The 57,671-nt window shown below is 41.3% G+C and carries 47 protein-coding genes, 1 pseudogene and 1 riboswitch (1 of these 49 running past the window's edge); of the genes and pseudogenes, 16 read left to right on the top strand and 32 right to left on the bottom strand.

Features of this window, described 5'->3' with window-relative positions; all coding sequences use genetic code 11:
• A protein-coding gene (locus tag FC093_RS07210; RefSeq protein ID WP_137261076.1) for a polysaccharide deacetylase family protein crosses the window boundary here: on the top strand, positions 1-1,037 show its 3' portion. It extends 274 nt beyond the left edge of the window; the window shows 1,037 of its 1,311 coding nt (coding positions 275-1,311); the start codon falls outside the window, past its left edge; its stop codon occupies positions 1,035-1,037.
• A gap of 261 nt (positions 1,038-1,298) precedes the next feature.
• Here the strand turns inward: FC093_RS07210 and FC093_RS07205 are convergent, their stop codons facing one another.
• Together FC093_RS07205 and pdxA are read right to left on the bottom strand one after the other, a co-directional pair.
• A complete protein-coding gene (locus FC093_RS07205; RefSeq protein WP_137261075.1) occupies positions 1,299-2,168 on the bottom strand; it encodes an aldose 1-epimerase family protein in 870 nt (289 codons plus the stop codon).
• A gap of 105 nt (positions 2,169-2,273) precedes the next feature.
• On the bottom strand, positions 2,274-3,368 hold the full coding sequence (pdxA, locus tag FC093_RS07200) for a 4-hydroxythreonine-4-phosphate dehydrogenase PdxA (RefSeq protein ID WP_137261074.1): 1,095 nt from the start codon (positions 3,366-3,368) through the stop codon (positions 2,274-2,276).
• Between the two features lie 611 nt (positions 3,369-3,979).
• Here pdxA and bioA point away from each other — a divergent pair.
• On the top strand, positions 3,980-5,260 hold the full coding sequence (gene bioA, locus FC093_RS07195) for an adenosylmethionine--8-amino-7-oxononanoate transaminase (protein WP_137261073.1): 1,281 nt from the start codon (positions 3,980-3,982) through the stop codon (positions 5,258-5,260).
• A 12-nt stretch (positions 5,261-5,272) separates the two neighbouring features.
• Here the strand turns inward: bioA and FC093_RS07190 are convergent, their stop codons facing one another.
• The 4 genes from FC093_RS07190 to FC093_RS07180 all read right to left on the bottom strand — a co-directional run bounded on the left by FC093_RS07190 (position 5,273) and on the right by FC093_RS07180 (position 9,152).
• Positions 5,273-5,785: an SRPBCC family protein gene (locus FC093_RS07190; protein ID WP_137261072.1), complete on the bottom strand. Its 513-nt coding sequence runs from the start codon at positions 5,783-5,785 to the stop codon at positions 5,273-5,275.
• Positions 5,786-5,845: 60 nt separating this feature from the next.
• Complete coding sequence (locus FC093_RS07185; protein WP_137261071.1) at positions 5,846-6,178, bottom strand: hypothetical protein; 333 nt, start codon at positions 6,176-6,178, stop codon at positions 5,846-5,848.
• 30 nt (positions 6,179-6,208) lie between these two features.
• Positions 6,209-6,385 carry a hypothetical protein gene (locus FC093_RS23700; protein ID WP_170971020.1) on the bottom strand — a complete coding sequence of 59 codons (177 nt, stop codon included), beginning with the start codon at positions 6,383-6,385 and terminating at the stop codon, positions 6,209-6,211.
• A 70-nt stretch (positions 6,386-6,455) separates the two neighbouring features.
• Positions 6,456-9,152 (bottom strand): FtsK/SpoIIIE family DNA translocase, encoded by a 2,697-nt coding sequence (locus FC093_RS07180; protein WP_137261070.1) that lies wholly within the window; start codon positions 9,150-9,152, stop codon positions 6,456-6,458.
• 195 nt (positions 9,153-9,347) lie between these two features.
• On the opposite strand from FC093_RS07180, the gene FC093_RS07175 reads away from it, so the two are divergent.
• Positions 9,348-10,097, top strand: a complete 750-nt coding sequence (locus tag FC093_RS07175; protein WP_170971019.1) for a class I SAM-dependent methyltransferase — start codon at positions 9,348-9,350, stop codon at positions 10,095-10,097.
• Positions 10,098-10,117: 20 nt separating this feature from the next.
• Here the strand turns inward: FC093_RS07175 and FC093_RS07170 are convergent, their stop codons facing one another.
• The 5 genes from FC093_RS07170 to FC093_RS07150 form a co-directional block, all read right to left on the bottom strand.
• The gene (locus FC093_RS07170) at positions 10,118-10,480 is read right to left on the bottom strand and encodes a hypothetical protein (RefSeq protein WP_137261069.1); all 363 of its coding nucleotides are present in this window, start codon (positions 10,478-10,480) and stop codon (positions 10,118-10,120) included.
• Between the two features lie 900 nt (positions 10,481-11,380).
• Positions 11,381-12,259 carry an ATP-binding cassette domain-containing protein gene (locus tag FC093_RS07165; protein ID WP_137261068.1) on the bottom strand — a complete coding sequence of 293 codons (879 nt, stop codon included), beginning with the start codon at positions 12,257-12,259 and terminating at the stop codon, positions 11,381-11,383.
• Positions 12,256-12,936 carry a molybdate ABC transporter permease subunit gene (gene modB / locus FC093_RS07160; RefSeq protein ID WP_137261067.1) on the bottom strand — a complete coding sequence of 227 codons (681 nt, stop codon included), beginning with the start codon at positions 12,934-12,936 and terminating at the stop codon, positions 12,256-12,258. The genes FC093_RS07165 and modB overlap by 4 nt, the downstream gene beginning before the upstream one ends.
• 138 nt (positions 12,937-13,074) lie before the next feature.
• Positions 13,075-13,818 carry a molybdate ABC transporter substrate-binding protein gene (gene modA, locus FC093_RS07155; RefSeq protein ID WP_137261066.1) on the bottom strand — a complete coding sequence of 248 codons (744 nt, stop codon included), beginning with the start codon at positions 13,816-13,818 and terminating at the stop codon, positions 13,075-13,077.
• Between the two features lie 496 nt (positions 13,819-14,314).
• Positions 14,315-15,361, bottom strand: coding sequence for a nucleoid-associated protein (locus tag FC093_RS07150; protein WP_137261065.1), 1,047 nt, complete (start codon positions 15,359-15,361; stop codon positions 14,315-14,317).
• A gap of 101 nt (positions 15,362-15,462) precedes the next feature.
• On the opposite strand from FC093_RS07150, the gene FC093_RS07145 reads away from it, so the two are divergent.
• Positions 15,463-15,900, top strand: coding sequence for a DUF6526 family protein (locus tag FC093_RS07145; RefSeq protein WP_137261064.1), 438 nt, complete (start codon positions 15,463-15,465; stop codon positions 15,898-15,900).
• A 155-nt stretch (positions 15,901-16,055) separates the two neighbouring features.
• On the opposite strand, the gene FC093_RS07140 is transcribed toward FC093_RS07145, so the two are convergent.
• The 5 genes from FC093_RS07140 to typA all read right to left on the bottom strand — a co-directional run bounded on the left by FC093_RS07140 (position 16,056) and on the right by typA (position 22,500).
• Positions 16,056-16,493 (bottom strand): energy transducer TonB, encoded by a 438-nt coding sequence (locus FC093_RS07140; RefSeq protein WP_170971018.1) that lies wholly within the window; start codon positions 16,491-16,493, stop codon positions 16,056-16,058.
• A 136-nt stretch (positions 16,494-16,629) separates the two neighbouring features.
• A complete protein-coding gene (locus FC093_RS07135; protein ID WP_137261062.1) occupies positions 16,630-17,340 on the bottom strand; it encodes a porin family protein in 711 nt (236 codons plus the stop codon).
• Positions 17,341-17,387: 47 nt separating this feature from the next.
• Positions 17,388-18,848, bottom strand: a complete 1,461-nt coding sequence (gene ricT, locus FC093_RS07130; RefSeq protein ID WP_170971017.1) for a PSP1 domain-containing protein — start codon at positions 18,846-18,848, stop codon at positions 17,388-17,390.
• Between the two features lie 340 nt (positions 18,849-19,188).
• A complete protein-coding gene (locus FC093_RS07125) occupies positions 19,189-20,403 on the bottom strand; it encodes a DNA polymerase III subunit (protein ID WP_137261061.1) in 1,215 nt (404 codons plus the stop codon).
• A gap of 243 nt (positions 20,404-20,646) precedes the next feature.
• On the bottom strand, positions 20,647-22,500 hold the full coding sequence (gene typA / locus FC093_RS07120; protein ID WP_449404366.1) for a translational GTPase TypA: 1,854 nt from the start codon (positions 22,498-22,500) through the stop codon (positions 20,647-20,649).
• A 179-nt stretch (positions 22,501-22,679) separates the two neighbouring features.
• Between typA and FC093_RS07115 the strand changes: the two genes are divergently transcribed.
• Positions 22,680-23,369, top strand: coding sequence for a DUF1345 domain-containing protein (locus tag FC093_RS07115; RefSeq protein WP_137261060.1), 690 nt, complete (start codon positions 22,680-22,682; stop codon positions 23,367-23,369).
• Between the two features lie 110 nt (positions 23,370-23,479).
• Here the strand turns inward: FC093_RS07115 and FC093_RS07110 are convergent, their stop codons facing one another.
• Positions 23,480-24,358: an EamA family transporter gene (locus FC093_RS07110; RefSeq protein ID WP_137261059.1), complete on the bottom strand. Its 879-nt coding sequence runs from the start codon at positions 24,356-24,358 to the stop codon at positions 23,480-23,482.
• A 401-nt stretch (positions 24,359-24,759) separates the two neighbouring features.
• Here FC093_RS07110 and FC093_RS07105 point away from each other — a divergent pair, with 401 nt between their 5' ends.
• The gene (locus FC093_RS07105) at positions 24,760-25,629 is read left to right on the top strand and encodes a DMT family transporter (RefSeq protein ID WP_137261058.1); all 870 of its coding nucleotides are present in this window, start codon (positions 24,760-24,762) and stop codon (positions 25,627-25,629) included.
• Between the two features lie 336 nt (positions 25,630-25,965).
• Here the strand turns inward: FC093_RS07105 and arr are convergent.
• Positions 25,966-26,343: pseudogene (gene arr, locus FC093_RS24580) on the bottom strand (NAD(+)--rifampin ADP-ribosyltransferase); the annotation flags it as partial.
• A 515-nt stretch (positions 26,344-26,858) separates the two neighbouring features.
• On the bottom strand, positions 26,859-27,296 hold the full coding sequence (locus FC093_RS07095; RefSeq protein ID WP_137261056.1) for an acyl-CoA thioesterase: 438 nt from the start codon (positions 27,294-27,296) through the stop codon (positions 26,859-26,861).
• A 103-nt stretch (positions 27,297-27,399) separates the two neighbouring features.
• On the opposite strand from FC093_RS07095, the gene FC093_RS07090 reads away from it, so the two are divergent.
• Positions 27,400-29,427, top strand: coding sequence for a M13 family metallopeptidase (locus FC093_RS07090; RefSeq protein ID WP_137261055.1), 2,028 nt, complete (start codon positions 27,400-27,402; stop codon positions 29,425-29,427).
• A gap of 320 nt (positions 29,428-29,747) precedes the next feature.
• Positions 29,748-31,256, top strand: coding sequence for a BatD family protein (locus tag FC093_RS07080; RefSeq protein WP_170971016.1), 1,509 nt, complete (start codon positions 29,748-29,750; stop codon positions 31,254-31,256).
• Between the two features lie 98 nt (positions 31,257-31,354).
• On the opposite strand, the gene FC093_RS07075 is transcribed toward FC093_RS07080, so the two are convergent.
• The 7 genes from FC093_RS07075 to FC093_RS07045 all read right to left on the bottom strand — a co-directional run bounded on the left by FC093_RS07075 (position 31,355) and on the right by FC093_RS07045 (position 38,691).
• Positions 31,355-32,068 (bottom strand): response regulator transcription factor, encoded by a 714-nt coding sequence (locus FC093_RS07075; RefSeq protein ID WP_137261052.1) that lies wholly within the window; start codon positions 32,066-32,068, stop codon positions 31,355-31,357.
• A 45-nt stretch (positions 32,069-32,113) separates the two neighbouring features.
• Positions 32,114-33,082, bottom strand: coding sequence for a sensor histidine kinase (locus FC093_RS07070; protein ID WP_137261051.1), 969 nt, complete (start codon positions 33,080-33,082; stop codon positions 32,114-32,116).
• A gap of 52 nt (positions 33,083-33,134) precedes the next feature.
• On the bottom strand, positions 33,135-34,223 hold the full coding sequence (locus FC093_RS07065) for a DUF3810 domain-containing protein (protein WP_137261050.1): 1,089 nt from the start codon (positions 34,221-34,223) through the stop codon (positions 33,135-33,137).
• Between the two features lie 144 nt (positions 34,224-34,367).
• Entirely contained in the window at positions 34,368-35,375 is a 1,008-nt protein-coding gene (locus FC093_RS07060) for a YihY/virulence factor BrkB family protein (RefSeq protein ID WP_137261049.1), read from the bottom strand.
• A 1-nt stretch (position 35,376) separates the two neighbouring features.
• Positions 35,377-35,703, bottom strand: coding sequence for a nucleotide pyrophosphohydrolase (locus tag FC093_RS07055; RefSeq protein ID WP_137261048.1), 327 nt, complete (start codon positions 35,701-35,703; stop codon positions 35,377-35,379).
• A 379-nt stretch (positions 35,704-36,082) separates the two neighbouring features.
• Complete coding sequence (locus FC093_RS07050) at positions 36,083-36,661, bottom strand: MarC family protein (protein ID WP_137261047.1); 579 nt, start codon at positions 36,659-36,661, stop codon at positions 36,083-36,085.
• Between the two features lie 86 nt (positions 36,662-36,747).
• On the bottom strand, positions 36,748-38,691 hold the full coding sequence (locus tag FC093_RS07045) for a TonB-dependent receptor plug domain-containing protein (RefSeq protein ID WP_137261046.1): 1,944 nt from the start codon (positions 38,689-38,691) through the stop codon (positions 36,748-36,750).
• A gap of 123 nt (positions 38,692-38,814) precedes the next feature.
• Positions 38,815-39,014: riboswitch (cobalamin riboswitch) on the bottom strand.
• A 244-nt stretch (positions 39,015-39,258) separates the two neighbouring features.
• On the opposite strand from FC093_RS07045, the gene FC093_RS07040 reads away from it, so the two are divergent.
• From FC093_RS07040 to FC093_RS07015, 6 genes are all read left to right on the top strand, one after another.
• Positions 39,259-39,903 (top strand): 2'-5' RNA ligase family protein, encoded by a 645-nt coding sequence (locus FC093_RS07040; protein WP_240743230.1) that lies wholly within the window; start codon positions 39,259-39,261, stop codon positions 39,901-39,903.
• A 73-nt stretch (positions 39,904-39,976) separates the two neighbouring features.
• On the top strand, positions 39,977-41,062 hold the full coding sequence (locus FC093_RS07035) for a PA0069 family radical SAM protein (protein WP_137261045.1): 1,086 nt from the start codon (positions 39,977-39,979) through the stop codon (positions 41,060-41,062).
• Positions 41,063-41,252: 190 nt separating this feature from the next.
• Positions 41,253-42,434, top strand: a complete 1,182-nt coding sequence (locus FC093_RS07030; protein ID WP_137261044.1) for an aldose epimerase family protein — start codon at positions 41,253-41,255, stop codon at positions 42,432-42,434.
• Between the two features lie 307 nt (positions 42,435-42,741).
• Positions 42,742-43,110, top strand: a complete 369-nt coding sequence (locus FC093_RS07025; RefSeq protein WP_137261043.1) for a DUF3127 domain-containing protein — start codon at positions 42,742-42,744, stop codon at positions 43,108-43,110.
• Positions 43,111-43,135: 25 nt separating this feature from the next.
• Positions 43,136-43,678 (top strand): acyloxyacyl hydrolase, encoded by a 543-nt coding sequence (locus FC093_RS07020; RefSeq protein WP_170971015.1) that lies wholly within the window; start codon positions 43,136-43,138, stop codon positions 43,676-43,678.
• Positions 43,679-43,941: 263 nt separating this feature from the next.
• Complete coding sequence (locus tag FC093_RS07015) at positions 43,942-45,543, top strand: NAD(P)/FAD-dependent oxidoreductase (protein WP_137261041.1); 1,602 nt, start codon at positions 43,942-43,944, stop codon at positions 45,541-45,543.
• 25 nt (positions 45,544-45,568) lie between these two features.
• Here the strand turns inward: FC093_RS07015 and FC093_RS07010 are convergent, their stop codons facing one another.
• From FC093_RS07010 to FC093_RS07000, 3 genes are read right to left on the bottom strand one after another with little or no spacing between them, the layout of a single operon-like run.
• Positions 45,569-46,132 (bottom strand): NADPH-dependent FMN reductase, encoded by a 564-nt coding sequence (locus tag FC093_RS07010; RefSeq protein ID WP_206106527.1) that lies wholly within the window; start codon positions 46,130-46,132, stop codon positions 45,569-45,571.
• A 46-nt stretch (positions 46,133-46,178) separates the two neighbouring features.
• Positions 46,179-46,595, bottom strand: coding sequence for an acyl-CoA thioesterase (locus FC093_RS07005; RefSeq protein WP_137261040.1), 417 nt, complete (start codon positions 46,593-46,595; stop codon positions 46,179-46,181).
• Between the two features lie 37 nt (positions 46,596-46,632).
• Complete coding sequence (locus FC093_RS07000) at positions 46,633-47,589, bottom strand: hypothetical protein (RefSeq protein WP_137261039.1); 957 nt, start codon at positions 47,587-47,589, stop codon at positions 46,633-46,635.
• 475 nt (positions 47,590-48,064) lie between these two features.
• Between FC093_RS07000 and FC093_RS06995 the strand changes: the two genes are divergently transcribed.
• Together FC093_RS06995 and FC093_RS06990 are read left to right on the top strand one after the other, a co-directional pair.
• On the top strand, positions 48,065-49,633 hold the full coding sequence (locus FC093_RS06995) for a T9SS type A sorting domain-containing protein (protein ID WP_137261038.1): 1,569 nt from the start codon (positions 48,065-48,067) through the stop codon (positions 49,631-49,633).
• Between the two features lie 265 nt (positions 49,634-49,898).
• Positions 49,899-51,785, top strand: a complete 1,887-nt coding sequence (locus FC093_RS06990; RefSeq protein ID WP_137261037.1) for an Nramp family divalent metal transporter — start codon at positions 49,899-49,901, stop codon at positions 51,783-51,785.
• Between the two features lie 166 nt (positions 51,786-51,951).
• Here the strand turns inward: FC093_RS06990 and FC093_RS06985 are convergent, their stop codons facing one another.
• The 3 genes from FC093_RS06985 to FC093_RS06975 all read right to left on the bottom strand — a co-directional run bounded on the left by FC093_RS06985 (position 51,952) and on the right by FC093_RS06975 (position 57,266).
• Complete coding sequence (locus FC093_RS06985; protein ID WP_137261036.1) at positions 51,952-52,431, bottom strand: SusF/SusE family outer membrane protein; 480 nt, start codon at positions 52,429-52,431, stop codon at positions 51,952-51,954.
• Positions 52,432-52,548: 117 nt separating this feature from the next.
• Positions 52,549-54,246: a RagB/SusD family nutrient uptake outer membrane protein gene (locus tag FC093_RS06980; protein WP_206106526.1), complete on the bottom strand. Its 1,698-nt coding sequence runs from the start codon at positions 54,244-54,246 to the stop codon at positions 52,549-52,551.
• Positions 54,247-54,296: 50 nt separating this feature from the next.
• Complete coding sequence (locus tag FC093_RS06975; protein ID WP_137261034.1) at positions 54,297-57,266, bottom strand: SusC/RagA family TonB-linked outer membrane protein; 2,970 nt, start codon at positions 57,264-57,266, stop codon at positions 54,297-54,299.
• Positions 57,267-57,671: the final 405 nt, after the last annotated feature.

The raw sequence follows: 57,671 nt of genomic DNA, 5'->3' as shown, positions 1-57,671 counted from the left end.
GCGGCGATATTTCGTTTGACATTTTTGCAGCTACGTTTTATTTAATCAGCCGCTACGAAGAGTACCTGCCACACGCCAAAGATGAATTTGGAAGATATGCTCACATTAATAGCCTTGCTTTTAGGGAGCATTTTTTGCATTTGCCATTGGTAAATATGTGGTGGAATAAACTGCTGCTATTGGTCTCAAAAAAGTACCAATATTCACCGCAAAACAATCCACCCGCTTCATTCCAGTTTATTCCAACGTATGATGTGGACATTGCTTTTAGCTATAAAGCCAAAGGCTTTATAAGAGCCGCCGGCGGTTTGATAAAAGCTATAAGGAACGGCAATATAAAAGCAGTCAACGAAAGGATAGATGTGCTTGCCGGCAAAAAGAAAGATCCTTTTGATACATTTGAATGGTTGTGCAATTTGCACAATCAACATCATTTAGACCCCGTTTATTTTTTTCTTTTAGCTGAGAAAAATAAAGCTTATGATAAAAACAACTTGCCTCATGCACCTGCTATGAAGCAATTAATTGCCCATCATGCCGATTGCTATTCGATAGGCATTCACCCATCGTGGCAAAGCAATAAAAGCTTTGATGCTTTGTGGAAGGAAATAAAGTTGCTGCATCATCTTACAGGCAAGCGTATTACAAAAAGCCGCCAGCATTATATAAAAATGATACTCCCGCAAACGTGCCGGCTGTTGACAGATGCCGGTATAACCCACGATTACTCTATGGGTTATGGCAGTACTAATGGGTTTCGGGCATCGGCAACTTCACCATTTTATTGGTACGATGTGGAGCGCGATAAAGCTACCCATTTACTCCTTCACCCTTTTTGCTATATGGATGCGAATGCAATTTTTGAGCAGCAGTTAACACCAGAAAAAGCAGCGCACGAATTAGAACAATATTGTGCTATTGTAAAAGAGGTAAACGGCAATCTTATTACTATTTTCCACAATCATTTTCTTACCGAACAGCCGGAATGGCTTTCCTGGAGAAAAGTGTATGAGGTGTTTTTGAATAAGCATTTTTAAACACCATTTTTCAAAATATAAGCAGAAAGCAAAGCAATCTGTTAATAGTTTTAAATCAATAATTATGACTTATTGAGTGCTTTATTAAAAGTTTATAAGTTCAACCATTGCAGGCTTATTTTGATTTTGCTACTATCCACATATTGCTTTGCCGGCGCTCGCAATGGCGCCTGCAAAAGTCCGGATTACCATTAGCAAAGACCTTTACCTGCAATTTCTATTCAACGGCATAAACTTGTATCCTGAGTCTTATATCTCATCTTAAAACACCTCCACACTCCACTGCCGTTCAAACAATTCACCAGGCGTAAGGGCTATGATTCCTTCTTTTTCGGTTAATACGCCGGTGGCATTTACGCTATCGGCAATACCGCACCACGGCTCAATACACAAAAAGTTTGCGTCCCTTTTACTCCACAAACCGAGGTAAGGAAAATCTTCAAAATAAAATATTAAGCCATGGTCTGTTTTATCACTTTCCAGTGTAATACTGGCGCTTTGCAGGTGCTTAAATACAATGGCATCTTCGTAAAACAAACTGCGCTTTAAGGGCAACCTCTCAGCATTATGCAGCATAGGAACAGGCTGTGCTTCTATCAATCCATCGGATGATAAAGGATAACGCGGGGTATTTTCCACCCGGCTAAACACTAAATAATAATCTTCAAAATCCGTTTTATCGGTCAGCGGCACATTAAATGCAGGATGCCCGCCCACCGAGAAATACATCGTATCCTTGCCGGTATTTTTCACTTCATACACTACGTACAAGCGGTTATCGTCAATGGTATATTGTATGGAAAAATTAAAGTGAAAAGGATATATTTCCAGTGTTTCTGACGAATCGGTAAGGGTGAGCGTTACCGTATGATCGCCATGGTCAGATACTGTAAACATCTTATCGCGCGCAAAACCATGACGGCTTAGCGGGTACGTTTTTCCCTTATGAATATATTGGTGATTTTTTAGCTCACCTACAATTGGGAACAACACCGGGCTACGCTTTGCCCAATACGCCGGGTCGCCATTCCACAGGTACTCCAGCTTGGTGTGTTTATTAAAAATACTTTGCAGCTCGGCACCCTGTGTGCTGATGTCTATTCGTAAGTCGTCGTTAGCAAGAAAAGGCATGGGATTTTGTTTATTGAGTGAATGAATGTCTGTTATACTTAAACACCATTTTGTACATGACTGTCCGCAATTATACAACAAACAATTTCCTTACCAATCAGGCAGTTATAAGCCTTCTTCCACCTTTTCATCTTCAGCATTTGCCAGTACCCGATGGCTCATGCGTTTCAACGGATTGCTGTGCGTTTCGTCGTACACCGTGCGGCGGCGCACAATATCTATGCAATAAAAAGTAGCCGACAACATAGATGATGCATCGGCAATGCCTTTACCGGCAATGTCAAAAGCAGTTCCATGGTCGGGGCTGGTGCGCACCATCGGTAAGCCAGCGGTATAATTAACCGTTTCACCAATAGATAGCGATTTAAAAGGAATCAATCCCTGGTCGTGGTACATAGCCAGCACTGCATCAAATTTTTCGTAGGTGCCGCGGGCAAAAAAAGCATCGGCACTGTAAGGGCCGTAAGCAATAATGTTCTGTGCTTTTGCTTCTTTGATAGCTGGTTTAATAATCGTTTCTTCTTCGCTGCCTACCAGGCCTTCGTCACCTGCATGTGGGTTTAAACCCAGCACTGCAACCTTTGGCCTTTCTATGCCAAAATCTTTTTGCAGGCTATAATTCAATATTTTAAGCTTGCGCACAATCGCTTCCCTGGTAACGTGTTGCGCCACTTCGCTGATGGGCACATGCTCCGTTACGAGTGCTACGCGCAGATTCTCCGCAGCCATCAGCATTACCACATCTTCCGCTTCAAAAGCCGCTTTAAGGTAAGGCGTATGGCCGCTGTAATTAAATTCTTCGCTTTGTATATTTTTTTTGTGGATAGGTGCAGTAACCAGCCCATCAATATGGCCGTCTTTTAATGCCTGTGTGGCCGTTTGCAACGAGCGCCACGCATATTTACCTCCAGTTTCGTTTAGCTGTCCGGGCGTTATCTGCACATCCTCGTCCCAGCAGGAAAATACAGCTATCTGTTTGCCTGGCAGGCGTGTAAAATCTTTTATTACCTGCACATTCAGATTAGCATCGGGCAATGCTTTTTTATAAAAATTAATAGCTTTAGTATTGGCAAACACAACCGGCGTACACATATCCAGTATGCGGTTGTCGCTGAGTGTTTTTATAATAACTTCCAGTCCAATGCCATTGAGGTCTCCAATGGAGAAACCAACAATTGGCTTTTGCAATTCTGTACTCATGTAGTTTATCAACGTTTAAACAACGAAGATACGAAATGCATAACAGCCGAGGTTGACTGTAATTATTGAAATTATTTTTATATAAAACAAAAAACATGGAGACGGTATCAATGCGCAAATAATCGCTTCAATATATAGATGAAGCCGATGAACACTTAGCAAAATGATGTATGCAATGGTAAAAGCATATAATAATAAGGAGGAAGATTATAAGTTTTCGGAAAAAGAGAAAGGAATTTGATAAAAAAGAGAAAAATGGTTTCGAGTTGAGAGTAAAGCTTATATCTGTGAGAAGGAAATAATTCTACAAAGACAACTCTTAAAGTAATATTTGAATCTTATAATTAGAAAAGGGGATAGATGTAACAAATGAAGCATATAATGGGTATGAAGAGCAAAGAGACGGCTTGGGTGAGGAACTAATATATGAAATATAAAAATGCTACAAGGAACTTTCGGGGCATCCGCAACATTATTCCTATTCCAGCAAGAAGCTTTAAAATAAATAGATTTCCATATTTATTTATAGCATAGCAAATAATGTCGTAATTATAAATAGGTTCATTCATCCAAAAGAAACGCAATGGTAAATAGATATTTACTTTTGCCACATGACATTAGCAGCGCGCGATAAACAAGTAATCTGGCACCCCTTTACGCCACAAAAAAATATGCCTTCACCTATTGCTATTACCCATGGCAAAGGCACTTTACTCTTTGACGAACAGAATAATAGTTATATAGATGCCATCAGTAGCTGGTGGGTTACGCTGCATGGACATGCGCATCCCTATATTGCCGAAAGGCTTCACCAGCAAGCCTTACGGTTGGAGCAGGTTATTTTTGCAGGCTTTACGCACGAACCGGCAGTAGCGCTTGCCGAGCGTTTATTGCAAATATTACCCAGCAACTTTTCAAAAATATTTTATAGCGATAATGGCTCTACTTCTACCGAAGTGGCTCTTAAAATGGCTATTCAATATTGGTGGAACCAGCAATCGGTTGCCGGTAGCCGGTTACCGGTTAGCCGTACAAAAATTCTTGCCTTTACTAATGCGTATCATGGCGATACATTTGGTGCTATGAGCGTGAGCGACAGAAGTGTGTTTACACTTGCTTTTCACGAGTTACTGTTTGAAGTTGTTTTTATTGATGTGCCGGATGAACATAATATTGAAAACATTAAAACAATTATTACGCAGCAGCATGAAAATATTGCGGCTTTTATATACGAACCGTTGGTGCAAGGAGCAGGCGGAATAAAAATGTATGATGCAACATGGATGAATGATTTACTCCAATTCGTACAATCCAAAGACATTATTTGCATTGCCGATGAAGTAATGACCGGCTTTGGAAGAACAGGTAAATTATTTGCCAGCGAATACATGGCGTGTACGCCGGATATTATTTGCCTCAGCAAAGGTTTAACCGGCGGAACGATGGCACTTGGTGTTACGGCTTGCAGCAATAAAATATATAACGCTTATGTGCAGGATGACAAACTGAAAACCTTTTTTCATGGTCATTCGTTCACTGCCAATCCATTGGCTTGTACTGCGGCCCTGGCCAGTTTGGATTTGCTGTTAAAAGAAGAATGTTTGCAACAAATACCATGGATTGCAGCGCAACATCAACACTTTCTTCAGCAACTTTATACTAAGAAAAATATTAAGAATGTACGCTGCTTGGGAACAATTATAGCTTTTGAAATCACAGAAGGGGCTGATGAATATCTGAACAATATTAGCAATGTAATCACACAACAATGTTTACAGGAAGGCATTTACCTGCGGCCACTTGGCAATACGGTGTACATAATGCCGCCCTATTGTATTACGGCAGAAGAATTAAACAAAGTATATGCAGTAATCAATAAGTTGGTAAGCTAAAAATTACCGGTATTATTTCACCCCTTCAAAAATAGCTTTTAAATTATCCAGACTTTGTTCCATGCCTGGACCAATTATTTTATCGTTAGCGATTGCCGAAATGCGTTCCCACGGGTACCAGTTGAGTTTTTGCTCAAAATACCAGTTAAGGTTGGTACTGCCCGTTGTACTATCTTCCACTAACTGAAAAATGCCTGTTTGATAGCGCTCGTTGCTGTTTTGCCATACGGTAACTACTTCCTTTTTTGTAGCTTTTGTAATATCCACCCGTTGGTTGCCAATCAATGCTTTAGTGCCGGCACCGGCTGTTTTCTTCGAAATAAATGTAACCGTACCGCTCTTTGCACCTTCCATCCACAGCTTCCAGTACTTTACATCGCTGATGTAATGGTACAATGTATCCTGCGTTGCATGAATAGTAATATTGCGCGTAACTCTTACAGTAGCTGGCAACAGCAACCCAATAGCTGTAATAATGACGAATAAAACAATAAAACTAATGATTGCTAATTTGATGAGTTTCATAAGCTCATAGCTCAGGCGGCAGCCGGAGAATTTTAATAATGCGCAAATGTAGGCAGTCTTTTAGTTTACACGTTCAACCTGCCGGGTTTGAAGATTGACTTTAAATATATAAGAAGAATTGTTGGTGGCAGAATTGAAAGTCTGAACATTAAAAATGTTTGCAGTATCTGCAGGAGCTATATGATAATATAAGCCACCTGCATGCTGATGATTGATTTGTTGCACCAGCGGCTGCTTACTTACTATTTCTTTTACCTGCTTTAGCAAAACGGTAAGTGAATCTACCTTTTTGGTGTACTGTTGTTTCCAGTTAGCACCATACTCCTCAACAAGCATTTGATATACTTTCTCATTTTTCTTATCTATGCTATCCAACAATTTTTTGGTGAGCACACAGCCGCTAACCGGATAATAACAAAAGCCTTATTGCTTTGCAACAAAAACATCAGCCGCTCCTCCCGGACAGTCTGATAATCCATACGTGAGTACCCGAAGCAAACTATCCTCTTTATTTAATGCAGGAAATGCTGCTTTTTCGCGGTTGTTATTTTTACATGCAAAAAGCAGGAATAATATACTAAAAACAACCAGCGGTTTCATAACACATTTTCCATTCAGATGCAGCAAATTGAAATTTTACATACTGTTATTCAGTATTGAATCAACTTTTCTATTGCATCATTTCTAATATCTCAAATAACTCGCCATCCGTTTTTACCAACACTTCGCGGGCTTTGCTGCCTGCGTTTTTACCTACAATACCGGCTGCTTCCAATTGGTCCATCAGGCGGCCGGCACGGTTGTAGCCCAGCTTCATTTTGCGTTGAATGAGTGAGGTGCTGCCAATTTGATTAGCGACAATCAGCTTGGCTGCATCTTCAAACAAAGGGTCACGGTCGCTTGCGTCAAAATCCTTTCCTGCAAGCTCTTTTTCATCTTCAAACTCTGGTAAAAAATATTGCTCGGGAAAGTTTTCCTGGTAGCCAATAAACGCTGCCACTTGCTCTACTTCGGGCGTATCTACAAAAGCGCATTGCAGGCGTGTTATATCGCCATTGTAGCTAATCAACATATCACCTTTACCAATCAGTTGCTCGGCGCCGCCGGCATCTAAAATGGTGCGGCTGTCTATTTTAGAAGAAACCTTAAATGCAATACGTGCCGGAAAGTTGGCTTTGATGGTACCCGTAATAATATTTACCGAAGGGCGCTGCGTAGCAATAATTAAGTGAATACCTACCGCACGCGCCAATTGTGCAAGCCGTGCAATGGGCATTTCCACTTCTTTACCGGCAGTCATAATGAGGTCGGCAAACTCATCTACCACCAGCACAATAAATGGTAAAAACTGGTGCCCTTTCTGCGGGTTCAGCTTGCGTTTTATAAACTTTTCGTTATATTCTTTAATGTTGCGGCAACCCGCTTCTTTCAGCAAATCGTAGCGGTTATCCATTTCAATACACAAGGCATTGAGTGTATAAATTACCTTTTTGGTATCCGTAATAATTGATTCTTCTTCGCCAGGCAATTTGGCTAAGAAATGTTTTTCTATTACCCGGTATAAACTCAACTCTACCTTTTTTGGGTCCACTAACACAAACTTGAGTTGCGAAGGATGTTTTTTATACAACAATGAAACAAGCAGGGTATTTATACCAACCGATTTACCCTGCCCTGTAGCACCAGCCATCAGCAGGTGCGGCATGGAGGCAAGATCCACAATAAAGTTTTCGTTGTCTATTTTTTTTCCAATAGCAATGGGTAATGAATAGTTATTGTTCTGAAATTTTTCAGAAGCCAGTAAAGTTTTCATACTCACTACTGTTTTGCGTACGTTGGGCACTTCTATACCAATGGTACCTTTGCCAGGAATAGGCGCAATAATGCGAATGCCTAAAGCAGCCAGACTCAACGCAATGTCATCTTCCAGGTTTTTGATGCGGCTGATGCGCACACCGGGAGCAGGCACAATTTCGTATAAAGTAACGGTTGGACCCACCGTTGCAGCAATACGCTGAATGTCTATATCATAGTTCTTCAGCGTTTCAATAATCTGGTTTTTGTTAGCTTCCAGTTCTTCGGCATCGTGTACTATTTTTTCGCTGCCGTGTGTTTCTAATAAGTCTAATGTTGGATATTTATAATCGCGCAAATCAAGAGACGGGTCGTAGTCTGCTTTGGGAACGGGCGCCGCTGTTGTTGCTGCCGCAGCTATAGATTCTTCGGCGCTTTCATTATCCAGCGCCTCTTTTATCTCCAATGCCGGTGCACCTAAAACCGGCTTTTTTACTTCTGTTGAAGCCGTATTTTTTTTAGGTATTGGCTCGTAAAAAGTAGGCAGTTCATCAATTGTCATTTCTTCTGCTTCTAATGGAATTTCTGCTTCCTCTTCCTGCTCATCAAAGTTTATTTCCTTATCTGCATACAGATCATTTATGGTAAGCGCCGATTTATTTATTTCAAAAGGAATTGCAGCTTCATTCACTACATCAGCAAGATCAGCCCTCTTACCAGAATCATCTCTGTTTGTAATACCATCTTCCTTTTCTATCAAAGCCATTTCGTTCATCGGATCATTCACCGGCTCTTCCTGCTTAGGCATTACCACCGTTACACGCTGTCCTTTTTGCTTTAGCTTATTGGATGTTGACGTGGTTTCTTCCATAAAAAGCTTTGCTTCCGTTGCAGGCTCAGTTTGTTGGTTTGCCTGTGGCATTTCAGGTATCACCTGTTTCACAATTTTTTTCCTTGCCGGTAAATGAAAAGTGGGATTGAACCGCCACACGAAATAGCTGAATACCGCCAGCGAAAGCAAGGCGCCGGTGCCTACTTTACCAATCCATTTTACAAACCATTGCTCGATCAGTTCGCCGGTAGCACCGCCCCAGGAGAAAGTGCTGCCTGCGGTAAAAAACGAAAGCGCTACGCTGATGACCAGCAAGCCAAACAGCATATACTTCAAATTGCGTAAAAGACTGAATACTTTTTTGCCAAACAGCAAATTGATGCCCAGCACAAAAAAGAACGTACAAAACAGGTAAGCCGCCAAGCCAAAACCATAACTCATCAGGTTATGTGCTGCATAAGCGCCGAGCACACCCAATAAATTATTTACTTTAACATCGGCAGTACTGAAAATCCTGACGCCAAATTGCTGCACTTTGTCCTGATCGTCTTGCCAGGTAAATAAATAAGAAGTAAAAGCAATAAACAAAAACAAGCAAATAAGCAGGCTTACCGCACCAATTATTTTTTTGGTACGGTCGTCTTTTGCAACTTCCTGTATGCTTATCTGTTCCTCTTTCTCAGGCTTCAGTTCCGCAGGATCAGGTGGTGGTACAGTCTTCTTTTTTAATCGGTTTGCCATAATAGTTCTGGTTAACAAACTTAAGGGAATAACGAAATTTATGGTAATAACGTGTATAACAGAACAAGATTGGCGAAAGAACGCACATAGACGTGCATAAAAAAATGGACACTTTTCGCTTGCCATGTAATACATCTTTATTAAAATACTGCAACAACGCAGGTATGTTGATTATTTTTGAATACTTGTTTTAAAATGAAGCTACTATTGTATGTTGCCTGTATAGCCATGTGTTTTTGTTTTGGCAAATGCCAGTCGCAAACACAACAAGCAACTGATAAAATAAAATCATCGGCTGTTTATACGTATGCTACACCTTCGCCGGATGGCACGGGTAAGTTTTATTATGGTCGCGAAATAGCGCAGGTAATGGGCGCAGCGGGTGCCTCCTGGCTGGAAAGAAGCGAAAGGCAGCAGGAAGAAAATACGGCATTTGCTGTTAACAAAATGAACTTACAGGACAGCGATGTAGTAGCCGATGTAGGTGCAGGCACGGGTTATTACACTTTTAAAATTGCAGCTAAAGTACCGCGCGGAAAAGTGTATGCAGTAGATATTCAGGATGAAATGCTAAGATTGCTACGGGAACGAAAGCAGAAAGAAAAAGCGGCTAATGTAATAGTTGTAAAAGGCACTGATACTACCACCAATTTACCGCCCGATAGTATTGACCTTGCCATTATGGTAGATGTATATCACGAGTTGCAACATCCGCAGGAAATATTGCAGTCGTTGCGGCAGGCACTTACTAGTAAGGGCAAGTTGTTGCTGATTGAATATCGTGGCGAAGACACGGTATTAGCAATAAAGCCACTGCATAAAACTACAGTGGCTCAATTGAATAAAGAAATGGCGGTAAATGGATTTACGTTGTCTTACCAGGGAGAATTTTTGCCCATACAACACTTTTTGCTGTACAGCAAAACAAAGGTTGTAAATCCGTAGAATCAAATCTGCTAAGTAGATCAATTTACAGAATACAACAGTTCGGGCTGCGTTACAGTTACATTCTCAAACACTAATATTTTGCCGTCGGTATCTTCCAGTGTAAGCACTACACGGTTGTTATTTTCTGATACCTTTTTAAGATAAAATTCGTTGTTACTAAGTTTCAAAATACTCAGGTTGCCTTCTACACACAACTGGTATTTATCTACTACCAGCAAGCTGTTATCATCGCTTTTAATAAGCAGATCGGCTTTATTGTGCGCAGAAGGTCTTAGCGAATTGGGCATGAAAGCATACGTTTGATGATTTCCTTGTTCCTTCCAAAAGCCCCAGAACAATAGTTCGAGCTTTAACAGTTTAGTTCGTTCTGTTTCGGTCATATTAAGCAGTTATTAAGTAGGATATAAACAGCATAATCCAAAAAGTGTGACAAGATTGCTTTGCAATATGCCAATTACCGGCAAACCGGGTGCAAGCGGGCACAGTTCGCCATTTTGCAATGTGGCCACGCCTTGGTAAAAGATATTCTACACACTTAAATAAAGTACCAAATGCAGCTAATTATCATATAGTTATACAAAATATAAATATTACAGCAAGTGGCGCAGCACTTATGGTTACAGCTATCTCTAACTCTTAAAGAGGAATAAAAAATTTTTAAAAAAATTTTTGTACAAACACCATGGCTTAACCAAACAGCCATAATTTTTACCTTATTGATACTTCCTTTCTCTATTAGAGACAATAACAAGCTGTGAGGTTTTACTGCAAGCAACAGTAGCAAACACTACGGCGCAGCATAGCACAACTTATATTTTACCAAACCAACAAAAGAAAAAAGTGACAAAAAACGAGAGCTGGAGAAAGCGGTTGCAGAGAGTAAAAACTTTCAAGAGCCAGACGGTATCCCCACAAATAACCGCCTGTGCTCTATGAAAGGCTTAAAGAGGTTTACACCTCATAAGCAAGTTTTTGGAAAATTGGGTGGCACTAATAAGAAAGCACAGTATAGATATACTCACCTTTGATTTAATGATTAGTACGCATAATAAAAAACAATCACAATGCCAGCTATTATAAAAATTGATAATGAATAAGTTAGAAGAAACCGTTGCCCGATTATAGTACCAGAATTGGAAAAGCAGTCTTAAAATGGAAAGATTAAATCGTGCCTACTGCATCGTAGATGCAAATAAAGTAAAAGGAATTGACATTTATATTCTAATAGTATATAGATAAAAACATACATATAGTTGATGGGTATGTTTTATCAAAAAAGTTCACCCGTTCATTTTCTTCAATGCAATAGTATATGCTTTTACAAATAAGCATACTTTATCGCCAGTTTGCAGCTTTGCTATGTCATGTTCGCCGGCGGTTACACGAATAATATTTTTACCTGTTAGCACTTCAACAGTATATATGGCGCCATCAGGAATGACTTGCAGCACCTCGCCGGTGAGTTGCAGTGTGCTGCTGAGGCTGGCTGCCCCAAACAGTTGCTGCGGCTCTCCTTGAAAAACTACCTTGCCATGCTCTAAATGGATAAGATTGGAAGCCAGGGTATATACTTCGCTAATATCGTGGCTTACCAGCAAAGTAGTGATTTGCAGTTGCTGCTGGATGTGGTATAACTCGGTGCGCAATTCGTGCCGCATAGCATCATCCAGTGCCGATAATGGCTCATCCAGCAATAATAATTGCGGCTTGCGTACCAGTGCGCGAATAAGTGCTATGCGCTGCTGCTGCCCGCCGGAAAGTTGCGAAGGTTTTGCATGGATGAATGCTTCCATTTTTACTAAATGCAGTAATTTATCTATATAACTTTTATCTCCGTTTTTACCCGCTGCAAATTGCAGGTTTTGCTGCACTGTCATGTGCGGGAACAGCGCATATTCCTGAAATACAAAGCCAATGCTTCGTTGCTGCGGTGGCAGGCATACCCGGCGAGCAGTATCGAGCCAAATACGACCGTTTACCTCTACTGCTCCCTGTTCCGGCTGCACAAGTCCCGCTAAAATTTTCAGTAAGGTTGTCTTACCGGCACCGCTGGGGCCGTATATAGCAGTTATGGTGTTGGATGGAATAGTTGTACCAATAGAAAGCTGCGTGTTTTCGTGGGCAAGCCGTAATTGTTTGGTAATATTAATCCTTATCATAAACCGGTAATGCTGCCCTGCAGCTTTTTACGAATGCTGTAAACGAGCAGCAAGATAGCAAAAGAAAAGAGCAGCAAAATAGCAGCATACACATGCGCAGTGGCATAGTTTAGCGATTCTACTTCGTCGTAAATAGCAATAGAAGCAGTTTGTGTTTTACCGGGCAGGTTGCCGCCAATCATGAGCACCAGTCCAAACTCGCCAATGGTATGTGCGAATGATAATACAATACCGGTAATTAAGGAGGGTTTTATATTAGGTAATAAAACATGTATAAATGTTTGCCAACGCGATTTTCCTAATGTATAAGAAGCGTGCCGCAGACTAAGGGGTAACGATTGCAAACCTGCCTGCACCGGCTGTACCATAAAAGGCAAACTGTAAATAACAGATCCTGCAACTAATCCCCAGAAGGTAAACAGTAACCGCACATTAAACCAGGTATCTAACCAATGCCCAAATACACTTGCGGGACTCAGCAACAGCAATAGATAAAAGCCCAAAACGGAAGGCGGCAATACCAATGGCAAACCAATAATTGCTTCAGGTATGGCTTTGAAGCGGAAGCGCGTAAATGCTAAGAAAGCAGCCAGCGGTATGCCAATGACGAACAAAATTAAGGTAGTAGCCAGTGCTAATTGCAAGGTTAATAAAAATGGCTGCCAGTCAATAGACATTTTGATGTACGATTTACGATGTGAGGATTGTACTGCTATAAATAATTAAAAATTACTACTATTCATTGTCAACCTTATCTTTCAGTCAGGATTCATATATCCATAAAATTTTATACTTTAAAACTTGTACAGTTAATATTACCTATATCCATACTTTTCTAAAATATCCTTGGCTTTTTTACTAAATAAAAACTGGTAAAATTGATTGGCTGCACGCATCTGCGCCGCATTTGATTGCTTAATAACAACCGCACCTTGCGCAATGGAACTGTGCCAGTTTTGATTCACTTCTATCCATTTGCCTTTGCCGCTTACTGCCGAATCGAGCACTACCGATTTTGCTGTGAAAGCTACATCAGCAGCGCCGCTTAGTACGTATTGGTTCACCTGTGCAATGTTTTCTCCATATACTATTTTTTGTTGTAGGGATGGTAGTAAATGTTGCTTTGTTAATGCCTGAATAGCAGCTTCACCGTAAGGTGCCAGTTTGGGGTTGGCAACGGCAATTTTCTGCACGTTATTATCCAATAAAATGGATAAACCTTTATTTAGATCTATATTTTTTAATGTCCACAATACCAAAGCGCCATACGCATACACCTGCGGCCTGGCTGTAGTTAAACCTTTGCTATACAACTCCTGCGGATACTTCATATCGGCAGAAAGGAACACATTAAAGGGTGCACCTTGCTTTATTTGAGCGGTTAGTTTGCCGGAAGAGCTAATTATCAGCTTAGCCGTAATGCCGGTTTCTTTTGTAAATGCGTCCTTTAGCTTGGCAGCAACAAACTGCGCATTCGCCGCAACGGCTATGTGCAATGGCTGTGCAAAAGAAGCAAAAACCATTAAGCAAAAAATGCCAAGGCAAAAGAGATATTTCATCAATAGAAATGCTGTCTACGAACGTTAAATGTAAGGTATAAAATGTGTATGCTGCTTTCCAATGATAGCATCGTTGTAACGCATTTTTTTAAATATTCCTATAAATCATACAACCGAACACAAATCACAGATAGCACAAGGTAGCAGTGCTGAAAATACAGCCAAAAGCAGGGATGCACAAAAGAACCGCGACTTTAATTTGAGTTAGCAATAAAAGCTAGGTATTGCCAACCAGATAAATGTAGATAAAAGTAAGATAGCTGCTCCTGAAGATTTAGGTGCAGCCAGCGGGCACTATGATTATGCAGGCGGCTTTGGCAGTGGCATGCGTTATCAAAATACGGACGAGCATTACAGATCTTCCGGCAAGATTAAAAGACAACAGGTAACCAGCAAAAAAGCAGTTCGTTATAGAATTATTTTTATTTTGATGAAGTATAATATAATGCATTCTTTACTCCGGCACGTGAAGACACGCGCCGGAGTAATTTGTCTGTTACGATTCCTCATCAAAGTACAACTTATAATAGTTTTTGCCTGTCAAATCATCATAGCCACGCTCTATCAAATCTTTTCTCCCGTGTATATAAATATGAAAATTCTTATCCAACTTTAGCACACTTTTATACACACGCTCCTGCTTTTTTACAGCAGATAAATGGATGTCAAATTCATCCTCAATATGTACCCCCTTTGCCTGCTGATACGTTTGCTTGTATTGCGTAAACGCATCAATCACTTCAGGATGATACATCACTTCCTGTGCAAATTCATCCATGTTAAACTGCTCTTTGGTTTTAAAATAATCCATGCTGCGGTTGAGCATGTCAATCTGGTCACTTTTATTTACCACAAATTTCTCCTGCATCTCATTGGAGATAAAGAGTTTGCACATACCCATTGCTTTATCGGTGTTGTGATAGCTATCCGCATAAGGTGTTACCTGCAAAAAATCGTTTACCCAATATTGCGCATCCTGTTGTTTATTGGTGGCATCTACCACACACACCACATAACCATCTGCACGGTTTTCTTTAAATACCAAACAACCTTTATCCAGTTTATTGATGTTAATCCCATCTTCGGCAGCCACTTCAAGGCTTTGCCCGTGCGGAAAAACTTTTAGAAAGGTTTCGCGGGTCTCACTTTTAAAAATACCTACCGCTTCTATATATTCTGCACCAAAAGGCACCTCCCCAAAATGCACTACATACAGTTCGCCTTCTTTTACTTTAGCGTGCGTGCTCTTTGCATAAAGAAATTGCGCCAGTAAAGCACTCTGTGCTTCGAAACTTTTCGGATTATCAAAAATGCTGGATACATAATTGTACACTTCATTCAGCGCTACATCGCTGATGTGTGTAAAATGATATTGCTCGTGCTCGTTGAAAGAATTTAAAAAGTATTTGGTGAGCAAGCCTCTTACTATCTCATCGTTAAGCGTAAGCTGATTCGCAGAAAGTTTCAGTTCTTCGCCGCGTGTAGGATTACCTACTTTGTGAATAATTGCCTGCTTTAGTACAACACTGTCTATGCCTGTCATAAGAAGGCAAATATAAATACCTCATCCCTTACCCTTCTCCGCGCGTGGAGAAGGATTAGACATGCCATTCATTTTTACACAAGTCCTGTTATCTTTAACAAATGAAAGAACAAAACTATAAGAACCACATCCGTTTTTATCCGGCACATCATTTTGTCTTTTATCCAATTGCATTTGTACTTGCTATAGCCAGTGCGATATGCATATTTAAGTATCCTTTTCAGCAGTTGCAGTTTGCTTTTATTACTGCTATACTTATTCTTATTATCTGGCTCTCTTTTATGTTGCGGCAGCATTATGCCTTGGGCAATCAAAACCGTATTGTTCGTTTAGAAATGCGACTGCGGTATTATGTGCTTACGCAAAAAAGATTTGAACCGCTGGAACAGCAATTATCTTTTGATCAAATTGCAGCTTTGCGCTTTGCATCGGATGAGGAATTACCGGACTTGGTGGGGCGAACAATCAATGAATCCTTATCGTCGAAAGATATCAAGAAAGCTATTAGACATTGGACACCGGATCACATGCGGTTGTAACTGTAACTGCTTTTTGTAGAATTCAAAGGTATAAAGAAGTAGGTCTTCCGGCAAGACAGAATTGCACAAAATATAAATAACATTATGAGCTTTAAATGCTTCGGGCTGTTACGCTTATATTGAACTATTTGCCGGTGTAAACTTCTAAAAGCATGCTATTCAGCAGAAACTTCAAACGTTATGGATTGCATTTGACGATATATAACCGGTACGCTGTTGATGGTGGCAGGCGACCAATCTGGTCCTTCTTTTATCACCCGCATCGCTTCTGCTGCCAGTGCCGGATGTACTTCCTTAGGATTGACAACCGTTACTTCCGATATTTTACCTTCTTTATTTACCAAAAAAGAAACAAGTACAGTCTGCCTTACTGTATGATGCCTTTTTACTTTGAGGTTTTCGGCACCAACTTCGGCTCTTAGGTTATGTTGCAGGTAGCTTGCCCAGCCTGCAGCACCTCCGGGAAACTTTGCTTCTACTTCTATTGTATCGCTTTGTAGAGCAATTGTATTGGTTAGGGTTTGGGCATGTGTTATATTAGAAAATAAAACACAAAGGGCAATCAGGATACCCATTTTCATCTTTAAGCGCATTAGCATGGTTTTGAAAGCAAACCTACATTTTACACATAATTGCTCTCATTAAATTTTTATTTAAATTAAAAAAAAATAAATAAGAGGCTGCCTTTGGCAGCCTCTTATTACTGATTTTTACAAATGTTAAAAATTTTTAAAATCTAAAGCCAACATTCACGCTCAGCACGCGATACTTGTTTTTATCGTTTCTGAAATCATCGGCATTGGGGACAATTTTGGACAAACCAAAACCGTAGTTTACACCCAGCATTACGCGGTCAATTTCTACTCCTGCCAATGCATTCACACCATAGTCAAAACGCCTTAAATCGTCATCGTTGCTGCTGCCATACTTGATGTTGCGGGTGGTTTCGCCGCTGGCGCCTGCTACGGTTGCCGTTGCTTTGTATTTACCACCAATACCCAAAGCACCATACGGACCTGCACCAACAAAGAAATTAGTGCCGGTAGTAACAGGCAGCTTTACTACAATGTTTACCGGAAGCTCCAGATATAAAGGATTCATTTTCAACTTATCCGATGCGGCTACATCGCCACCTATCGTATAATAGTGACTTACTTTAGCACCTTTGCCATTGAGTACCAATCCTGGTTGTATGGATAGCAAAGGAGATAAAGGCAAATCAGCAACTACGCCCGCATTAAAGGTGGTTAGCATATTGCCATCGCGATACGAACCATCATTTTGGGTAGAGATGTTTGCAAAGTTTACGCCGCCCTTAATGTAAATGCCGCCCGGGTTTCCTTTAGGATTTACAGACGTAGAAGAAATAGTTGTCTGGGCATACACTTGACCTGCCATGAGTGCGCTTGAAAATGCCAGTGCTAAGATTCTTTTTTTCATACACGAGAAATTTAGCACTGGATTTTCCAAGATTATGCCAAAGAAAATTAATATATGTTTTCTCCTTCGGACGATGGCGGCAATTGCGGGTTTTGCGGACGCTGCTGTGGCGGCCGCTGTTTTTGCTGTGGTTGCTGCGGCGGCATCTGTTGTTGATTATTTCCACCAGAATTGGCACGCCTGGGTTTTGGTGGTTTATTTTTGGGTAACTGCTGCTGGCTGTTATTGCTATTCAATGACTTTGGCTTAGACGGCGGCTGTTTGCCTTCTGGTGCGCGCTGCTGTTGTTGGGGTTTTTTCTCCCCTTTTAGCTGCTGACCTTTGTTTGGTGGTTGCTGCTCGCTGCGGCGTTGCTGTTGCGGCTCGTTTTTTCTTTCTCCACCTTTCATTTCGCGCTCTTTGTCTTTACGCTTTTTGCTGTTGCGCTCTAAGGTATTCAGGCTTATCTGACCAACTAATTCCACATGTGCCGGTATTTCTTCTTTTTGCTTATTGCTGGTAAGGTCAACCGGCTGCAAATCATCGGCACGCTCGCCTTTAGCATTGAGGCGGATGATTTCTTTTACCCTTGCAATGGTAAGCGGGTATTGCATGCTGCTATCGGGCAGCATGTACCACATCAGGTTTTTGAAAATATCTTTCTTTATCAGCGAAGCATTGCCCTTTGTTGTTTGCAATGTATCGGCGTTATTTGGAAAGCCTTGTAACGCATCTAAATACGTATCCAGCTCGTAGTTGAGGCAACACTTCAGCCTGCCGCACTGTCCGCTGAGTTTGGTTTGATTGATGGATAGATTCTGATAACGGGCTGCAGTGGTCGTTACGCTTTTAAAATCGGTCAACCACGTAGAACAGCACAGCTCGCGGCCGCAACTGCCAATTCCACCTACTTTACCGGCATCCTGACGAATGCCTATCTGCCGCATTTCTACTTTTACCTTAAACTCGGAGGCAAATATTTTTATCAACTCGCGGAAATCTACCCGGTCATCTGCCGTATAAAAAAAGGTAGCCTTGCGTCCATCTGCCTGAAATTCCACTTCGCTCAGCTTCATATCGAGGTTTAGCTGGCGAGATATGGCACGGCTGCGCATAAGCGCTTCAGGCTCCCGGCTCTTCTGTTGCGTATATAGTTCAATGTCTCTTTCGGTACTGCGGCGAATGATTTTTTTCATATCGGGGTTCATTTCGTTCACCCCTTTTTTCTTCATCTGCAGGCGCACCAGTTCGCCGGTGAGGCTTACTTCACCTACATCAAAACCACTTACGCCTTCGAGTGTTACCAGTTCACCTTTTTCAAATTCCTGCAAGGTTACGTTCCTAAAAAAATCTTTGCGGCTGCCTTGCTTAAAACTCACTTCTACCACCTTACATCCTCCGTCTGAATCGGCAAACGGCAAATTTTTAAGCCAGTCGTACACATTCATCCGGTTGCAGCTACCGGTACCACAGCTACCATTGCTTTTGCAGCCGCCCGGCTTCCCGGTACTACAAGTTCCACATCCCATTGCTATATAATAGTTTTACAATGTTAAAAATAGAATATATATGTTGAGCGTTGGGGAAGAATACAGGCAAAGACGGGAGAACTGTATAGCCAAAACAGAATGTTTTTAATTGCACCTGCTTTCGCAAATAAGTGTACACTTACCTGGTTTTACTAAAGCGGGCAAATACAATCGTTTTTCTTTTTTATAAATAATAAAATACTCCAGAAAATAAAATAAACAAGAACAAAACATCACTACATTGTCAACCAACATCCGTCTTGTTATCCACCTTGTTTTTAGCTACTATTCCCTATTATACAATCTGTTTGTTACACACGCTCAGCTTGCTGCTTCTTTCCTAACCCGCCAAAATTAATGTTTTGTCCTGAATAATATGATACAGCCTGATTGTCAGCGCATGAAATAACATTTTAGCATGGGCATTGCGCTCGATATAATAAATGGCTTTATCCAGTTCTTCGGAGATGGCATATTGCTGACTTACCGAAGCAATTTTCCCAATACGCTGTGCAAAATCTTTCTCTTTTTCTGGCATTGGCAGGCTATCGGCGCCCAACACCTTTATGCGAATGCTTTGCCCGATCAAATGATTGAAATAACGCAAAAACTGTTTTTGTTTTTCGCGTCCCAGCTTGCTTACTTCATCCAGCCATTTGAGCTGCTCGGGCAACATGCGGCGGATAATAACTTTCAGCCAGTCGCCTAAAAAGCTTTGCCAGTCTTCTTCGGCGTGTTGCAGCAGTTGCAATGCTTCGCGGTAGTTGCCTTGTGCAATAGCAGCTACCTGCCGTGCAGTTTCGGGCGGCGTATTCCCGCGCGTTTGCAATGCCTCTTCTATATCCCCATTTTCCAACTGTGGGATTTTTACCAGTTGGCAACGGCTGAGGATGGTTTGTAGTATTTGCTCTTCGTTTTCTGCTACCAAAATAAACAAGGTGTTTGCCGGCGGCTCTTCAATAAGTTTTAATAATTTGTTGCCTTCTTTACCTAAATATTCCGGCATCCACAGCACCAGTATTTTGTATTCGCTTTCAAAACTTTTGAGGTTGAGCTTGCGGATAATGTCGTTACATTCTTCTGCGGTGATATTGCCCTGTTTATTTTCGGCGCCAATATTTTGCAGCCAGTCATATACATTACCGTAAGGATATACCTGCAAAAACTCACGCCATTCCTGCCCGTAATCGGCACTGATGGGCTTGTCGCCACTTTTTTTTGGAATAACAGGATAAGAATAATGAATATCAGGATGCGCATACTGCTTTGCCTTAAGGCAGGAAGGGCACACGCCGCAGGAATCTTGTGGAAGATCGTTGCCGGTTGCTGGTTGCTCGTTGCCAGAGAATGCATCAAACAACGAGGCTGTATTTAATGCGCCTCTATGTTGCACTTTATCGCAGGTAATGTATTGGGCAAATGCCAGTGCGAGAGGCAGGTTGCCGTTACCATCTTTACCCAGAAACAATAAAGCATGACTTAAACGGTTATGTTGCAGCATCTCTACCAGGTGCTGCTTTACCGCATGCTGACCAATCACATCCTTAAACTGCATGGCAGCGAAGCTAAGAAAAAGCCTCCAGCCGCTAAAGGGGAGTAAATAAATTAAAAATGCTGTTGATTAAGATCAATCTTGAATGTTTGTGTTGTAACCCAACAAAAATTTATATATGTTATAAACACTTACCACAAAGATGAAAAACAACCTATACTGTCATCCTTCTCCTGTTTTTTAGATAAAAAAAGTGCAGTACGGTTTATGGCACTACACTTTGCTTTTAATACATTCCAATAATTATTAAGCCATCTCGGTCTTCATGCTTTTTTGCACTTTTTTGCGTTCTTCCTCGTCCAGAATTACTTTGCGGAGACGGATGTGCTTGGGTGTTACTTCTATACATTCATCCTGCTGAATATATTCCATACATTCTTCCAGTGTCATTTGTATTTTCGGAACAATACGCACACTGTCATCGCTGCCGCTCGCGCGCATGTTGGTGAGTTTTTTACCTTCGGTAGCATTTACCACCAAATCGCCCGGTTTAATGTGCTCGGCTATTATTTGCCCTACATACACCTCTTCTCCCGGATCTACAAAGAAGGAGCCTCTGTCTTGTAATTTATCAATGGAGTAGGCAGTAGTAGGCGACTGATTTTTAGAAATCAATACCCCGTTATTTCTGCCAGGGATGTTGCCTTTCCACGGCTTATATTCGACAAAACGGTGCGCCATTACTGCTTCACCGGCTGTATTGGTGAGCATGTTGCTGCGTAAACCAATCAGGCCCCGCGATGGAATTTCAAACTCCAGATGCTGCATTTCGCCTTTGGTTTCCATTACCAGCAGTTCACCTTTGCGCTGCGTAACGAGGTCTATTACTTTACCACTAAATTCGGCAGGCACATCTACTACCAGGTTTTCATACGGTTCGCTTTTTTTGCCATCAATATATTTTACCAATACCTGCGGCTGACCTACGGTTAATTCATACCCTTCGCGGCGCATCGTTTCTACTAACACTCCCAAGTGCAAAATACCACGACCGTACACTAAAAAGCTATCAGCGCTGTCGGTATCTTCTACACGTAAAGCAAGGTTCTTTTCGGTTTCTTTCATCAGGCGGTCGCGGAGGTGACGGCTGGTTACAAACTTGCCATCTTTACCAAAGAAAGGCGAGTTATTAATGCTGAACAACATACTCATGGTAGGCTCATCCACACTGATTACCGGTAATGCTTCGGGATTTTCCTGGTCGGCAATCGTATCGCCAATATTAAAATCTTCCAGTCCAACAACAGCGCACAAATCACCGGCTACTACTTCGCTCACTTTGCGCTTGCCCATGCCTTCAAACACGTACAATTCCCGTACACGCGATTTTTTGATACTGCCATCTGCCTGCATCAAAGCAATCGGTTGATTTTCTTTGATCACTCCGCGGCTTACTTTCCCAATGGCTATACGACCTAGAAAAGAAGAATAATCCAATGAAGTAATCTGCATTTGCAGCGGACCTTCGTTTACCTTGGGCTCCGGCACATATTTTAAAATGCCATCCATTAATGGTGTAATGTCTTCTGAAGGAGTGAGGGTATCATTGAACCAGCCATTTTTGCCGGAACCATAAAAAGTAGGAAAATCCAATTGCTCTTCTGTAGCATCGAGGTTAAAGAAGAGTTCAAACACTGCATCATGCACTTCATCGGGACGACAGTTAGGTTTGTCCACTTTGTTGATGACAACGATAGGCTTTAAATCCAGTTGCAGCGCTTTTTGAAGCACGAAACGGGTTTGCGGCATAGGTCCTTCAAAGGCATCTACGAGCAGCAAAACGCCATCAGCCATTTTAAGTACACGCTCCACTTCGCCGCCAAAGTCGCTGTGGCCAGGTGTATCTATTACATTAATTTTTACATCTTTATAAGTAACGGCTGCATTTTTACTGAAGATGGTGATGCCACGCTCTTTTTCAAGATCGTTGCTATCCATAATAAGCTCGCCGGTTTCCTGATTGTCGCGGAAAACCTTGGTGGCGTGCAGGATTCTGTCAACCAAAGTAGTCTTACCGTGGTCAACGTGTGCAATGATTGCAATGTTGCGAATTTCCATAAGGGCGCAAAGGTACGCTTTTGCAACGGCGGAAGCAAGCATAATACAATGTTTATAGTTTTTTAACTTGTACGATTTTATGTACGATTTTAGATGTTCGATGTTGGATGTATGGGTACGTTTTAGCTGGGGATTTACCCTTATAAAAGAAGCACGTACGATTCAGACTTACATTCCTTATATTGGATTTACTTTCGATAGCCTTAAAATGAAAATACTGCATGCGTTCGGATGATCAACATAAAAAACCAGGAAACATCTTTTTACAAATGCATCCGCTACAGCGTATTGCATGGAGCATAGCGTCTGCTGCTGTAGTTTTCCTGTTTGTTCCTCAGCAAAAACCAGCTTTGCTGAATGTGCTGACGGCATGGCTGGTATTTGGTTGTATGTACCTGCTGCTCAACTGGATTGTTTTGTGTACGCGCCCCATACCACAAATAAGGAAATTCGCCCAGCAGGACGATGGCAGCAGAACGTTTGTGGTTATTATGATTGTACTCTTTTCTTTCTCAAGCCTTATCATTGTATTGCTGCTAATGACTTCCAAGGCATTTCATGAATCTGGCAATACCCCTTTTGTACTGATTTGCCTGGCGGGTATTTTAATGTCGTGGTTTTTGGTGCACACTACTTATACCTTTCACTATGCCCACCTATTTTACGACAACGCACCGGACGACAATACTAAAGATGCAAAAGGACTGGAATTTCCAGGCGATGCAGCGCCGGACTATATTGATTTTGCATATTTCGCCTTTGTAATTGGCTGCTGTTTTCAGGTATCGGATGTGGAAGTCAGTTCACGCCTTATCCGCCGCTCGGTACTTTTTCATCAGCTACTTTCTTTTGGGTTGAATACGTTTGTGGTAGCGTTGACAATCAATTTGATTGCGGGATTAATGAAGTGAGCGCTTCGGCAATGGCGGAACAGGAAAGATGATTTATACTACAAGCACGAATCTCCGTTGAAAGCCTCCACTGCAATAATACTGCACTTTTTACACCTATTTCAATCCTTCTATACTAATATAATTACCACAGAGCCGGCTATCATAATTGCAGCGCCAATGAGCTTTTTGCGAATATCCGCTTCTTTAAAAATCCGGTGCCCAAGCAACACACTTACAATAATAGACAACTGAAAAAGTGCTAATGCATACCCAACAGGCATGTGGTCGAAAGCATAATTGGTGGTAAACTGCATGGTGCCAATACAAACGATAAGCAAGGCATATTTGGAAAGACTGGCGTATTGTATTTTTTGCATTTCCCTTTTTACATTCAGCCGGTACACGAGCAGGAGCAAAAAGGAAAAGAAAGCGCCAAACAAGCACCAGCTTATAAAAGCGGTAGTGGTGGAAGAAGCCAGGATCACTTTCTTTACAAATACCGCTTCTATGGCCGTCAATATCATTGCCCAAATGCGGAATTGTATTTCCTTTTTCTTCAATAAAGCCCACGAAAACCGTTCTTCGGTGGTATCCAACACGAAATAACTGCCATAAATGATTAATAAAATGCCGAGTATGCCCCAGATAGTAGGAATTTCTTCCAGCAGGAAAATGCCTACGATGATTCCAACAATTGATTTGTAAGCATTGATTGGACCCAATACCGACAATGCACCTTTCTGCAATGCCTTTACCAAAAAGCCGTTGCCCGATGCACCGGCTATACCGCCCAAAATAGAATACCACCAAAATTGTTTAGGCAACTCTTTCCAGGGCACGTTGATGGCAATAAAGATGCAAATAACGGATAGTAAAAAATAAGTTAGAAAATTGACGATTAACGGATGGTTACCTTTTGCAGTTAGTTGCTTTTGAAAAACATTGCCGAGCGGGTTGGAAAGAATTCTTAACAAAACGGCTAATGCAGTAAGGAGCGTTGTTATCAATTATCGGACAGGTTTTAAAATGGTAAAAGTAAGTAAGACTTAAAAGAATGCCTCTTTGAAATGCTGTGTTCGTTTCCTTTTAGAACATTTTTATATAAGCGCAGGATCCCCGTTGAAGGTTTCGCGGCAATGCAGCAAACCACAGCTAGCAGCCTCTTTCAGGATTATTCCGCATAATGCCAGCCTTATGTGTGGTGGTATTTTTTATTATGTTTGCTGCCAGTAATAAGAAATATGAACAGAAAGAGTTGTCTCCCGCCGCCAAGATTTTGACATTTCCTCAAAATTTCAAAGAAGTATAGCTCCGTACTCTCATTGGCACTCTTGCTATGCATCAAAGTTTCAATTACATATTAACATCAAAAGTCTTGTCCTTATAAGAGCGGACAGATAGTTCTTTAATGAAAAAATCATATTATTTATTACACTTTGCTGTAATACTCGCAGGATTTACAGGTATCTTCGGAAAACTCATTTCTCTAAATGCAGGTTTGTTAGTTTGGTACAGGCTGTTCTTTTCTTCCATCATGCTGTTTTTGATTGTAAAACTGCTCAGCATAACCAATAAAATTACCGCTAAAGAAAAGATTGATATTGCTAAAATCGGGATGCTCATCGCCATACACTGGGTATTCTTTTATGCAAGCATCAAATATGCAAACATTTCTATTGGTGTGGTTTGTTATTGTTTGGTGAGTTTCTTTACTGCCGTTTTTAAGCCTTTAATTGATAATACCAGGTTTAAAGTTTCTGAATTAATGTTGAGTGCGTTGACACTCTTGGGTATTAGTTTGATTTTTCATTTCGACATTTCTTATCGGTTAGGCATTACAGTGGGCATTATTTCATCGGCTTTTGCCTCACTTTACACCATTTACAATGAACGATTGGTGAGAAACTACGACAGCAAAATCATCAATTATTATCAGATGATTGGCGGAACAATTGGTTTAGGTATCCTGCTACCTGTTTATCTCTATTTCTTTCCTATAGAAAGTCTTATCCCCAATTTGCAAGATATTGCCTATTTGATTTTGATGTCACTTTTTTGTACGGTTGGCTTATATGTTTCGTTTGCCGAAGTATTAAAAAAAATACCTGCTTTTACTGTTAATCTCACTTTCAATCTCGAGACTATTTATGCTATTATTATGGCGTTTTTGTTTTTTGGTGAAAGTAAAGAAGTAAATGCTTCGTTCTATGCAGGATTGTTTTTTGTAATGGTTTCCGTCCTTTTACAAACGCTCATTTCGGTTAGGAAAGAAAGATAAATTATGGAGGTCTTTTCGATTTTTTCCTGTTGGATAATGCTGCTTTATTTTAAAGTCTAGGTCTGATTATGCAGGGTATCAGATTAAAATAGCAGCCAATGCTACCAAGTTTGGCAAAGGCAGGGAAACGGCATTATGCTCGCCCGAAACTGCTGCTCAATTTAAAGTTTTAAGTTTATTGTTTGTTCTTTTTTCAAATGTTGTTCGTCGTGCCCCATTTGCAAAAACCTCATATTAGCGGTCCGTTGTTCTATGTCTTGCGTTACTGTCTGCATTTTATTTCTGATCATAATGACGTTACTTCCAATAGCTGGGTTGGGTATTGGAATCTCTAAATTAATTGATAATATCTCCTTTGTTATTCGCCAACTTTTCGCGCCATTTTTGAAGTTGCTCTGGTGTTTGTCTCACCCAATCTGTTACTTCACCAACGATTTTCAATGGTGCTTTGCTGCGATATGAGCGTGTTGGATTGCCCGGAAACTTTTTGTCTGTAACGTTTGGATCATTTTCAAAACTTCCCGTCGGCTCAACAATATAAACACGCTCAGGTCCATCGCCTTTAGCCAATGCTGCGGCAAGTCCGGCTCCATTAACCAGGGCTGTGAAATAAATGTGATTCATTGTGATTTTTGAATTGTAATTAGACAGGGAACCTGCTGTAAGCAAATCGCCAACCTGCAAATCCGCTTTCGTTCCATGATAAAAGGGACCATCGTCAAACGGATTGTCCGTGAACGAATTTGCTAATTCATGATTCTTTTTTGCGTTGTCAAGGTCGCTTAAGTCCTCATAGCATTTAGCGATTTTTGAATATAGAGAAGGAAAAGCGCCTTTAACAGTAATGTTGTTTATTTTTAATGCAAACTGCAAAGATGTTTCGAGCCATTTTAATTTATCGCGAACATTCTTCTGATGCCGAGCAACATAATACGCAGCAGTAAACTTTTCAAAATCGTTTGTCGCTTCGTTCCAGGCTTGAAGAAATATTCTGCTTGCTTCTTCGCGGTTACCTTTTCCTTCCATGTCCATGCCTTGAACACAGAGGTTAATTACATTATTGTTTGGGTCAAATTCCATTTACTAACTATTTAAAAGTAAATTTAGCTGATTGTCCTTAACCACCGAAGTGTTTCCTAATGACCACCAGCTCCCAAATATACTCAACCCCATTTTATCTTCTTCAGCTAATCAGCCGTATTTTCGAACTGCCTAATCCAATAATGCTATCATACCTCCTCAAACCCCTCGCCTCTCGGAAACTGCTTCATTACTTCCGTTATAATGGCCGGCACAGGGTGTGCCAGTTTGCGGAGTCTCGTATCTATCCATGCCCCTTCCACCGTAAGCAATGCACAACGTTGCCCGTACTCATTGGTAAACAAATGCTGTATAGTAAAGCGCGAACCATCGGCACGCATCTTTGCCATACAGGTAGAGATGGTTATTTTATCCGTTAAATGAATTTCTTTTTTAAACACACATTCTTCTCTAAACAACACCGGGCCAACATGCAGGTCCCGCATAGTAGCCAGCGTTAAGCCGTGCTGCGCCAGTATATCCACACGATGCTGCGCACCAAAATCGTAGTATGCACTGTGCCGCAGGTGAAAATTGGCATCAATATCTGCCCACCGGATGGAAATAACAGTACTGAAAGCTTGCATTCGTTTTTTTAGCAAAGAAAAAACATAACCACTGCCGCGCATGTAATATTTTTAGCCACTTTGTTTCCCTTTATTATATTGTAGTTTTTTATTGCATAGCATTATGAAAAATTGTTTTTTATTTCTCTCGTTTTGCCTCCTGTTCGTAGCCTGCAGGCAGGATGCAAAACCGGTATCTAAAGATGTATTGGTTGCCGACCTGGATAAATCAGTTAGTCCTGCCAACGACTTTTTTAACTATGCCAATGGCGGCTGGATAAAAGCTAATCCCATACCCGACGAGCAATCAAGCTGGGGCATTGGCAATCTGGTGATAGAAGAAAACCTTAAGCGCCTGCGCACCATATGCGAAGAAGCAGCAAAAAGCAAGGCAACACCTGGCTCTATACAGCAAAAAATTGGTGACTTTTGGCTCGAAGCGATGGACAGCACTAAGATTGAAGGAAGAGGCCTGCGCCCCATAGCCTATTACCTGCAGCAGATTGCTTCGGTAAAAGATATTCCCACCTTAACGGCAGCTATGGCGCAGTTGGAAAAAATTGGGGTAAACACAGCGCCAGGTATGTATGTGGCACAAGACGATAAAAACAGCAACATGATGGCGCTGCAACTGGTGCAAAGCGGCTTGTTCCTCGACGACCGGGAATATTATTTTAACCAGGACACTACCTATCAAAATATAAGAGCTGCTTATCATCAGTTCATTCAACGCTTTTTGGAACTAAGCGGTAACGATAGTACAGAAGCCAACAAACTGGCAACAGACATCATTGCTTTAGAAACCAGCCTTGCGGAGTCGCACCGTAAACTGGAAGACACGCGCGACCCGTATAAAAATTATTATAAAATGAGTGTTGGCTCGCTGGATAAGCTAACGCCTTCCTTCCGGTTTGTACGTTATTTTCAGATGGTGGGTGTGCCTCCAACCGACTCGGTGATTGTGCATCAGCCGGAATATTACAAAGCATTGGAAACTGAGCTCAAAAACACGCCCATAGACGTTTGGAAAGCCTATCTCCGCTTTCGCCTGATAGATGAATACAGCCAGGCATTGCCGGAAGTGTACGGGCAGGCAGCCTTCGATTTCAGTAAGGTATTGTATGGCGCCAAAGTACGCAAGCCGCGCTGGAAACGCGTGATTGCTACCGAAAATAACCTGCTGGGCGAGCCTTTGGGACAATTGTATGTCAAGAAATTTTTTACCGAAAAAGCAAAACAGCGTTACAGCAGTATGGTAGAAGATATTCGCGCAGCGTTAAAAAGCCGCATCCAACATCTTACCTGGATGAGCGATTCTACCAAACAAAAAGCGCTGGTAAAATTGGCTGCCATGAAGAAGAAAGTTGGCTATCCCGAGAAGTGGAAAGACTTTAGTGCTATGCAAATAGGACGTGAAAGTTATGTGCAAAATCTGATGAATGCAAATGCGTGGTGGGTACAATACAACTTTAATAAACTGGGCAAGCCCGTTGACCGTGATGAGTGGGAGATGACACCACAAACGTATAATGCGTATTACAATCCCAGCAACAACGAAATTGTACTGCCCGCCGGTATGTTTACCGTGCCCGGTGCTACTGATGAACAAATAGATGATGCCGTGGCGTATGGCTATGCAGGTGCCAGTACTATTGGCCACGAAATAACGCACGGCTTTGACGATCAGGGCAGGCTCTATGATAAAGATGGTAATCTTACCGACTGGTGGACAAAAGAAGATGCTCAACGTTTTGAAGCGCAGGCAGATAAAATGGTTAATCAGTTTAACAGCTTCCAGGTGATCGACACCTTTAAAATTAATGGTAAAGCTACGCTGGGCGAAAACATTGCCGACCTTGGTGGTGTACTGTTGGGCTGGGATGCGTTTACCAAAACAAAACAGTACAAAGAAAATAAAATGATAGACAGTCTTACGCCGGCACAACGTTTCTTTTTAGGTTATGCTTTGGGCTGGATGCATCAATCGCGCCCCGAGGCATTGCGGGCACAGCTGATGAGCGATGTGCACTCACCCGCTATGTACCGTGTAAACGGACCAATGCAAAATGTAGATGCTTTTTACCAGGCTTTTCATTTGCAACCAGGCAACAAAATGTATGTGCCGGATAGTGCGCGCGTAAGGATTTGGTAGGCGCATTATTGTTATACTTTTTAAGTAGGGCAGCCGTGGTGCATGCCTTCGCGCACCACGGCTGCCCTACTCGCTGCTCCGGTGCGTGGAGACACGCACAGAGGCGAAGCGGCGCTTGCATTATGCTATACACAAAAATTCTTCCTGCATATTCCACTGCCGGCAACGGCGGGATTTTTGTACTATAAAAATGTTCATTCTAAAAATAGTATTCAATATTTTATAAAACAATATTCTTAGATTATAACAAATTCTATTACGCATTTTCTGCTAACTTGCCTATGATGCAATGCCTGAAAAAAAGTTTGTTGTTGTGCATAATGCTTTGTGCAGTATTGTATAATCGTGCGCAATTGCCCTCCTTGATTGGCGATGATACAGACCAGGATGATTACCTGCAAAACACAATACTTAAACCCGGCGAAGACCCGCAGGATAAAATACGCAGTCAGATTTTCATTAAAACCACCATCAGCAAGAAAGCCTGCTTTGTAGGTGAGCCGGTACTGGTGGTGTATCAATTGTACACCGCATTGTATTGCCAGCCCAAAGTAGTAAAACAGCCTTCGTTTAATGGCTGTAGCGTGGTAGAAATGACTACCGACGAGCCGGAATACCTGGATAAAGAAAACGGCAAAATGTATCGTGTGCTGCTGATAAGAAAAGTGCAGCTTACACCACTGCAGGAAGGTGAACTACTCATTCCGCCAGCAGTGATCAATAACGAAGTTGGCTTTACTTCTACCGAAAACCCGTACCGGATGCAAAACTACAGCGCTGCCGTAAGCAGCCGGTCAGACAGCATTCATGTAAAGCCGTTGCCTGCAGATAAACCGGCCGATTATTCCGGTATTGCCGGCGACAAGTTTACTATTGCGGCCAAAGTAGATAGCACTACGGTACCAAAAGGTGAAAATGATTTACTGCAGATAACCATTGCCGGTGAAGGAAATATTGAGGCAATCGGATTGCCTGTTATCAGGTGGCCAAAAGGCATCGAGCATTTTGAAAGCAACGATAGCCAGCACGTCAATAAAATGAACTTTCCGGTGCGTGGCAACAAGACATTCGCTATTCCTTTTATCGGCACGCAACAAGGAGCCAAAATAATTCCGGAAGTTAAGTTTACTTTTTTCAATACCACTTCGCAGCAATTTGAAACCATCAGCACACAACCTATTACTATTAATGTGGTAAATGCATTGCCCGCAAAAAGGTTTGATGAACACATTATTACCAATGATGTAAGTAATAAAAAATACCTGTGGTTTGTGCCGGGTATTGCCTTGGTAGTTATCAGTGTATGGCTGATAAGTAATAAAAGAAAAGAGATAAGAGAGCAAGGAACAGGAGAACAAAGTACAACTAAGCAGGGAGGAACAAGGAGTCAGGTTGAAAGCGTACAAGAAACAAGAATACAAGGGGCAGGTGTACAGGATGCAAGTGTTCGGGACGCAAGTTTGCAGGATATAAGAAAGCAAGAGACAGACACACAGGCAACAGCCGGGCAAGATTCTGGGGTGCCGGAAAAGCCCGACTTTAAACTATTACTGCAAGTCTTGAGTGAAACAGAAGATAATTACCTGTTTTTTACCAATGCTAAAACCTTGCTTACGGCTGTATTGCAACACACATTGGCTGCTACCGAGCAAGAAGAAAAAAGTGTACTGCTGTTATTAGAAAATAAAGATGCTAAACTGGCTGAGGAGGCAAAGCATATCTATGCAGCCTGTAACCAATATTTATACTCACCGGTAATAGATGATAATGCACGGGCTTCTTTAATAGAACAGCTGGATACCGTTATTAGCCAGCTTGAAACAACTTAATTATGCCTTCAAATGCGCATCCAAAAAATTTCGTGTAATCCGCATTTGAACAATTCGTGCTAAGATCCGTGCTTTAATCTGTGTCATCCGGCTGCTATTCAATCGGTATATTTATACCCCATACCTCTTACCGAATGAAAATGCCTTGGATTGCGTGTATCCGACTCAAAATATTTGCGGAAGCTAAGAATAAAATTATCAATAGTACGCGTGGTGGGATATACGTTATAGCCCCACACCACCTGTAGTATTTTTTCGCGTGTTACTACTTCATTTTTATTTTCAATCAGGAGTTTTAAAAGCATACTTTCCTTTTTGCTTAAATCCACTTTTTTACCATCCCAGGTTGTAGCTTCCTGTGCTTTAAAATCTATTTTATTATTTTCAAATTCATACGTATCGCCCACTGTTTCCTTTGTTTGAAGCTTTTTATTTTTTTGAATAAGTTTTTCAACACGCAACAACAATTCTTCGAGGTTGAAAGGTTTGGTCATGTAATCATCGGCACCCTTTCTTAACCCCAATACTCTATCGGCACCTGTATTTTTGGCACTTAATATCAGCACCGGCACATCCAGTTGCTGTACACGTATATTTTCGGTAACGCTAATACCATCTATCTCTGGCAACATAATGTCCATAATGATTAAATCGAAATATTCATTTTGTATAGCCTTTAAAGCCTGGTTGCCGGTATATGCCGATGTAATGCTGTAGCCTTCCAACTCCAAATTTAGCTTTAAGGTGTCATGAAGGTTTTCTTCATCTTCTACCAATAAAATATTGGCTTTACTATTGTCGTTGTGTATCATTTGCGAAAGGAATAATTTAAAATAAAAATGATGATGCAGAAAGTTTTAAAACCGCACGGTAAATATACTCCCCTTTGGCACATTATCGGTAATGGTGATGGTGCCTTTAAAATCCTGCACTATTTTTTTAGATAAAAACAAGCCTAATCCGGTGCCTTTAGCGGTGCGCGTTTCTTCGCTACCCACACGATAAAATTTCTCAAATACTTTCTTCTTTTCTTCTGCAGCAATGCCAATACCTTCATCAGTCACCTGGATAATTACATGGCTATTTTCCTTCTTCAACAACAGTTTTACAGGGCTTTCCCTGGATGAATACTTTACTGCATTATCCAGCAAATTATTTAATAATAATTGCATCAGTGTATCTTCACCTTGCATGTACACCTCGGGCTGAATTGTCGCATCCATGCTTCTTTGTGGAAAACGATTTTGAAGATCGCGCACCGCTTCGGTTGCTATACGGCTGATATTGATTTGTTGCTTGTTCAGCCGGTAGGCACCGGTTTCTAATTGCGAGGCAACAAGGATATTATTCGTAAGCGTATTCAGGCGGTTTACTTCCTGCAGTGTATTAGCAATCAGCTTTTGCTGCTGTGCCTCTTCCAACCGCCGCTTTTGCAGGGTTTCTACATTCAGCCGTACCACGGCAATAGGCGTTTTCAACTCGTGCGTAATGGCCATCATAAAATTTTGCTGCTGGCGCGACAAAATAAACTGCCTTCGCGTGGCGCGATATACAAACACAGCACCTACCAATATCAACAACAAAAACACGCTGCCTTCACCAATGTACTGCGATGTTTTTGTGTTTTTTGCTGCTTCTATTTCGGCTACTGCACTTCTATAATCGGGCGAATCTTTGTGCAGTTGTGCCAGCTGGTATTCGTACATCTGCCGGTTTTGTTGGTTCAATTCCATATACCAGAATATCAACGCCACAACAATATATACCAGCAAAAACCAGTACACAATAGTGATGCGCACGAGCCGGTGTTTTTTTAATGAATTCATTACTGCAATGAAGCTAATGGATTTTGATGAATGAACACAAATAGCAATTCAACTACAATGTTCCATATTTCTTTTGATAAGCAATCAGCCATGCAACCACACGGTTATATGTTTCAATACCTTCGGGCTGATTATTGGCTTTTAAATAATTGCCATACAAAGTGGTAAACAACGGCTCCAAAGGATTTTTGTACCGGCGTAAAAAACGCCGGTATTCTGCAATATCCTTTCTTACCAGCGTATCCAACTGCCTGTAATTATCTCTTGCCGCAACACTATCGTACAGGAATAATGTATTATTGGCATAACTGAATAAACCGAAATACAATGAATATTGAAAACGCTGATCGCGTGAAAACTTTGCAGCAAGATAGCCGGTAAAGTTGGCTTCGTCTTCTGTACCATAACCAAGCTGGTGCGCTATTTCGTGGCATGTAATGTAAGGCAGCAAAAATGCAGGTACATTTTCAGTACACACCTGCGCTTCACCGCTAAAAGGATTATAATAGCCCGAAAATCCTAAATAATTGCCTAACGTACTATATAAAGAGGATTTAACGCTGCTGAACCGGTACTTCAAAAAAGGATATTGCTGCTGCGCGCTGCTATAAGCTGCTATGCTTTGCTTAAAAACAGTTTGATAAGACTCGTATTGTACCGTATCGCCTAAACTGCGGCGTATATTATTTACTTTCAAAAGCAGGGAATCAGTCAATGCAGAAAGGTCTTGTGTTGTTTCATTTTCGGGCTGCAATTGCAGTTGGGCAGCAATGCCTTTGCGATCATAATTAAGCCCCCAGGCAGCATAAAAAATAATGTAAATAATGAGTAACAGATTAAGGGTTTTAATTACACCTCTCATAAAGCTTTTCTTCGTAACCTGCCGCCTGAATAATGCAACAAGCTGGCGGATCACTTTTACAATAATCCAGATAATAGCAACGGCATATAGTATATCGCCAATGCTGAAGGGTATCCGGCCGGTAAGGATACGCAAGGCACTGCTGATAAAATTATACACGCCTGTTGAGTACAATTCTTCAACCAACGTATGGTTTAATGAAAATAATTTAATGGCAAGGGCTATAAGAAATAAGATAATTGTTTTAATCCAATAACGGCGCAGTGAGTGGTGGTGCATACAGGCGCAAACTTACTGTGGTAAGGCAATTGTTGATGAACAGATAAGATAAATTAACAGGCCGGTTTAAAATGTATAAAAACGCTGACAGGGTTCGAAGCGCTGTCAGCGTTATAAACATAAGTGAATAAATCATCCCGAAACTCATCGTGGTATTTTATTGGCAGGTGCAGGCTCGGTTGTTACATTAGTATCGGCTTCCTGTACCTGCTTACCAGTGTTTATATTTTGTAACGAATCTTTGGATTCTACTTCTACCTGCTGTATATATACTGCATACTCATTAGGGTAGATATGCCGCCCGATGGTTTGCGCATAGTTGCGGGTAAAAGCAGCGCCAAAGTACAGGATAATAGAAGAGTAATACACCCACAACAATATAAGAATCATAGAGCCTGCAGCACCAAACGTGCTACCCGGATCACTTTTGTTGAGGTATAAGCCAATGCCAAACCTACCAATCATAAATAGTACTGCCGTGGCGAAAGCGCCTACCCAAACATCCCGCCATTTAATTTTGGCATCGGGCAATACCTTAAAGACAATCGCAAATAAAAAACCGATTGCCAGCAGGGTGATAACAACGTTGATGATAAAGCCAAGATGTACCGCTTCGGGCGGCAAAAAACGCTGTAGCCGGTCCATCAGCAATCCTATCAGGGCATTAATCAGCAACGATACCAGTGCTATAAAACCAAGGCTTACAATAAGTGAAAAACTAAGCAGCCTCGTTTTCAGCATTTTTAAAATGCCGCTTCTTTTAGGCTTTGTTTTAAGATTCCAGATAATGTTAATGGAGGTTTGAATCTCGGCAAACACGCCGGTTGCCGAAAAGACCAATGCGACCAACCCCACTATAGACGCAAAAGTAAAAGAAGGTGAAAGCGCTGCATTCTTGATAATTTGTTGTATTTGTGCAGCCGCTTCGGCACCCACAAGCGTCTTTATTTGCCCGTACACCTGCCCTTCGGTGGCTTCGCGACCATAAAAAAAGGAGATTACACTGGTAAGTACAATTAGCATTGGCGCCAGGGCAAATACCGTATAATATGCCAGTGCTGCGCTTAGCTTGGTAATATTATACGTACCAATATCGCTGCCTGACTTTTTAAGTGCAGTCCAGATATTTTTCAGCTTAAGTTTTAATGCCATATTATTTTAGTTTTTCATTGTCTTTGTGCCGGTGGCTATCACGTTGATTTTTCTTTTCAAAATTTTTTTGCAGTGCACTGGTGAGGTCAACGCCCGTTTGGTTGGCGAGGCATATCAATACCCATAGTACATCAGCCATTTCATCATCCAGCGAGTTGCTTTTATCGCTCTCTTTAAACGATTGTTCGCCGTAAGTACGCACCATTAGCCGGCTTAACTCCCCAACCTCTTCCATTAATATGCCAAGGTTCGTCAGCTCGCCAAAATAGCGTACACCGGTGGTCGTAATCCATTCATCTACTTGCTGTTGTGCCTGTTGTATGGTCATAGGTATTGTAATTATTTTGTGTTTTTGTAAAGTGGAGAAGCTGGTGCGTCTTTAGAGATAATTCTTTACACTTTCATTATGGTAAGTACATGGGTAGTGTTTTCAAATGTATAAAGTGATGTTAGCGTATTCCCTTAATCAGCTGTTGTAAAGTATATAACCAAGGCTTTTAGTCAAAGCGTTTACTTTAGCTAAAGCCAGTAGCCTTTTACTTTGGCCTCCCAAGGCTGAAGTCCCTGGTTAAAATAATGCACCCTCGTTATCATCATACGTTTAAAAACACCATCAGTACATAAACAAAATTAATTAATATTGATTTGGAAGGAATATACAAACTACAGCTTCTGTACCAGGGTTAATATCCAATTAATACACGCTTTTACTTACCAAAAGCGGCCAGGTTGCTGCCAAAAATCTTTACCGCAATGGCGATGAGTATCACACCAAAGAACTTGCGCACGGCAATAAGCCCCGATACACCCAACAGGCGCTGAATACGGTTGAGCAAATGCAAAACAATAAATACCAGCACGAGATTTATCAGAATACCAGCAAGGATATTCAGTTCATTATAATTGGCTTTGAGCGACATGATAGTGGTAAGTGTACCACTGCCCGCTATGGTAGGAAAAGCTACGGGCACCAGCGAACTGGCTTTTGTATTGGTTTCGCCTTTAAATATCTCGTGCCCCAGCACCATCTCCAAACCCAGCAAAAATATGACGATGGAACCGCCCACTGCAAACGAGCGGACGTCGAGCCCCAGGATGTTTAAGAACTGCTCTCCTAAAAAGAGAAATACGATCATCAGCAAGCCCGAAAACAAAGTAGCCTGCGTGGCATTAATATCACCGCTTTTTTCTTTCAGTGAAATAAGCAGCGGCACCGAACCTACAATATCAATTACCGCAAACAGCGTAAAACTGATCGTAATAAATTCATCTAAACGAAAAGTCATGATGTACAACTTTTGGCAAAGGTACGACTAAGAAAAGCAGCGGCGCTAAAAGCTGCCGCTGCTCTTTAATTTATGAAAAAGTTCATTTAAAAGCTAAACGTAACACCTGCATTCAACAAGAAAGGAATGGAATTATAACCATAGACATCATAAAATCTGGTATTGAAAAGATTTTTGGCATCTGCAAAAAACTTTACTTGTGAGGAGAGTTTATATTCGGCATAAGCACCTACCAGAAAATAACCTTTTAGTGTTACATCGGGTTGCATATAACCACCCACATCATACCGCTTGCTTACATATTTGCCATTCACAGAAATATACAACGGCTTGGCAAGCTGCACACCTACTGTAAGGTTTACATCATGCGCCGGACGCCTTAGCAAATAGTTGTATGTAACGGTGTCCAGGTTTGTCTTTCTGTTTTGCGAAGTTTCATGCGGCGATATAAACGTATAGTTAGCACTCAGCGTTACTGCTTTTGCAGGCTTTGCTGTTATTTCCAGCTCAATGCCATCAACTTTCTGCCTTACGTAATTGAAATACTGGTAAGTAACATAATTGTAATCTATGCCATTATTAATATCGCGGTTAAAGAAAACAGCACGTGCATTTATTTTTTCTTTTTGCAACGCAACACCTGCCTCATAATTCTTTGAGGTTTCGGGTTGCAAATTTTTATTACCGCTGAATTGATCAAACAACTGGTAAATACCCGGCGCCTTGTAGCCGGTAGAAATACTACCAAAAATTCTGAACCAATCCGTAATACTAAATGAAGGATTGAAAGTGTATGTTTTATTGGTACCGTAGATAGAATGCTTATTAATCCGTCCGCCCAATTCAATATTCAATCGGTCATCTATTCCTTTAAAGATTACAGAAGCATACACCGATTTTTGGTTGATGGAACTCGAAGGAAAAGTATCGGCATACGGGCCAAAGCCGCTGATTGAAAAATAGAGTTTATTGAAAGAAGAAAAACGGTAATCGCCACCGGCAACCAGCGTAAAATGTTTACCCAAAGCCACATTGCCAAACAACTCTACAAACTGGTTTTTACCACCGTAAGTATTGTTTTCAAAATCAACGTTGGTTTTATCTAAACTGTCATTCAGGTAACGCCGGTTTAGTTCGCTGTATTGATAATTGCCGTTGATGCTGAATATGTTTTTTTTAAAAGTAAATCCTGCTCCGCCAGTAAAGCTTTTGTTGTGAATAGTATAATCCTCATCATCCCTAAACACACCGGCATCAATACCTGCCTGATATTTACTGTATAATGCAAATGCTTTTACAGTTAAAGCAGGCGTTGCCTGATAGGATAGTTGTGCATTCACATTTTCACCATCATATTCATCACTATCAAATTTTCTATGCGGTGTAGTAATGGTATCTGTTGCAGATGAAAAGCCATTGGTGTGCAGTCTTGCATAGCGCACGGTATAATTGAATTTTCCAGCTTTGCCATATAATTGTGTATTTCCTTTCAACATGCCGTAATTGCCGGCACTTACAGTAGCTGCACCATTGAATGCTTTGGTAACATCCTTTTTAACCGTAATAATGTTTATCACACCGGCAACAGCATCACTGCCATACAAGGTAGATTGTGCACCTCTGCAAATTTCTATGCGCTCCACATCGTTCAGCGAAAACATATTCAGGTCGAACTCATTATTAATCATCGAAGGATCGTTTACCGGAACGCCGTCCAGCAGTATCAATGCCCTGCCCGATGAGGCACCGCGCATATATACCGTTTGCACGCTGCCCATATTGTTGAGCGCACCATTTATTACTACACCGGCTTGCTCGTTTAAGAGTTGGGCAACGGTTTTGCCGCTGCTTTTTTCAATTATTTCTTTATTAATAACAGTCACTACTTTGCCGGTTGTATTTTGTTTTTGCTCATAGCGGTTGGCAGTAACCACTACTTCATTCAACTGATTGTACAACGAATCCTGTGCATGCAACGAAAAACATACAGCAATAAAAGCCGTAATAATAAGAATAGATTTACTGGTCATCTTCCAATAGATTAAACAATTAAAAATTAACGCCGTGAAGTGAGATGGAGGAAGCAGAAATGTACACACGCCGCTGCAGCAGACGATTATTACATCTCTGGCCTTTCACCCGAAAGCACAGCAAATGAATGATAACACATGGCAGGTCTTCTGGCTTATCTGCCTTTTAAGCTTACCTTCCCATGCCGCCGTTGGCGACACAGTGGTGTGTAGTTGCTTAAAAGTTGCCCGATACATACCGGGTCAGAATTACAGCTACGGGGATAGCGCCGGATTTTCACACGGCTTCCCTTTTAATTGGAACAGGATAATGTTTGAAGAGTAAGTCCGCTTGATTGAATTCTTTAAGCATTCAATATAATTAACCACTTGTGCCTTTGCTCTCGTGGTTCAATACATCCCAGGTTTACATTAGCCTTCCAAACCAAATGAGCGGCAAAATTGCACGCTTTGCATTACATCAACCAAAATTATTTTTATCCACAAAATTTTATTAGCTAAAAATATTAGTAGTTTTATGCTAAAATTTGTAGTAATACCAAACTTATTAAACCAATTATAACACCTATGATACTTCCTTCCATTTACGAAGCAAACCTTAGAAATAATAGCGTAGTACAAATGCCTGCATACCATACCTACATCTATCTGCTTGTGTTGTCGCCACAAGGTTTTCTAAAGGAAAAGATTATAAATATCAAAGATTCCTTTGCAAAAAATTATAGTCATCCATTTGCCCGGAGTACAAAACCACACGTAACGCTTTCCCAATTTATGCAGCGCGGGTTGGCAGAGGAAAAAATTGTTGCCCGTTTAAAAACAATAGCAAAGGCCCAGCCTCCCATTAATATCCACTTAAAAGATTTTGGCAGTTTTCCTTCACATACGATATATATAAATGTTACGAGTAAAGTGCCCTTGATGAATTTATCTAAAACATTAAGAGAAGCACAATCTTTACTCAAATACGCACCTGGCGATAAGCCGTTCTTTTTAACGGAACCACATCTTACCATTGCCCGCAAGCTGGCACCCTGGCAGCACGAAAAAGCATGGATAGAATACAGCAACAGTTCGTTTACCGGCCGCTTTATTGCCGATAAGATGACGCTGCTTAAACGCAAAGTGGATCATAACCGTTATGAACATGTAGCCGACTTCCAATTTCAAAGTGAACCTCTGGAAGCAGTACAGGGAAGTCTGTTTGGATAAACGGGCAGTTTTTTCATCCCCTACCCTATTTGCATAATGCCTTCTATTATGCTAGTTAACCAACCATCAACTTATGAACTACGACAACAACCAGCCACCGGAAGAATACAATGATTACAAAAAAGGCAGAGGCGCACAAATTAACACGCCCAACAAATTCATCATTCATGAACGCGTGCGTGAGCACGTAGAGGGCATTGATGACTGGATAGAACCCGATGTGCAAACACAGTTTATAGACGTATATGCCAAAAGTATTGTAAATAAAGTAGATAGCCCCGATGTTGGACTGATGTACAGCATGAATCCATACCAGGGCTGCGAACATGGCTGCATTTATTGCTATGCCCGCAATTCCTTTGAATACTGGGGCTATAGTGCCGGACTGGATTTTGAGAGAAAAATATTGATAAAGAAAAATGCACCGGAGTTGCTTCGTAAGTTTTTATTACACCCTAAGTGGGAATGCACGCCCATTAGTTTAAGCGGCAACACCGATTGTTACCAACCTGCCGAAAGAAAGTTCCGCATTACACGGCAACTGCTGGAAGTGTGTTTAGAGTTTAATCAGCCCGTTGGCATTATTACTAAAAATGCGGGTATTTTGCGCGATGCAGATGTGCTGGTGCAAATGGCTTCTAAGAATTTAGTAAGTGTACTGGTTTCCATTACCTCTTTTCAGGAAGAATTGCGGCGCGTAATGGAGCCGCGCACCACTACCGGCAAGCAGCGGTTGCGTGTGATAAAAGAGTTGAGCGATGCAGGCGTGCGTATGGGTGTTATGCTGGGGCCAATGATTCCCGGGTTGAATGAGCACGAGATGCAACGCATTATGCAGGCAGCAAGTGAGCATGGCGCTACTTTTTCTGCCTATACTTTTATCCGCCTGAATGGTGCTATTAAAATTTTGTTTCACGACTGGCTGTATAAAAATTTTCCTGACCGTGGTGATAAAGTGTGGCACCTAATAGAAAACGGGCATGGCGGCAAAGTAAACGACAGTCGTTGGGGTGTGCGCATGCGTGGCGAAGGTCCCATCAGCGATTTGGTACGACAGCAGTTTCATAAATACAATAAGTTGTATAAATTGAATGCCGATCGTTGGGATTTGGATTGTTCACGCTTTAGAAGACCGGGCGAGCAGGGGAAATTGTTTTGATATTTGTTGAACGACAAAGCCAATAAGAGATAAATTTGTACGCAGTATTTCATCCTGCGCTTTGTGTGCCTTTTTGTCCCTTGTGACTTTATGCCTCTAAAAGGAATAAAAACAAAAAATACACTTATTCTTACGCTATTCAATTATTTGCTTATTTTGCCGCCTCATGTAAAAAACACTATCCCGCTATATGAAAACCATAAAGCTTTTAGCATCCGCGCTCCTTGTCTCTTTGTTATTGTCTGCCTGTCACACCAATACCGCCGACGAAACCACCAAAGATGAATATATGAATGAAGAATCTGCCACTGAATCAACTGCTGCTAATGCCACCAAAGGTATTACCCAAAAAGACTGGGGCACTGCCGATGGCAAACAAGTGCACCTTTTTACTTTGACCAATGCCAATGGCGTACAGGTAAGCATTTCCGATTACGGCGGCACCATTACCTCGTTTGTAGCGCCCGATAAAAACGGCAAAAAAGAAAGCATTGTATTAGGTTTTAATAATTTAGACGGTTACTTAGCCAAGCCGCCTTATTTTGGTGCAACTATTGGCCGCTATGGCAACCGTATTGCCAATGGTAAGTTTGCCCTTAACGGAGAAACATATAATTTGGCTACCAACGATGGAAAAAACCACCTGCATGGCGGTAACAAAGGTTTTGATAAAGTAGTTTGGACAGCCGGCAGCATGGAGGCAAATAATCCGCAGTTGTCACTTTCTTATCTTAGCAAGGACAACGAAGAAGGTTATCCTGGCAACCTTAATACTACCGTTACCTTCACGCTTACCGATGACAATGCATTACGCATAGATTACAAAGCCACTACCGATAAAGCTACGCCGATTAACCTTACTAATCACAGTTATTTTAATCTTTCAGGCGATGTAAGCAATACTATTTTGAATGATTGGCTGATGATTGATGCCGACCGTTACACACCGGTTGACAGCACGCTCATACCTACTGGACAATTAGCACCCGTAAAAGGCACACCGTTTGACTTTACCACACCGCACCAGATTGGCGAGCGTATTGCGCAGGTACCCGGCGGCTACGATCACAATTTTGTATTAAACAAAAAGGATACGAGCCTTACGCTTGCAGCCGAAGTAACCGACAGCAGCAGCGGCCGCAAACTGCAGGTATATACTACACAGCCAGGCATACAGTTTTACACCGGCAACTTTCTCAATGGTTCGATCAAAACCGATGAAGGCAAGCCCATTAACCAGCACACCGCTTTTTGCCTCGAAACGCAGCATTTCCCCAATTCACCCAATACACCTGCCTTTCCTACTTCTATTTTGCAGCCGGGACAAACATACCACTACGTTACCGAGTATAAAGTATCTACTGTAAAATAAATAGTTGATATACAAAGCAACCGGCTGGTAATGAAAGTTATCAGCCGCTTTTTTTGGCAGATAGCAAGAAACTTTATGGTCGTAAGGGTTATGGGGCGAACTATAGTGCTATTATCATCGTTCCCCGCGTCGCACACTTCAAGGTTCTGTTCTTTGCTCAGCAAGGTTTTTTGCTATCACTTTTTTGGAGATAATTTTATTTTGATACACAATACATATTAATTTAATATTTTTTTATTTTCTTTTACCAACTGCTGCAAGCGGCAGTTTGGTATTAACACCTACATTTGCCAGCAAAACTGAGAAAATGGCTTTTGAAACCGAAGGAAAACTAATTGCTGTATATCCCATTATGCAACGCTCCGAAACATTTAAGACGCGTGAATTTGTGATAGAAACCAGCGAAGAAAATAATGGCCGGGTGTTTACCGGCTACATTAAATTTCAGTGTACGCAAGACAGAACAGCTATTCCCGATAAATTTGTAATAGGCGACCGTGTGAAAGTGCACTTTAATATCCGCGGCAGCAAATGGACAAAAAACGGGGTTGACAACTACATTACCAACCTCGATGCCTGGCGCATAGAGCATTTGCAGGCAGCCTATCAAACAGCAGATGCAGTTGCTAATACTTACCAGCCTGCTGCCAGCGACAACGACGACTTACCTTTTTAAAATCTTTTATCAACCAAAACATAGTATGAAACAAATTGCAATTGTTGTATTTACGCTTTTATGCCTAACTGCTGCACACGCCCAAAAAAAGGGAAGTGGTGTTGAGATTGGCCTGGGCATAGACGGTGGGTTGCCAGTTGGTAACGATCTTAAGCCCTATACCACTGCCGGCATTGGCGGCGATGCTACTTTAGGCTACAATTTCGATGAACGTGCTGCGTTGCTGGTACGTGGTGGCTACATGACTTTTATTACCAAAGGAGCCTATCGCGACCTCAACATCAACGCTGTTGGAGATGGCTTTATAAAGCTGGTTGGTCGCTATACTTTTCCTGGTCGTTTTTATGTAGAACCGCAAATTGGTTATTCGCGTTTCACCAGTGCAAAGGGCGGCAGTAATAAAATAGGCAGCAACAGTTTTACTTATGCAGCCGCAGCAGGCATATTTTTAGATCCGTTAAAGGCTTTTGAAGTAAGCCTTCGCTACGAAGCAAATACCTGTAAAAACGGGATTAATTTTGTGGGTGTACGCTTTGCTTACAGCCTTAAGCCGGGCATGTATTTCTAATAACATAATAACGCCAATAATACAAAAGCGAATTGCTATGATATAGCAATTCGCTTTTGTATTTTATGTATAGTTTAATACAATTCTGCAATCTATTGCTCTCCATTTAATACTATCTTCAATTAAGCAGCATAATATGTGCTTAGCTCAAAGCTCTATGCTTGCAGCGTATATAAGGCACCCCAATTAAACGTTAGTGTAATACACATCGTTGAATGTGTATTTTTGCAACTACATTTTTAGGATAAATACCTAACAGCCTCATGCAGAAAACAATTGTCCTCAAACTGCTGCCGCAAGAGGCGGAAGACAGTAATAGTATTAAGGCGCACATTGCTGCTGCCGCCGGAAGTAAATTACAACATATTACTGGCTTTTACCCCACCAAAAAATCCATTGACGCACGCGGCAGGCAGGCTTATATCCACCTCACGGTGCAGGCGTTTATTGATGAGCCTTTTCATCAGCGTCCTGCATTACCCATTGTTTATAAAGATGTACATCATGCAAAGCATAAAGTAATCATAGTGGGCGCCGGGCCGGCAGGCTTGTTTGCAGCATTGCAGTTGATTGAGCAAGGTATCCAACCTATTATTTTAGAACGCGGCAAAGATGTGCGCGCCCGTCGCCGCGATCTCGCTGCCCTTAACAAAGAAGGCACTGTAAATCCTGAAAGCAACTACTGCTTTGGCGAAGGCGGCGCCGGTACGTACAGCGATGGCAAGTTGTACACGCGCAGCAATAAGCGCGGCAGCATCAACAAAATATTTCAGGTATTTACCCAATTTGGTGCCGAAGAAAAAATTGTATATGAATCGCACCCGCATATTGGCACTAATAAGCTGCCGCAAATTATTACTGCTATGCGTGCGCAAATAGAAGCGAGTGGCGGCGTGTTTTTATTTCAAAAAAAAGTAGTGGATTTTGTTGTAAAGAAGAATGTGATAACAACAGTAATCACTGCCGATGGCGACCGCTTTGAAGGTGATGCAGTGATATTGGCTACCGGACATTCAGCACGCGATATTTTTGAATTATTATACCACAAAAAGCTGCTGATTGAGCCAAAGCCATTTGCCCTGGGTGTACGTATTGAGCATCCGCAAAGTTTAATTGATGCTATTCAATATCACTGCACGGTACGAAGCGAATATTTACCGCCGGCGGCATATAGTTTGGTGCAGCAGGTAAACAATAAAGGCGTGTTTAGTTTTTGCATGTGTCCCGGTGGCATTATTGCGCCGGCAGCAACCAATGCCGGCGAATTGGTGGTAAATGGCTGGAGCCCCAGCAAACGCAATAATCCGTTTGCCAATAGCGGCATGGTGGTAAATGTGGGCGTGGCTGATGCCATGAATGATAAAGATTTCAGGCAATTAGTAAAGCAAAACCGCTGGGAAGCGGATCATCCTTTACTACTGATGTATTTTCAGCAGATGGTAGAACGGAAAGCTTTTGCGGCAGGCGGTGGCAACATGGTAGCGCCGGCACAGCGTATGGCCGATTTTTGCAATAATAAACTTTCGCAATCTTTACCCGAATGCAGCTATTTGCCGGGCGTGAACAGCGCGCTATTGCAAAACATCTTACCTGCTTTTATACACAAAAGTTTGCAGCAGGGCTTTGCTGAATTTGGTAAAAAACTGCATGGCTATTATACCAACGAAGCTATTGTAGTAGCTACCGAAAGCCGCACCTCCTCGCCGGTGCGAATACCACGAAGCACCGAAACTTTGGAGCATCCGCAGATAACCAACCTGTATCCCTGTGCAGAAGGCGCTGGCTATGCAGGCGGCATTGTAAGCGCCGCTATGGATGGAGAAAAGGTAGCAAAAGTGATTGCAGGGAAATTAGTAAATATTTAATGAAACCGTGTCTTTGTTTTCTTATTTACTCAACAGCATTCATTTTTATTTGTTCTATAGTATGTATTAATGCACTCAATACATTGCTTAATTGTTGCCTTGTAACTTCATCTGTGAGTACTCCGGCAGCATCTAATTTCTTTACTAAAAAAGGAATGGTGAGCAGTGTATGTTCCGACTTAACAGTACCCAACGCAGTTAATGTATTTTCTAAAGAAAAAAGCGCTTTACTACCACCCGTTGCCAACGGCGATGCGCTGACAGCCGCTACTGGTTTGCCATTCAACTCGCCGGAACCAACAAGCCAGTCGAGCGCATTTTTTAAAACGCCGGGCATATTAAACGCATATTCCGGGGTGCAGATAATAATACCATCTGCTGCCTGTACATGCCTGCGCCAATCTTTCACAGTTGTTAGTGCATCATATTCTGTTTCGGGATTGAAGAAAGGTAAATTTCCAATACCATCATACAGGTAAATATGTACATTGGCTGGTGCCAACGCCATCATTGCTTTAAGGATAAAAGTATTGGATGAATTGCTGCGCAAGCTACCGGAAACCGCAAGTATATTGATGATATTGTTCATAGTAATAAGTAAGTATAACAAAGTTGAAAAGCAAATAGCAACCACTTTACGCCTCAGCAAAAAAAGGTGCTAACTTATCTTTCAGTTCTTTGGGCATGATGGTTCTTTTGCGCGTAACATTATCCAGAAAATACAACGTTACATGCCCCGATGTAAGCAGCTTTCCAGCTTGGTTAAATACTTCCTGCAAAAAAGTAATGCGGTGGTCGTGCGGCATTTCCTGTAGTGTGGTTTTAATAGTTAATAAATCGTCATACACTGCAGGGCGCAGGTATTTAATGTGTATTTCCACTACCGGCAATATCACTCCTTCCGCCTCCATTTCCTTATAAGAATACCCCAACTGCCGCATACTTTCTACGCGGCCAATCTCAAAATACTGGGCATAATTGCCATAATATACAATACCCATCTGGTCGGTCTCGGCATAGCGCACTCTTGTTTGCGTGGTAGATACGTACATTGAAGAATGTAAAATTGAAATTAGAAAATAAAGACAGTTAGTTTTTCTTACTTCCCTTTGCAGGCGGCGGGCCTTTTTTCTTTTTATAATTATCATCAAACATGCACGTCATGCCGCGATAGTTACCGCAACTGCCACGCTCTTTTACCATTACCGTGTTTGATTTGAAAGTAAAATCAATAACGCACGGATCGCCATTTTGCTGAAATACCGCTTTGGTTTCATTGACCATTGTCAGTTTGCCTTTTAGTTCGCCCTTACATTCGCCATCGTCTTTATCAACATGCAAAAAAAAGATATAACTGTTGGCACTGCTGCCATCTCTTACCGATATAAAATTCTTTTTATCCTGCACATAATCGCCACTGTACTTGTTTTTATTAGAAAACGTATCAATCGGATTAATGATTACATTACTCTTCTCATCTTCATTACTATCATTTATTACTTCTACAAAGCCTTTATTTTCTATGCTATAAGCATAGCCATGCTTTGTGTAGCTATACTGGTTGTTTTCTGTTTTTTCTCTTATAATTAAAAAAGTAGGCTCTGTATTGATGCTAACCGAATGCACATAACCATCGCGGCTTTGGTTGCTGACCAATAATAAATGATTGAGGTAGTGCTTGTTTTTATCAAACAAATAAGCAATCAGCAAGGTCTTTTTACCATCAGTTATAGTAGTTAAGAGGTATATTTCATTCTCATTTTCAATCTTGCCTACCGGATGTATTTTAAGACCTTCGGGCTTTTTAGCAGCCAGTGATTGCAGGGCAGAATCGGGAATGAATTGTTTAAATACATTGTAGCTGATAAGCGTAGTATCTGCACTTTTCACCAGGTTGGTGTCTGCTATTATGTTGGGCAACCTTAATTTTTTGAAAGCATCAAAAAAGTCGGAAGTTTTTACTGGCTGATTGGCAGTTAAGGAAGTCGTCTTATTCTTACAGGATAGGGCAAAAAGCATCAGAAGCAAAAAGAGGTATCGCGGCATGATGTGTTTTTCTTTGTATAAAAGTAAGCGTTTATAATTTGTAAAGGAATGAAGCTGCAAAATTCCAAAAAGCTTGTTATGTGGCTTATCCTTTTTACAAGAATAAAGGGTTTTGGTGAATGAAAGAAAAGCAAATAGTTGAAGTAGTTTAAACACATCAATAAGAACACCCGAAAAACTGTTTCCTGTGCTTCTGTTGTAATTAAAAAATGTGCCTACCTTTAATTAACGATTGATGCCTAAGCTTTCAGGGACAATTATTAGAATCTCCAGCCTGGACAACCCGGTTCTTTTCTTTTTATGCTTTATTATACAGTAGTGCAGTGTACTGCTTAGCCATTTGAAGATTTACCTGTGCCTTAAGAATTGTTGCCGTGTCGCACCAACACATAATCGGAAAATAGAAGACGTACATCAACTGAATATTTTATTCCGGTTTCTTTTCATATTTCTTCAACTCAAACACTATACAATTATGAAACACAGCATCTTTATACTGCTTTGCTTAACAGTACTTATGTGCACCAATGCTTTTCCGCAACAAACAATAAAAAGACAAAGAAAAGCTGGCGGTAACAGAAATGATTTTTTTACATGTATGTACTTAACCAAAGACAATGGAGTAATTGTAGGCGGCAGTTCTAACTCCAATAGCTCGTGCGAAAAAACGCAAAACAACAGGGATACTATTAATGATACGTATCCTAATTTTCCTACTTATGATTATTGGATAATAAAGTATGATTCATTAGGAAAAAAACAATGGGACAAAACCATTGGTGGAAATAATGAAGACAGATTAATTGCTCTTCAGCAAACCAGCGATGGTGGTTATATTTTAGGTGGTTCGTCCCGGTCGGGTAAATCTGGAGAGAAAACACAAAACAGCAGAGGTTTTAATGACTATTGGGTAGTTAAAACAGACAGTCGTGGCAAAGTACAATGGAACAGAACGGTTGGCGGAAACGATGCTGATGAATTAGCTTCTCTTCAGCAAACCAATGATGGCGGCTATATTTTATCCGGAAATTCTCGCTCGGCTATATCGGGAGAAAAGACAACAGCAAGCATAGGAACCTGGTTAGTAAAACTGGACAAGGATGGTAAAATTCAGTGGGATAAAGTCATTCCGGGTAGTGGTGATTATATTCAGAAAACAAAAGATGGCGGATATGTACTTGCTGGCGTTAAATTAACAAAACTGGACAGCATGGGCAATATTGAATGGAGCAAAGTGGTTGCAGATGGTGATGGAATATATGACGATAATCCTAATAAATATAATGGCGAGTTTGATTATGTTGAGCAAACCTTTGATGATGGCTATATACTTGGTGGAACGGTTATGAGCTTTGAAGGCAAACATTATTGGGTGGTGAAAACAGACAGTGTAGGAAATAGTATATGGGAAAGAACTTTTGGTACAGGTATAGACGAGTACGACATTCTTACTTCTCTGCAACAAACCCGTGATCACGGTTATATATTAGGTGGTTACACAGATTATCCGCTTGATTTAGCTAAATACAATATTGATTACTGGATAATAAAAATAGATAAAATGGGAAATCTGGAATGGGACAAAATAATTGGAGGCATTTACGATGATGAATGTATGAGCATAAAAGAAATCAGCAAAAACCATTATCTCGTTGGTGGTAGGTCCAACTCCCCCATTTCGGGAGATGTAACCGCTGAAGGGTGTAGTGGTAATGATGTGAACGACGATTACTGGTTGTTTAAATTGGACTACAAACAACCTGAAGATGTAGAAATAACCTCCTGGCAGACGGAGCATATTATTGCCGGTGCACAGATAAGCAACAGCCAATTTACCATTTATCCAAATCCTGCAAAAGCAGTATTGCATGTACAAATCAGCGGCACGGCACTGCTTTCCTTAACAGATATTACAGGTAAAGTGTTACTTACCAAAACAATTACAAACAGTGGCAGTATTAATGTTAGTAGCTTGCAAGCTGGTATGTATTATTTACGAAACAGCGCAACAGGTGAAACAAGAAAGATTATGGTGAGTCATTAATTGTTTTAATCAGCGCTTCCTTTTCTCATGTTCTTCGGGATGTAAGTAATGTGGAGAGCATTATTTTGTTTTTAAAAATTAAGGAACCTATACTATTTACATATTCAGCAGTTTGCATGTAAACTATTTTATCACTATTCCATTCACTCTTATTTATATAAACCTAACAGCCCGGCAAAGCATTAAACCACCACAATTTCCGTAATTATACATACAGTTTCATTTAACTTTTATATATACAAAATAATTTCAGGAATTTTGAACAGTGGAAAAAACTACAGCACCCGTACAGGAATTGTCCTTAGGCGAGGTACACGAGTCGGTTGATACTTCGAAACATAAGAAAAAATGGAGTCGTTTTTTTGCCTTCATTGGCCCGGCTTATCTGGTAAGCGTGGGCTACATGGATCCCGGCAACTGGGCTACCGACTTGCAGGGCGGCGCACAGTTTGGCTATACGCTTATATGGGTATTGCTGATGAGCAACCTGATGGCACTGCTACTGCAAGGTCTTAGCACCAGATTGGGCATTGTACGCCGCCGCGACCTGGCACAGGCCAACCGTGAAGTATATCCTAAAGTAGTGAACTTTTGCTTGTACCTGCTTGCCGAAATAGCCATTGCCGCCTGCGACCTTGCCGAAGTAATAGGTATGGCTATCGGTATTCAACTGCTTACCGGCTTGCCACTGGTGTGGGGTGTTTCTATAACTATTTTAGATACTTTTTTGCTGTTTTATTTGCAAAAGCTGGGCATGCGTAAGCTCGAAGCGTTTATTGTAGTGCTGATAGCCATTATAGCCCTCTCCTTTTTTGCCGAGTTGTTTTTTGCCAGGCCCGATTGGGATAATGTAGTAAAAGGCTTTAAACCTACCCTGCTCAATTCGCAGGCATTATACATTGCAGTTGGCATTATTGGCGCTACGGTAATGCCACATAATTTATACCTGCACTCCGCGCTGGTGCAAACCCGCAAGGTAAAAGCCGATGATACCAGTATCAGACGTGCACTGAAGTTTAATTTGATTGATAGTGCTGTTGCACTCAACATAGCATTTGTAGTCAATGCCTGTATTCTGATATTGGCTGCTTCCACTTTTTTTACATCGGGGCATACCAATGTAGCTACCATACAAGATGCACATAAACTGCTGGAAGGTATGCTGGGCACCAAACTGGCTCCCGTACTGTTTGCCGTAGCTTTGATTGCTGCGGGGCAAAGTTCTACTATTACCGGCACACTTGCAGGACAGATAGTAATGGAAGGATATCTCAAACTGCGTATCAACCCATTGCTGCGCCGGTTGCTTACACGCTTGCTGGCAATCATACCGGCACTATTGGTTGTAATAATTGCCGGTGAAGAAAAGGTAAATGATTTACTGGTTTTAAGCCAGGTAATATTGAGCCTGCAGTTAAGTTTTGCCATTATACCGCTCATTCATTTTGTAAGCGATAAAAAGACAATGGGTGCGTATGTCATTAAACCTTATGTACAGGTGCTTGCATGGATTGTTGCTACCATATTGGTGTATTTGAATGTAAAACTGGTGACCGAAACAGTAATAGAAGCTTTTAAAGAAGAAGGACATTTATTGTTGAAAGCAGTTATCGGGCTGGGTGCAATAGCCTTTGTATGGTTGTTTGTAATGATGGCTATTTTACCTGTTATCAACCGCAAAAAAGAACGCAAGAGCATACGGCTGCACAGCGAAGAAAAGCGATTGCAAAACCTGGATATACCGCAAACAAACCGCATTGCCATAGCGCTCGATTTCAGTAATCTGGATGAAAAGCTAATTGCCTATGCACTTAAACAAGGACAACAACATGCCAGCTATGTACTGATGCACATTGTAGAAACGGTGGCAGCTAATTACTCCGGCGAAGCTGCCGATGACTACGAAACCCGCAACGACCAGCAACAGTTGGAAGATTATGCGTGGCAATTAACAGAGCTGGGTTATGATGTAAAGACTGCTTTAGGCTACAAAGACAGAGTAGATGAAATATTGCGTATTGTAAAGACGGAAAGAGCAGATATGCTGGTGCTCGGTGCTCACCGGCACAAGGGTCTTAAGGATTATGTATATGGCGCTACGGTTGACCAGGTGCGGCATAGATTAACAATACCGGTGCTGATTGTGAGCTGATGCTTTTCTTATCACGTCCTGCTGTTGGTAAAGGCAGAAGCTATTGATAATACCAGGAGAAAACAAGGGAATGGGCACTATACCTAATATAAACCGTATTGCCGCGCGGCAATACGGTTTATATTTATACTGGTTGAAAATAAAAATTACCTAATCGCTAATGCTGTTATTCTTTTTGAAAAGTAACAGTCTGGTCCTTTGTGTTAAGCGTTATTTTATAATTACCTGCATCTGCATCAGCTAAAACCCAGTGGTAATCGGGATTACCGTTTAATGCAAGCAAAGCTTTATTATCAGTAATTGACTGCCCCGCAGTTGCCGACATAAATGTATCGGAAGTCCAGCTTAAGGCTGTTGGAAACTTAATTTCACCAGCATACAAAGGTCCTTCCCAGGTAAATTCATTCGGATTGCCGGAGGTGGGAGTCATAGGGATAGCATTATTAATATCCCATCCAACGGAGGTAGCATTGCCTACCATGTACACCTGGTCGTAGGTCAATGCTATTGGCGGACCTGCCTTTATCTCCTTTTTACAGGATACTCCAAAGAACGAAAAACCTATAACAAGCAGCAGTACATTTCTTGTTATAAGCATGGAGATGTACCTGCTTTTATCCATATTTGATACTTTTATTTTTTTCATTATTAACGTTTTTGAGTTTTGATGAATCGTTCAACAACATGTTGTTTGTGACTCAAAAGTGTAGTTAGCATTTACATTTAACATCTAACAGAACCTACATTTCAAACAGGCAAGATTTTAATAACCTGGGTTTTGTTTTAACTGAGGAGAACTGTTAAGTACATTCTGACCAATAGGATAAATCTGTGTGTGCGTATCTCCATCCGGTTGTTTATCCCACCAAGTGCCAGTATTGAATACACCCCAGCGTATAAGGTCTGTGCGCCTTCTGCCTTCTGCCAAAAATTCACGCCCCCATTCATCAATCATTTCCTGATCGGTTAACTGGCTGCCATCTGCACTGTACAGGCTCGGAGAACCGGCAGGATAATTACGTGCCCTTACTGCGTTCAAAAGTACTGCAGCACCCGCTTTATCACCAGCCCGGTATTTACATTCTGCCAGCGAGTAATAAATTTCTGCAAGCCTGATTTCTGCGTAGGCAGAGGATATTTTATTGGGGTCATCGCTTGGATAATAAGGATATTTAACCGGGAATATGCCTGAATTGTGATCGGCATGGTTCATATCCGATTCTTTATCTGCTATTTCAGTGCCCGGCTTCGCATCTAAAAACATCCCTACCTGGTCTCTGAAGTATAAAGGATAAGAACCTTTATTACCTCTCACCGTATCCTGCTCTCCATTAGAATTGATATACGGAAGATAACCATATAAAAACATACCTTCTCTTGTACTGTTGCCTAAATTCTTATACTTTTTGAGGCGGTAATCATCCGGATATTTCTGAAATTTAATGAAAGGCTTACCTAAGTTGAAAGTATATTCCACGCTGTCCACGTTTCTGCCGGGTTGCATGGCATATTTTGGATTAGCATCTCCAAAATCGGTAAAACCAAAGTATCTCGGCGCCTGGTAAGGCAGCATCCACCAGTACATGCCTCCAGTATATTGCCAGTGTGTAAGACCAAAGCTGCCCGGGAAGCCAAAAACAGTTTCCTTAGACTGCGCATTATTATAATCGAATGGAGCATCCCATCTTGTCTCCAGCGCATAGGTGCCATATTTACCATCAATAATATCCTGGCATATTGCAGCACAATCAGCAAACCGGTCAGTTCCAATATATACCTTAGCGTTTAAATATAAACGTACCAGCAGTGCTGCAGCTCCGCCCTTTGTCCATCTGCCAATGGCATTTTCGCCCAAATCATCGTTGGTTGGCAGCTTGGGAATGGCTTCCTGCAGTTCCCTTTCAATAAATGCAAAAGTTTCTTCTGGTGTAGATTGTGGTACACCTTCTGTTTCGCCTTTCACCTTTGTAATGATTTCAATATTCCGGTATAAATCAAACAGCCGGATGTACAACCATGCGCGGAGTGTATGTAGTTCTGCCGTCAGATCATCCAGTTCTGCCTGTGTCATGCTAAATTTTGCAGGATCGGTAATGCTCTCCAAATCTTCCAGCGAGTTGGTGGCAAGATTAACCCCCTGATAAAGTGCATTCCATCCGTCACTCGTATAGCCATCATTGGGTGTCCAGGTATGATAATGCAGGCGTTGATACTGTCCGCCATCAAACCAGTCGCCCTGCCTGTTGGGTGTCATAATCTGGTCGCCGGCATCTTCCTGCAATGTAAACAGGTTGTTGCCCTGGATGCTCCAGTAACTATGTTCAAAAGCCCTTAAAAAATCTCTTGTTACATCGTTCTTTGTTTGCAAAAAATTCTCCGATGTTATTCTATCATATAACTGTTCATCCAGTTTGGTGCATCCGAAAGACAAAAGCAACACCACAAGAACTGCACTTTTCATGCACTTATTTAAATTATTATTACTTATCATTTTCAAAATAAATTTTAAGCTTAGAAATTAACTTGAAGACCAAAGAGCACCTGTATGGTGGACGGATAATAGTTGAGCGTACCATTATTATCACCATTGAGATTGATGCCTGGGTACAATCCGTTCACCTGTATCAGGTCGGGGTCGCCGCCGGTAAATTTGGTAAACGTGTACAGGTTTCTGCTGGAAGCATACACACGTACAGAGCGAATATATTTGGATGTAATGGACTTTGTATAGCCCAGCATCACATTATCAATCTTTACAAAATCACCCGGTTCCAAAAAGTAATCAGATAACGAGGAATAAGTAGCCGCATTGGTAAGCTTTGAATATTTACCACCATCGTAAGCCGATGTAAGCACGTTTGCATCTGCCTGCGCCGCAGGAGTGCCCAAATAAAAAGCATAAATATTGAACAAATCGTAACCAAAGGCGCCTCGCAAAAAGATGCTCAAATCCCAGTTTTTGTACCGGAAGGTATTGCCGAGACTTGCTGTAAACTTAGGCAAGCCATTGCCTGTAAATTGCTTATCATCGTTGGTAGCCGAATTGGCAGGAATGATTTTGCCTTCCTTATCATATACCAGCAATCTGCCAAACACATCATAACCGGCAGATTTAAGTGAATAAAAGCTTCCTATTCTGGTACCTTCCTGTAGCCGCTGAACAGTACCGGGCGAACCTGGTGCAGGCATACCCACTACATCAATATAGGTTTGGCCTTTAAAGAGGTCGTTAGAAAAAGAAACAAATTTATTGCTGTTGGTAGCACCTGCAAAAGAAACATCGTAACTGAAGTTTTTACTCTTTACCGCACTGGCACTAATCTGTATTTCAAGCCCCGAATTCTTCATGGTACCCACATTTGCATAAGTTGTTCCCTGAATATTGGGCGGATTGGGCACCGAATAATATCCCAGCAAATCTTTATTGGTACGTATGTAATAGTTCAGACTTCCGGAGATTCTATTCTTCAACAGTTCAAAGTCAACCCCCACGTTAAAATTGATTGCTTTTTCCCAGCGAAGGTCGTAATTGGTATTCTGGCTTGGTCCCCACACCTGATAGGTTACTCCATTAAACACATAATAGCCGTAACCGCTGTAAGTATCCAACGAAAGATAATTACCAAAGTCCTGATTACCTGTTACACCATAATCCGCTCTTAATTTCAACCCGCTTAACCAGGAAATATTCTGCATAAATGCCTCCTGGTCTATCCGCCAGGCAACAGATGCTGCCGGAAAATAGCCCCACTTATTATTTATGCCGAATTTGGAAGAACCTTCGCGCCGCAGGCTGCCAGATAAATAATACTTCTTGTTAAAGTCATAATTCAGTCTTCCGAAAAATGCGATCAGTTTCGAACTGTTCTTGTAAGAGCCTACCCCATTTATACCTTCTTCCAAATTCCAGATACCGGTACCCAAATTATTATAAGTAAGTACATCAGAAGGGAAATCCTCATTGGACGCATTAAAGCCGGAGGATGTAAAGAGTTGATAAGAATAACCACCCAATAATTTAAAAGAATGCTTTTGAATATCTAAGGAGTAATTACCTATCCATTCAAAGCTTTTCTGATCATCTTCATCTAACTTTTGTTGTGCCGTATTTCGCCCGGTACCAAAAACCACCGTGGTATTGGTGGAGGGAGTAAAATACAGGCTTCTTAAGGAACGGCTAACCTCGCCCACAGTAGCCGTTGTGCTTAAATTTTTAAGGATATTGAGCTTAAAAGAGCCGCTTATATCCAGTTCTTTTATCTGCTGCTGGCTAAGCACCGTTTTGGCAGCCTCTACCGGGTTGTTAGCAAAAAAGCCGGTAGTGATATAAGCATATCTTCCTGCACTGTCATAAATTGGCAGTGTTGGATTCAGCGTTAAAGCATAATTGAAACCACTGTAATCTGCTACATTGGTTTTGGCGTACCGAGGCGCCACATTTAAAGTAACGGTGTACAAATTATTGGCTGAGGTATGATTGAGGTTAACACGGCCGCCATATTCTTCTTTGGATGCTCTCAGGTCAATGCCTTGTGCGTTCCTGTAATCAGCAGAAGCAAAGTAATTTGTTCTGCTGCTGCCGCCAGAAAATTGTAGCGTATGCTTTTGAGTAAAGGCGGGATTTCTGCTAACAGCCTTCATCCAATCAGTATTGCCGCCATAATCAATACCGCGCTTATTTGCTAAAAAATCTTCTTTAGAAAGCACATGCAGTTTGTTGGTGGCATAGTCAAAGGAGCCGTAGCCTTCATAAAAAGTATGCGGCTCCGATGTGCCTTTTTTTGTAGTAATCACAATTACACCATTACTACCACGTGTTCCGTAAATGGCCGAAGCTGCACCTCCTTTTAATACATCTATAGATTCAATATCGTTTTGATTAATATTATCAATGTTCCCGCCCGGTATGCCATTAATCACATAGAGCGGACCTAAGCCTGCATTGCGCGAAGAAACACCTCTTAACTGAATACTGGGCGTTGAATTGGGGTCTGCAGCAGCCGTATTAGTTACAGATAATCCTGCTACTTTGCCTTGTATTGACATTAAAGGACTGTTGCTGGCAACCTTTGTGAGGTCATTGGCAGATAAGTGTGTAATGGCACTGGAGACTTCTCTTTTATTTAACGTGCCATAACCAACAGAAACAACCGTTACGTTAGCCAGTGATTCACTGCTTGCTTTTAAAGTAACAGTAACAGATCCGTCACCAATAGGTACTTCCTCATTTTCAAATCCAATAGAACTAACAACCAAAGTAGTAGCGCCGGCAGGAACATTTAAAGAAAAAGTACCATTCGAAGCGGTTTGTGTACCTGTTTTAGTGCCTTTTATTAAAACAGAAGCATTGGCAACCGGAGTACCGGTAGAGTCGGTTACTGTACCGGTAACTGTCTTTTGAGTTTCCTGTGCAAAGCCATTAAAAGCATAAAAATATAATATACCAATTAGCACAATGCGGAAAATTCGTTTTGTTATCATAGAGTAGCTTTTAAGTAAAATAGTAGGTATTTTAAAAAGATATGTTGAAATGTAAAAGAGAGCCTGTAAGACAGAAGAATAGCGGAGGAGGCTTATTATAAAAAGCAAATGTAATTTCGGGATAAGTGGACTTTGGATTCATGCTATGGAATTTAATAATATAAATATTTGTGCGTTGCTGCTTAATTCCCTTTTTGATATTATGCATACCCTATTCTATTACTAAAGATGTCTATTGGTAAACATGAAGCAGGTTTTCTCATAGGTAACATACATGGAAGTAATACCGAACGCTATTTACATTCGCTAAAAAGTAAAAGTATTGGTTTCTCACTTCGGGCGGACGAAGATATTGTATGTCGAATAATCACACATTAATTTTAAAATTAGAGTAATACAAGCACC

The organism is Ilyomonas limi (assembly GCF_005233845.1).
GTDB classification, from domain to species: domain Bacteria; phylum Bacteroidota; class Bacteroidia; order Chitinophagales; family Chitinophagaceae; genus Ilyomonas; species Ilyomonas limi.
The sequence above is the reverse complement of the archived record's forward strand: the minus strand, read 5'-3'. Positions and strand labels throughout refer to the sequence as shown.

Bases quoted from the DNA above. Each gene is read 5' to 3' on its own strand.
- FC093_RS07205 (WP_137261075.1), bottom strand. From the start codon at position 2,168: ATGCCTTTTCTTGCTAACGACGACTTACGAATAGACATCAGCACACAG.
- pdxA (WP_137261074.1), bottom strand. From the start codon at position 3,368: ATGAGTACAGAATTGCAAAAGCCAATTGTTGGTTTCTCCATTGGAGAC.
- bioA (WP_137261073.1), top strand. From the start codon at position 3,980: ATGACATTAGCAGCGCGCGATAAACAAGTAATCTGGCACCCCTTTACG.
- FC093_RS07190 (WP_137261072.1), bottom strand. From the start codon at position 5,785: ATGAAACTCATCAAATTAGCAATCATTAGTTTTATTGTTTTATTCGTC.
- FC093_RS23700 (WP_170971020.1), bottom strand. From the start codon at position 6,385: ATGAAACCGCTGGTTGTTTTTAGTATATTATTCCTGCTTTTTGCATGT.
- FC093_RS07180 (WP_137261070.1), bottom strand. From the start codon at position 9,152: ATGGCAAACCGATTAAAAAAGAAGACTGTACCACCACCTGATCCTGCG.
- FC093_RS07175 (WP_170971019.1), top strand. From the start codon at position 9,348: ATGAAGCTACTATTGTATGTTGCCTGTATAGCCATGTGTTTTTGTTTT.
- FC093_RS07170 (WP_137261069.1), bottom strand. From the start codon at position 10,480: ATGACCGAAACAGAACGAACTAAACTGTTAAAGCTCGAACTATTGTTC.
- FC093_RS07165 (WP_137261068.1), bottom strand. From the start codon at position 12,259: ATGATAAGGATTAATATTACCAAACAATTACGGCTTGCCCACGAAAAC.
- modB (WP_137261067.1), bottom strand. From the start codon at position 12,936: ATGTCTATTGACTGGCAGCCATTTTTATTAACCTTGCAATTAGCACTG.
- modA (WP_137261066.1), bottom strand. From the start codon at position 13,818: ATGAAATATCTCTTTTGCCTTGGCATTTTTTGCTTAATGGTTTTTGCT.
- FC093_RS07150 (WP_137261065.1), bottom strand. From the start codon at position 15,361: ATGACAGGCATAGACAGTGTTGTACTAAAGCAGGCAATTATTCACAAA.
- FC093_RS07145 (WP_137261064.1), top strand. From the start codon at position 15,463: ATGAAAGAACAAAACTATAAGAACCACATCCGTTTTTATCCGGCACAT.
- FC093_RS07140 (WP_170971018.1), bottom strand. From the start codon at position 16,493: ATGCGCTTAAAGATGAAAATGGGTATCCTGATTGCCCTTTGTGTTTTA.
- FC093_RS07135 (WP_137261062.1), bottom strand. From the start codon at position 17,340: ATGAAAAAAAGAATCTTAGCACTGGCATTTTCAAGCGCACTCATGGCA.
- ricT (WP_170971017.1), bottom strand. From the start codon at position 18,848: ATGGGATGTGGAACTTGTAGTACCGGGAAGCCGGGCGGCTGCAAAAGC.
- FC093_RS07125 (WP_137261061.1), bottom strand. From the start codon at position 20,403: ATGCAGTTTAAGGATGTGATTGGTCAGCATGCGGTAAAGCAGCACCTG.
- typA (WP_449404366.1), bottom strand. From the start codon at position 22,500: ATGCTTGCTTCCGCCGTTGCAAAAGCGTACCTTTGCGCCCTTATGGAA.
- FC093_RS07115 (WP_137261060.1), top strand. From the start codon at position 22,680: ATGCGTTCGGATGATCAACATAAAAAACCAGGAAACATCTTTTTACAA.
- FC093_RS07105 (WP_137261058.1), top strand. From the start codon at position 24,760: ATGAAAAAATCATATTATTTATTACACTTTGCTGTAATACTCGCAGGA.
- FC093_RS07095 (WP_137261056.1), bottom strand. From the start codon at position 27,296: ATGCAAGCTTTCAGTACTGTTATTTCCATCCGGTGGGCAGATATTGAT.
- FC093_RS07090 (WP_137261055.1), top strand. From the start codon at position 27,400: ATGAAAAATTGTTTTTTATTTCTCTCGTTTTGCCTCCTGTTCGTAGCC.
- FC093_RS07080 (WP_170971016.1), top strand. From the start codon at position 29,748: ATGCTTTGTGCAGTATTGTATAATCGTGCGCAATTGCCCTCCTTGATT.
- FC093_RS07075 (WP_137261052.1), bottom strand. From the start codon at position 32,068: ATGATACACAACGACAATAGTAAAGCCAATATTTTATTGGTAGAAGAT.
- FC093_RS07070 (WP_137261051.1), bottom strand. From the start codon at position 33,082: ATGAATTCATTAAAAAAACACCGGCTCGTGCGCATCACTATTGTGTAC.
- FC093_RS07065 (WP_137261050.1), bottom strand. From the start codon at position 34,223: ATGCACCACCACTCACTGCGCCGTTATTGGATTAAAACAATTATCTTA.
- FC093_RS07060 (WP_137261049.1), bottom strand. From the start codon at position 35,375: ATGGCATTAAAACTTAAGCTGAAAAATATCTGGACTGCACTTAAAAAG.
- FC093_RS07055 (WP_137261048.1), bottom strand. From the start codon at position 35,703: ATGACCATACAACAGGCACAACAGCAAGTAGATGAATGGATTACGACC.
- FC093_RS07050 (WP_137261047.1), bottom strand. From the start codon at position 36,661: ATGACTTTTCGTTTAGATGAATTTATTACGATCAGTTTTACGCTGTTT.
- FC093_RS07045 (WP_137261046.1), bottom strand. From the start codon at position 38,691: ATGACCAGTAAATCTATTCTTATTATTACGGCTTTTATTGCTGTATGT.
- FC093_RS07040 (WP_240743230.1), top strand. From the start codon at position 39,259: ATGATACTTCCTTCCATTTACGAAGCAAACCTTAGAAATAATAGCGTA.
- FC093_RS07035 (WP_137261045.1), top strand. From the start codon at position 39,977: ATGAACTACGACAACAACCAGCCACCGGAAGAATACAATGATTACAAA.
- FC093_RS07030 (WP_137261044.1), top strand. From the start codon at position 41,253: ATGAAAACCATAAAGCTTTTAGCATCCGCGCTCCTTGTCTCTTTGTTA.
- FC093_RS07025 (WP_137261043.1), top strand. From the start codon at position 42,742: ATGGCTTTTGAAACCGAAGGAAAACTAATTGCTGTATATCCCATTATG.
- FC093_RS07020 (WP_170971015.1), top strand. From the start codon at position 43,136: ATGAAACAAATTGCAATTGTTGTATTTACGCTTTTATGCCTAACTGCT.
- FC093_RS07015 (WP_137261041.1), top strand. From the start codon at position 43,942: ATGCAGAAAACAATTGTCCTCAAACTGCTGCCGCAAGAGGCGGAAGAC.
- FC093_RS07010 (WP_206106527.1), bottom strand. From the start codon at position 46,132: ATGAACAATATCATCAATATACTTGCGGTTTCCGGTAGCTTGCGCAGC.
- FC093_RS07005 (WP_137261040.1), bottom strand. From the start codon at position 46,595: ATGTACGTATCTACCACGCAAACAAGAGTGCGCTATGCCGAGACCGAC.
- FC093_RS07000 (WP_137261039.1), bottom strand. From the start codon at position 47,589: ATGCCGCGATACCTCTTTTTGCTTCTGATGCTTTTTGCCCTATCCTGT.
- FC093_RS06995 (WP_137261038.1), top strand. From the start codon at position 48,065: ATGAAACACAGCATCTTTATACTGCTTTGCTTAACAGTACTTATGTGC.
- FC093_RS06985 (WP_137261036.1), bottom strand. From the start codon at position 52,431: ATGAAAAAAATAAAAGTATCAAATATGGATAAAAGCAGGTACATCTCC.
- FC093_RS06980 (WP_206106526.1), bottom strand. From the start codon at position 54,246: ATGAAAAGTGCAGTTCTTGTGGTGTTGCTTTTGTCTTTCGGATGCACC.
- FC093_RS06975 (WP_137261034.1), bottom strand. From the start codon at position 57,266: ATGATAACAAAACGAATTTTCCGCATTGTGCTAATTGGTATATTATAT.